Origin of the sequence: Sphingomonas abietis, assembly GCF_027625475.1 — a bacterium.
Taxonomy (GTDB): domain Bacteria; phylum Pseudomonadota; class Alphaproteobacteria; order Sphingomonadales; family Sphingomonadaceae; genus Solisphingomonas; species Solisphingomonas abietis.
Genome location: NZ_CP115174.1, coordinates 1,844,361 through 1,890,000 on the forward strand (window position 1 = coordinate 1,844,361; position 45,640 = coordinate 1,890,000).

Here is a 45,640-nt window from a genome sequence, read left to right on the forward strand (position 1 = left end):
GCGCGATAGATGCCGGCGAGCACATGGCGCGGGAAGCCCTGGTTGACGTAGCGGATCGGCACCCAGTCGATATCGGCATAGGCGCCGTTGATGCGGCCTGAGAGCGCGTCGAGCGTGGCACGGATGCGCTGATAGCTGCCGACTTCGCCGCGGGATGGCGGCGCGATCTGGAGGAGGAACACCTCCTTCCGCTGCTCGGGATGATCGACCAGGAAGCGCTCGTAGCCGAGGAAGCGTTCCTCCAGACCCTTGGAGTAATCGAGCCGGTCGACACCGACGATGAGATCGCGCCCATCGGCGGAATCGCGCATCCTGCGGTAGGTGAGCCGCGCGGACGTCGAGGTGGCGGCCTCCACGAATTCCTTGGTGTCGATGCCGATCGGGCAGGCGATCGCCTTCACCGATCGATCGCCGAGGTGGATGGTGCCGTCTTCGGACATGGTCGCGCCGAGATCGAGCGTCACATAATCGCGGAACGCCTCGAGCCATTCGTCGGTGTGGAAGCCGATCACGTCATAGGCGAGCAGGGTCGTCACCAGCTCCGCGGCATGGGGCAGCGACGACAGCAGGCGGCGCGGCGGCCACGGGATGTGGAGGAAAAAGCCCATGCGGTTGTTGCAGCCGCGCTTGCGCAGCTCGTGGCCGAGCGGGATCATGTGATAATCCTGCACCCACACCACATCGTCCTGCTCGATCAGCGGGCGGACGGTATCGGCGAAGCGCTCGTTGACGCGCTGATAGCCATCCTCGAACCCGCGCTCGAACTCGGCGAGATCGATGCGATAGTGGAACAGCGGCCACAGCGTCCGGTTGGCGTAGCCGTTATAATATTCATCGATGTCCTGCGCCTCGAGGTCGACGGTGGCGGTGGTGACGCCCTCGGAACGCTGGAAATTGATCTGGCCGGTGAACTCGTCGGTGGGTTCGCCAGACCAGCCGAACCAGATGCCGCGATACTCGCGCAGCGCCGCCTGGAAGGCGACGGCGAGGCCGCCCTGCGCGCCGGATTGACCCTTGGGTGCGGACACGCGGTTCGAGATGACGATCAGGCGGCTCATCGGATCGAATTCCATGGCTTGGACAGCATGACGGCACAGTTGATCATGCCGACCAGCGAATAGGTTTGCGGATAATTGCCCCACAGCTCGTTGGTGGCGGGATCGATATCCTCGGACAACAGCCCGGCGGCGGTGCGCCGCTTGAGCATCTCCTCGAACAGCTGGCGCGCATCCTCGTGGCGGCCGGTCTGGTAGAGCGCCTCGATCAGCCAGAAGGTGCAGACGTTGAAGGCGGAGTGGGGGACGCCGAAATCATCCTCGCTGTCATAGCGCAGCATGTCGGTGCCGCGCCGCAGCCCGGTCTCCAGCGCGTAGAGCGTGGCGCGATAGCGCTTGTCGGCGGGGCTGAGGAACCGCAGATCCAGCAGCTGGATCAGGCTGGCATCGAGATCGTCGCCCGAGAAGGTGGCGGACAGGCGCTGGGTATCGGTGCGCCACGCCTTCTCCACGATGGTGGCGTGCATGGCATCGGCGCGATCCTGCCAGAAATGGTAGCGATCCTCGAGCCCGAGCTTGTGCGCGGCATTGGCGAGCCGGTCGCACGCCGCCCAGCACATCGCCGCCGAATAGGTGTGGACCGACTGGCGGGTGCGCAATTCCCACAGCCCGGCATCGGGCTTGTCATGCACCTCCCAGGCGAGATCACCGACCACCTCCAGCGCGCGGAAATCCTCCTCGTCGGCCATGCGGAACAGGCGATGATCGAAGAAGGCCTGTACGTTGCACAGGATGATCTGCCCATAGGCATCATGCTGGACCTGCTCATAGGCCTGGTTGCCGACCCGCACCGGCCCCATGCCGCGATAGCCGTCGAGGCCGGTCTCGATCCGCTCCTCCAGCTTGGCCTCGCCGAGCACGCCGTAGAGCGGCTGGACATGGCCGTCCTTGGCGTTCTCCACGATGTTGCGCAGATAGGCGAGGTAGCTTTCCAGCACGTCCAGCGCGCCGACCCGGTTGAGCGCCTGCACGGTGTAATAGGCGTCACGGATCCAGCAGTAGCGATAATCCCAGTTGCGCCCGGAATCGGCATGTTCGGGGATGGAGGTGGTGAGCGCCGCGACGATCGCGCCGGTCTCCTCATGCTGGCAGAGCTTGAGCGTGATCGCCGAGCGGATGACGATGTCCTGCCATTCCAGCGGGGTGGCGAGGCCGCGGACCCACGCCTGCCACTCCGTCGTGGTGTCATGGAGCATCCGCATCAGCGCCGGCATCAGCGCGGTGGAGAAGCTCTCGTCCGGCCCGAGGAAGAAGTTCAGCGGATGCTCCAGCCGGAACACGCGCTCCTCCTCGATATAGCCGACCGGCGCATCGGTAGAGAGGCGCACCGCCTCGCCGTTGAGCATGAAGCGGATATGGTGCGATCCGGTCGTCGTGGTGACGTCGGCATGGCCCCAGCCGCGGGTCGGGCGCAGCCGGACGCGGATGCGGGGCGAACCCGACACCGGCCGCACCATCCGGACGAAGGCGACCGGGCGATAGATGCGCTCGTTGCTGGTGTAGCGCGGGCAGAAATCGGTGATCTCGATGGCGTTGCCATGCTCATCCTCCTGCCGGGTGATGAGGATCGGCGTGTTGCGGAGGTAATGCTGCTCGGTCTTGGCGCAGCCCTCCAGCTCGATCGCCCACATGCCCTTGGCGTCGTCGGCGCCGGCCTCGACGCCGGAGAGCAGGGACGAGAAGATCGGATCGCCGTCGACGCGCGGCAGGCATCCCCAGACGAAGCGGCCCTGCCGGTCGATCAGCGCGGAGACCTGGCAATTGCCGATCGGCCAGAGATCCAGATTGGTCTTGATCATGCTTCACCCCCTGCAACGCCACCCAGCCAGGCATGGACATCGGCCACGCTGGCCAATCGATAACGCGCCGCCGTCTCGCGGGGTCCGCCGACCAGGATCCCGTATCCGCCCAGCGCTTCGGCGGCGGCGAAGCCGGCCTCGTCGGTCAGGTCGTCGCCGATGAAGATCGGCTGCGTGCCCCGCATCGGCGGCTCGGCCATGAAGCGGCGGACGGCATCGCCCTTGTCGGCGCCGGCGGCGCGCAGTTCGACCACCATCTTGCCATGCTGGAGGGAGAAGCCCGTCCGCGCCGCCACTGCGGCCGCCAGCGCGTCGCAGGCAGGGCCGGCATCGGGCGCCTGCCGATAATGGAGCGCGGCGCCATAGGGCTTGTCCTCGACCACGATGCCGGGATGATCCGCCGCGAGCGCGTGAAATGCCGCCAGCGCATCAGCGATCGCCTCGGGGCGTTGCGGCGCTTCGTGGCAACCATCCATCCAGCGCAGTTCGAGGCCGTGGCTGCCGGCGACGGCCAGCGGCTGGTCGCTCATGCCGAGGTGGGACAGGATATCGCCGATGCTCCGGCCGCTGACCACCGCGATCCGGTGATCCATCCTTTGTGTCAGCCTGGTCAGCAGGCCGTTGAGCGACGGCGCCACCACCACGGCGTCATGCCGCGGGGCGATATCGACCAGGGTGCCGTCGAAATCGAGAAACAGGCTGATATCGGCCGCCCGATCGACGATCGGCGGGGCGGGAAGCAAGGTCAGATGTTCGGGCATGAGTTTCCGGTGTGGCCGCAGGATGATAAGCAAACGCAGCGCGACAGGATCGTTCCGCAACCGAACATGTTTTTTGTCGCGTTGCGGCATCGCGATATTGGCGACGCTCTTTGCGCCGACTTGTAAACCGCCTAGATGTCGGCGCGATCAGGCATGGGGCGGGACACGGTGGCGACGGAAGCGGAAGTGGCAACGGGGGGAGCGATCGGGGCGGCGCGCGCGCGGCTGGTGATCGCCGCCTCGTCGGTCGGCACGATCTTCGAATGGTATGATTTCTTCATCTACGGGACGCTGGCGCCGATCATCGGCAGGCTGTTCTTCCCGTCCGGCAACCCCACGCTGGAATTCCTGGCGGCGCTGGCCTCGTTCGGCATCGGCTTCGGGGTGCGGCCGTTCGGCGCGGTGGTGTTTGGCTATCTCGGTGACCGGCTCGGCCGCAAATACACCTTCCTCGCCACCGTCGCGTTGATGGGGCTGGCGACCGCCGGCGTCGGCTTCGTGCCGACCTTCTCGCAGATCGGGGTCACCGCGCCGATCATCCTGGTGGGGCTGCGGGTGTTGCAGGGCCTCGCGCTGGGCGGCGAATATGGCGGTGCGACCACCTATGTCGCCGAACATGCCCCCCGCAACAGGCGCGGCTTCTACACCAGCTTCATCCAGGCGAGCGTGATCGGCGGCTTCCTGCTGAGCCTGATCGTCGTCCTTTCCGCACAGCAGACGATGAAGCCCGCCGAATGGGATCAGTGGGGTTGGCGGGTGCCGTTCCTCTTTTCCCTGGTGCTGCTGGTGGTGTCGCTGTGGATGCGGCTCAAGCTCCACGAGAGCCCGATCTTCATGGCGTTGAAGGCGGCCGATCGCGTCGCCGTCAATCCGGTGAAGGAGGCCTTCTCGACACCCGGCAACCTCAAGCTGATCGTGGTCGCGATGCTCGGCATCGCCGCCGGGCTGACGGTGATCTGGTACACCGCGCAGTTCGGCGCGCTCTATTTCCTCCAGAGTTCGCAGCGGCTGGACGATAATTGGGCGCGGATCCTGATCGGGATCGGGGCGGTGATCTCGCTCGGCTGGTTCATCCTGTTCGGCGCGCTGTCCGATCGGATCGGGCGCAAGCCCTCGATCGTGATGGGCTATGCACTGACCCTGGTGCTGATCTTCCCGCTGTTCCACCTGATGGCGTCGGCTGCCAACCCCGAGTTGGCCACGGCCCAGCGCCGCGCGCCGGTGATCGTGTCCGGGCCGGACTGCCGCTACGATCCGTTCGTGTTCGGCAAGCAGCGCACCGATTGCGCGCGGATCATCGAGCATCTCACCAGCAAGGGCGTGCGCTACAACAAGCTCAACACGCCGGGCACCGCGCTGATCGTCGGCAATCGTGCGGTGGCCGATCGCTCTGCCGAAGGGATCGACAGGGCGCTGACCGATGGCGGCTGGTCGATCGGCAAGGTCAAGCCGACGATCGGCGGCGCGATCCTGATCGTCTTCTCGGTGGCGATGCTCGGCATGCTCTCGGGCATGACCTACGGGCCGGTGGCGGCGCTGCTGGCCGAACTGTTCCCGGCGCGCATCCGCTATTCCTCGATGTCGATCCCCTATCATATCGGCACCGGCTATTTCGGCGGTTTCCTGCCGCTGATCAGCCAATATATCGTGGCCCGCACCGGCAATCCCTTCTCCGGCCTGTGGTATACGTTCGCGGTGGTGGCGATGGCGCTGGTGGTGACGATCTTCTGGGTGCCCGAGACGAAGGGCAACGATCTCGACTAGCGCCGGCTCCCTCGCTATCGGCGGCCGGGTGTTCGAGTCATCCCCTGCCGCCCTGCGCCTGACCATCGATGGCGACGCGATCGCCGCCAACTGGCAGTGGCTGCGCCGACGCGGCGGCGCTGCTGCCTGTGGCGCGGCGGTGAAGGCCAATGGCTATGGCCTCGGCGCGGCGGAGGTGGTCGCGCGGCTGGCGCGCGAGGGCTGCCGCGATTTCTTCGTGTCGAACTGGGCCGAGGCGATGGCGCTGGGCGCGATGCCGGACGGCGCCGCGCTGTCCGTGCTGCATGGCGTGCGCGAGGCGGATATGCCGGCGGCGCTGTCCGGCATCGCGAGGCCGGTGCTGAGTTCCGCCGCGCAGGTGGCGCGCTGGAAGGCGGCGGGCGGCGGCGCCTGCGACGTGATGATCGACACCGGCATGAACCGGCTCGGCCTGCGGCCCGAGGAAGCGGGCGTGCTCGACGGGCTGGCGATCGAGACGCTGTTGAGCCATCTGGCCTGCGCCGACGAACCCGATCACCCGCTGAACGAACGCCAGCTCGTCGCCTTCACGGCAGCCGCCGGCAGGATCCCGGCGAAGCGCTACAGCCTCGCCAACTCGGCCGGCATCGGCCTGGGCGCGCGCTACGCCTTCGATCTGACCCGGCCCGGGCTTGCGCTCTATGGCGGCGTGCCGGTGCCGGACGATGAGGCGCAGCGGCATGGTCTGCGCCCGGTCGCACGGATCGAGGCGGCGGTGGTGCAGGTCCGCGACGTCGCGCCCGGCGAGAGCGTCGGCTATGGCGCCACCTGGGTTGCCGGGCTGGAAAGCCGGGTGGCGATCATCAATATCGGCTATGCCGACGGCTATCTGCGGGCCTTCTCCAACGCCGGTTCATGGCGATCGCGCGATGCCGTCTACCCCGTCATCGGCCGCGTTTCGATGGATCTGGTGGCGGTGCAGGTGGGCCATGACGTGGGCGAGGGCGACTGGCTCGCGCTCGATCCGGACCTGCCGGAAGCATCGCGTGTCTCCGGCCTGTCGCAATATGAGTTGCTGACAGGCCTCGGCCACCGCTATCAGCGCCGCTGGACATGACAGACGGCCTCCTCGCTCCCTTCCTGAACGCCTTCGCCGCGATCGGCCGCCTTGCGCTGGGCCTGTTCGCGACGATCGGGCGCGTCACGGCATTCATCGCCACCACGCTGGTGCGTGCGGCGACCCCGCCTTATTATCCGGCGCGCTTCGCGGCGCAGCTGATGGAGATTGGCTGGTTCTCGCTGCCGGTGGTGGGCCTCACCGCAATCTTCACCGGCTCCGCGCTCGCCCAGCAGATCTACACCGGCGGATCGCGCTTCGATGCCTCCTCCACCGTGCCCGCCATCGTGGTGTTCGGCATGGTGCGCGAGCTCGGGCCGGTGCTGTGCGGGCTGATGGTCGCCGGTCGCGTCGCCTCGGCGATGGCGGCGGAACTGGGCACGATGCGGGTGACGGAGCAACTCGATGCGCTGACGACGCTGCGCACCGATGCCTATCGCTATCTGATCGCACCGCGCCTGTTCGCCTGCGTGATCGCGCTGCCGATCATGGTGCTGATCGCCAACACCATCGGCATCATGGGCGGCTATCTGCTCGCGGTATACAAGCTCGGCTTCAACCCGGCCGCCTATCTGAACAGCACCCGGCAATATCTCCAGTTCGACGATATCCAGATGGCGGTGGTGAAGGCGGCGGTGTTCGGCTTCATCATCGCGATCATGGGCTGCTACAACGGCTTCCGCACGGCGGGCGGCGCGGCGGGCGTCGGCAAGGCGACCACCGACGCGGTGGTCTCGTCCTTCATGCTGATCCTGTTCAGCGATCTCATCATCACGATCGTGGCCTTCGGCTGATGGCGACGACACTCCACACCGGCCCGAAGATCAAGCTCACCGAAGTGGTGAAGCGGTTCGGCGACAAGAGCGTGCTCGACGGCGTGAACCTTTCGGTCGAGCCGGGCGAATCGGTGGCGATCATCGGCGGATCGGGAACCGGCAAATCGGTGACGCTCAAGTGCATCCTCGGCCTGCTCACCCCGGACAGCGGATCGGTGCAGGTCGACGGCCAGGAGATCGTCGGCGCCCGTACCCATGAGATGGAGAAGATCCGCAGCAAGTTCGGCATGCTCTTCCAGGGCGGCGCGCTGTTCGATTCGATGCCGATCTGGCGGAACGTCACCTTCGGGCTGACCCGCGGCAAGATGCGCCGCGCCGCCGACATGCGGAAGATCGCCGAGGAGAATCTCGAGCGCGTCGGCCTCGGTCGCGACATCCTCAACCTGCGCCCCAACGAACTGTCCGGCGGCATGCAGAAGCGCGTGGCGCTGGCCCGCGCGATCGCGCCCCGGCCAGAGATCATCTTCTTCGACGAGCCGACCACCGGCCTCGATCCGATTCGCGCCGACATGATCAACGACCTGATCACGTCGCTGGTGGTCGATCTCGGCGTCACCGCGCTCACCATCACCCACGACATGGCGTCGGCGCGCAAGATCGCGAACCGGGTGGCCATGCTCTACAATGGCCGGATCATCTGGCACGGCCCGCGTGATCGGCTCTACGATAGCGGCAACCCCTATGTGGATCAGTTCGTTCAGGGCAGGGCGGACGGTCCGATCCGCTGACATTGCGCTGAACAGCCCCAAGGAGGATTCATGCTCGGCAGAACCGTTCCCGACGTTACCCTCAAGACCCGCGTGCGGGACGATAGCATCGGCGGCGACAATCCCTTTCGCTGGCAGGATGTGTCGACCGGCGATCTGTTCCGGGGCAAGCGTTCGGTGGTGTTCAGCCTGCCCGGCGCCTTCACGCCGACCTGCTCCAACGAGCAATGCCCGGCTTTCGAGCGCATGTATGACGACATGAGGGCGGCAGGCGTGGACGAGGTCTATTGCCTGTCGGTCAACGATGCCTTCGTCATGTACCAGTGGGGCCTCAAGCTCGGCGTCGAGAAGGTGAAGCTGCTGCCGGATGGCTCGGCCGATTTTACCCGGCGCATGGGGATGCTGATCCGCAAGGACCATGTCGGCTTCGGCGCGCGCAGCTGGCGCTATTCGATGGTCGTGGACGACGACGATATCGTCGCGTGGAACGAGGAGCCGGGCATCAACGACGCCGGGCTCGATGACGATCCCTATGGCGAAACCAAGCCCGAGAAGATCATGGCCTGGCTGGCGGCGAACCCCAAAAAATAGGCGGGCCGGGGCCTATCCCGTGATGGCATATGCCCCGTTAACCTTATCCTCAATCTATCGGGCGATAAGGTCGGAGGATGGTCGCGTTTCGGCGTAACCGACCTTCGCGCGACGAGGTGGCGAATCCGATGCTCAAGCTCATGGCCGCGGTCTGCATCATCGGGGGTGGCGCCGCCGCCTTCTATGCCGCCAGCCTGCCGACCGGTTCGGTCAGCCGGCTGCACGCGCCGGCCTGGATGTACCGGCATTATTGACGAGCCGTTGCGGACGATGGCGTCCGTCATGTCCGCTTGCCGATAGCATTAGATATAATATACGATAGCCGTCCTCACAGTGGGGGGTCTGTCATGTATCGTTTCTGGGTCGCCTTATGGGCTTGCGTCGTCGGATCGATGGCACTGGCGGCGCCTGCCGCCGCCCGATCGGCGTTCCGTCTTCCGATCCAGATCATGTTCGATCATCCCGCCGCCAATCCCGGCGTCCGGATGCTGGAGGTCCGACCGTCAGCGGACGGCACGCTATCGGGTCTGCTGACGTCGGACTGGTACGGCCCGATGCCGATGACGAACATCGTGGCCAAGAGCCATGTGCTGCGTTTCGACGTCCGCAATCTCAACACGCGCGGTGTGCCGACCCGCCAGTGGACGGCGACGTTCGGCGTGCAGGGCGTCGTGCTCGATGGCGGCATCTGGGCGTCGGATGTCCATCAGGTCGGCCACCGTGCGACACCGGCGCAATATCGGTCGCTGACCTTCCATGAGGCGCCGTTGCCGCCCTTCGCGGCGCTGCCGGCCGACGGCCTGGCCCAGACCCCACCGATGGGCTGGAGCAGCTGGAACAAGTTCGCCGAGCATATCGACGACAAGACCGTGCGGGCGATGGCGGATTCCATGGTGTCGAGCGGCCTGCGCGATGCCGGCTATGTCTATGTGAACATCGACGATGGCTGGCAGGGCACGCGCGGCCCGGATGGTCAGATTCGGCCGAACGCCAAATTCCCCGACATGAAGGCGCTCGCCGATTATGTGCATTCGCGCGGGCTGAAGCTCGGCATCTATTCGTCGCCCGGGCTGCGCACCTGTGCGGGCTTCGAGGGCAGCTACGGCCATGTCGCCCAGGATGCGCGGACCTTTGCCGCTTGGGGCATCGACTATCTGAAATATGATCTCTGCTCGGGCGAATGGTTCTACGCCGACAAGGACAGCGTGCAGCGCACCTATGCGGAGATGGGCGCGGCGCTCCGCGCGACGGGGCGGCCGATCGTCTATTCGCTGTGCGAATATGGCCGCTTCGACGTCGGGAGTTGGGGGCGTTCGGTCGGCGGCCATCTCTGGAGGACGACCGGCGACATCACCGATCAGTATGGCGACATGGCCAAGATCGGTTTCGAGCATAATGGCAATCCCGGCGATGCCGGGCCGGGCGGCTGGAACGACCCCGACATGCTCGAGATCGGCAATGGCGGCATGAGCGACGACGAATATCGCTCGCACATGGCGTTGTGGGCGATGTCGGCAGCGCCTTTGCTGATGGGGCATGATCTGCGGCTGACCAGCGCAGGCGCCAAGGCGCTGCTCGAAAATCGCGCGGTGATCGCGATCGATCAGGATGCCAAGGGCGTGCAGGGCGTCGCGGTTCGCAAGCAGGGGGCATTGGAAATCTGGCGGAAGGCGCTGGCCGACGGCGACGTCGCCATCGCCATTTTCAACCGCGGCAATGCGCCCTCCAGCATCGGTCTCGATGCGCAGGATATCGGGGCCGGCAACGTCCGTTCGGTGCGGGATCTGTGGACCGGCAGCGTCGGAACGTCGTTGGCGCACGCCTATGCCATCCCGGCGCATGGCGTCGTCATGCTGCGGATCGCCACGCTATCCTGAGCCGATGATCCCGCCGGAGCGTCGCTCTGCTTCGCGCGATGGCGGGATCGCGCCGAAAGGCCTTCGCCCGCCCGGCAAAGCGGCATAGGCTCGCACGATCATTCGTCGACCTGAGGGATCGCGCCGGTGATTGCGAAGATGACAAGGGGCCTCGGCCGGATCGCCGGCAGGATATCCTCCGATCTGAGGAAATTATATTTCAGGACGGCCTATGGCGTGCGGTTCGGTCGTGGCGTCGTCCTCGGGCGGGGCGTATCGATACGCGCCTTCGACGGCGGTTCGATCGTGATCGGCGCCGACACGCACGTCCTCGCGCACGCCATCGTCGAGGCGAAGCAGGCCGCGATCGTCATCGGGCCGCGTTCGCTCGTCAATGTCGGGGCATTTATCGGCGCCTCGTTCGGCATCGCCATCGGCGCGGATGCCCTCATTGCCGAATATGTCACGATCAGGGATGCCGATCATGGAGCCGGCGATCCGACCAGGCCCTTCCATCAGCAGGCCATGCAGGGCGCGCACATCACCATCGGAGACAGCGTCTGGCTGGGCGCGAAGGTCACTGTGACCAAGGGCGTGGTGATCGGCTCCCGCGCGATCGTGGGCGCGAATGCGGTAGTGACCCGGTCGCTGGAGGGCGACGGCCGCTATGTCGGCGCGCCCGCGCGACCGATTCGCGGCGGAACGCGCTGATCCGCCGCATGGGCGTGTTCACGGTGATTTTTTGAATTGGTCGGGGAGACAGGATTCGAACCTGCGACCCTCTGGTCCCAAACCAGATGCGCTACCAGCCTGCGCCACTCCCCGACTTGTGGGTCGCCTTATCGGGCCGCCTCGACGATGGCAACATAACAAAGCGCGGTAACAAAACGGGCGCCTCCGATAAGGGAGACGCCCGTCGTTTCCGCAACCAGCCCGTCCGCGCGGAAGGCGCGGCGGCCGGCGTGCGGCTTACTTCTTGGCTGCGTTGTCGATCGCGGCGGCCTTGTTGTCGGCCAGCGACGACACGTTGTCGGCCGAGTTGTGCGCAGCGTCGGCAGCGTTGTCGAGCGTGCTGGCAGCGGCTGCGTTCGACGAGTTGTCGGCAGCGGCGGACAGCATGTCGCCCTGGTTGTCGAGAGCGGCAGCGGCGTTATCGCCTGCGTTCTCAACGGCTTCGGCTTGGTTGGTCTTGTTGCAGGCGGCCAGGCTCATCAGGCCGGCGGCGGCAATCACGAAGGCGATCTTTTTCATTCGGGCAGCTCCCTAGAACATTCTAGACACTTGTTTTTCGGGCGCGGCAGCTGCCGTCCCCGGCGCAACGGAATAGCGCTACAAGGTCGGCGGTCAACGGCAAAGTGGGCGCTTTCGTTCCGCTCGCCGCATATCTTCGCGCTCGCACAAGATGTCCCGCAACCTTGGTCGGCATAATGTGTTATACCGGGATAAAGTCAAATATGTGCAAGGCCGAACTCACCGAATTCACCGGGTTTTGCCTGCACCCCGGAGGGATTAGGCGATGGACGCACGCACTGGGTCGACACTTCGCAAGATAGCCTTGATCGGCAATAGTCCGCCCCGCCTGTGTGGCATCGCAACATTCACCAACGACGTCCGTAACGGACTGATCGATACTTTTCCCGATCTCGCCATCGACATGTACGCGATGAACGATCGCGGGGCGCATTATGTCTATCCCGGCGAAGTCGTATGTTCGATCGATCAGGACGATCTCGGCCACTACACGCGCGCCGCCCACCGCATCAATGCCAGCGGCGCCGACGTGGTCTGCGTCCAGCATGAATATGGCATTTTCGGCGGGCCGGCCGGCGCCTATCTGCTCAAGCTGCTCGATCGGGTGACGGCACCGGTGGTGGTGACGCTGCACACCGTGCTCGAGCAGCCGAATCCCGAACAGCGCGCGGTGATCGAGGCGCTGGTGCGCCGCGCCTCCAAATTGATCGTGATGGCCGAGAAGGGGCGGCATATCCTCCAGGAGGTGCATGGCGTCGCCGCCGATCGCATCGCCGTGGTGCCGCACGGCGCGCCCGATCGCGCGATGGGCGGGGGCGAGGATTTCAAGCGCCGCTTCGGTTTCGAAGGCCATCGCGTGTTGCTGACCTTCGGCCTGCTGTCCCCCAACAAGGGCATCGAGACGATCATCCGCGCGATGCCGGCGATCGTCGCCAGGCACCCGGACGCGCTTTATGTCGTGCTCGGGGCGACCCATCCGCATCTCGTGGCGCATGAGGGCGAAGCCTATCGCGAGGGTCTGATGGCGCTGGCGGAGACGCTCGGCGTGCGCCAGCATGTCCGCTTCATCGATGGCTTTGTGGAGCAGGCGACGCTGCTCGATCACATCGCCGCCGCAGATATCTATGTCACCCCCTATCTGAACGAGGCGCAGATCACCTCGGGAACGCTGAGCTATGCGGTGGCGATGGGCAAGGCGGTGGTGTCGACGCCCTATTGGCATGCGGCAGAGCTGCTCGCCGGAGGAGTGGGTATGCTGGTGCCGTTCGGCGACAGCGGCGCCTTTGCGGCGCGCATCACCGAATTGCTCGATCGACCGGACGTGCTGGACGAGATGAGCCGCCGGGCGTGGTCGGTGGGCCGGACGATGATCTGGCCGGCACTCGCCCGTTCCTATGTCGCGATTTTCGAGGAGGCGATCCGGACGCAGCCGGCCCGCTTGTTTCCCGGAATGGGGCGCAACACCGATCCCGTCCCGCCACGGCTCGCCGCCGTCGAGCGGCTGAGCGACGATGTCGGCATCATCCAGCATTCGATCTTCTCGGTGCCCGATCGCCATCATGGCTATTGCGTGGACGATAATTGCCGCGCGCTGATGCTGATGCACCGCATCGACGGGCCGGACAGCGTGCGCGCCGACGAACTCGCCGCGATCTACGCCGCGTTCGTTCAGCACGCATGGAATGGCGATCGCGGGCGGTTCCGCAACTTCATGGGCTTCGATCGGAGCTGGCTGGAGGAAGAGGGATCCGAAGACAGCTTCGGCCGGACCTTGTGGTCGCTGGGCGACACCGCGGCGCGGGCGCGCAGCCACGAGCTGCGGCGCTGGGCCTCGCATCTCTTCGACCAGGTCGCGCCGCACGTCCGTGCGCTGGGCAGCCCGCGGACATGGGCATTCGCGATGATTGCCGCCGATGCCATGCTGGATGCCCATCCGGGGCATGAATTGTCGCTGGCGCTGCTGCGCGATCTCGGTGGTCGGTTGCAGGATCGGCTGGCCAGCGCGCGCCGGCCGGGCTGGGAATGGTTCGAGGCGGTGCTCGCCTATGACAATGCCCGTCTGCCCGAGGCGTTGTTGCGCGCCGCGCGCCGGCTGGACGATCCGGCGATGCGCTCGGAAGGATTGGCGGCGCTCGACTGGCTCGATGGCATACAGAGCAACCCCGAAGGCGAGTTCCGTGCCGTCGGGACGGATAGCTTCGGCCATGAATATGCCCCGCCGCTGCCATTCGATCAGCAGCCGGTCGAGGCTTGGGCGATGATCGACGCGGCGATGGTCGCGCATCGCGTGACGGGTGAGCAGCGCTGGGCGGAGGCCGCGCGCAAGGCCTATGCCTGGTATCTCGGTGCCAACGATCTGGGGCTCCCGCTGGGCTCCTCGATCGACGGCGGCTGCTTCGACGGGCTGATGAGCGATCGGGTGAATCTCAACCAAGGCGCAGAATCCGTGCTCGCTTTCCAATTTGCCTGTTGCGCCTTGCGCGAAATGACGGAAAAGGCCGATCGGAACGGCTCTATTTCGAAGGCCGGCGCCGTCGCCTCCTGACGTGGGAGGCGGCCTCGTCGGGGTGGGAGGCAGCTTGCTCGATCTCGTGATGCACTGGCCGCTCAGGCTCCAGGCGGACGCCTCTCGCGTCGTCGTGCGCCCGTTTCATCTTCCGATCGATTCCAAGGACGGCCGGAAAAGCCGGCCGCGCCGGATCGCGGAGGGCGTGCTGGCGATGGACGAGGACGCGGCCAAGCGCGAGCTTGCCGCCGTCCTCAAGGATTTCGAGGCCCGCCACTGGCAGACCCGCGCCGTATTCATGACGCGCTACGCCCAGATGGCCGATGCGCTGAAGCTGGACGACGCCGATATATCCGAGGTGAAGAAGCAGCTGATCGGCGCCTTCTTCTGCAACGAATATAGCTATGCCGCCGCCGCGATCATGAACCCCTCGATCGTGCGCCACCCGGATCAGTCCGGCCTGTCCGAAGGTTCGGCGCGGATCGTGATGTCGCTGCGCACGGTGGGCGAGGGGCATATCAGCTCGATCGCCTTCCGCGAGGGCATATTGTCGCCGGGCACGCGATTCGAGCTGGCGCCCGAGCCCCCCTTCGCCACGGCCGCCGATTCGGCGCGCGAATTGGAGAACGGATCGATCGAGGTCCATCGCCACCGCGATTCGACGCTGAGCGGCACGGTGATCTTCCCGATCACCTCGGCCCAGTCGAAGGGGCTGGAGGATCTCCGCCTGGTCGAGTTCGTTCATGACGACGGCGCCATCGAATGGCTCGGCACCTACACCGCCTATAATGGCGAGAGCATCCGTTCCGAGATGATCCGCACCAAGGATTTCCGGACGTTCGAGCTGGCGCCGATGAGCGGGCCTGCCGCGCGCAACAAGGGCATGGCGCTGTTTCCGCGCAAGATCGGCGGCGCCTATACGATGGTCGGCCGGCAGGATGGCGAGAATCTGTACCTGATCCGCAGCAACAGCCTGACCCGCTGGGGCGAGGGCGAATTGCTGATGACCCCGCATTATCCGTGGGAAATGGTCCAGATCGGCAATTGCGGCTCGCCGATCGAGGTCGATGAGGGCTGGCTGCTGCTCACCCACGGCGTCGGCGCGATGCGCAAATATTCGGTCGGTGCGGTGCTGCTCGACAAGGACGATCCGTCGAAGGTGCTGAAGCGCACCCCGGTGCCGCTGATCTCGGCGGCCGATGAGGATCGCGAAGGCTATGTCCCGAACGTCGTCTATACCTGCGGCGCGATGCGGCACGGCGACCTGCTGTTCCTGCCTTATGGCGTGGCGGACAGCGCGGTCGGCTTCGCCTTCGTGCCGATCCGGGAACTGATCGACGCGATGGTGTGAGCCTGCGGCACGGCACCCGCCGTTGCTTTTCGGCCATTCGGCGCTAGATAAGCCGGTAAATCCGAACATCTCGACCCCCCTCAGACGAGCGAGCATCCGCATGGCCGGCCAGTACGCCTATGTCATGAAAAGCATGACAAAAACCTTCCCCGGCGCCCCCAAGCCGGTGCTGAGCAACATCAACCTGCAATTCTATCACGGCGCCAAGATCGGCATCGTCGGTCCCAACGGCGCCGGCAAATCGACGCTGATCAAGATCATGGCCGGCATCGACACCGAATATTCGGGCGAGGCGTGGCCGGGCGAGAATGTCACCGTCGGCTATCTCGCGCAGGAGCCGCAGCTCGATCCGTCGAAGACCGTGCTGGAGAACGTCAAGGACGGCGCGCGTGACGTCGCCGACATGCTCGACCGCTTCAATGCGATCTCGGCCGAGATGGGCGACCCCACCGACGACACCGATTTCGACAAGCTGATGGAGGAGATGGGCGTCCTTCAGGAAAAGATCGACGCGGTCGATGGCTGGACGCTCGACAACCAGCTCGAGATCGCGATGGAAGCGCTGCGCTGCCCGCCGGGCGACTGGCCGGTCGAGAGCCTGTCGGGCGGTGAGAAGCGCCGTATCGCGCTCACCCGCCTGCTGATCCAGAAGCCGTCGATCCTGCTGCTCGACGAGCCCACCAACCATCTCGATGCCGAGAGCGTCCAGTGGCTGGAAAACCACCTCAAGGAATATGCCGGCGCGGTGCTGATGATCACCCATGACCGCTATTTCCTCGACAATGTGGTCGAATGGGTGCTCGAGCTCGATCGCGGCAAATATTTCCCTTACGAGGGCAATTACTCGACCTATCTCGAGAAGAAGGCCAAGCGGCTCGAGCAGGAGGATCGCGAGGAGAGCGGTCGCCAGACTGCGATCCGCAACGAGCTCGAATGGATCCGGCAGGGGGCCAAGGCGCGCCAGACCAAGTCCAAGGCGCGTATCGCCAAGTTCGACCAGCTCGTCGAAGCCCAGAAGGATCGCGCACCCGGCAAGGCCCAGATCGTCATCCAGGTGCCCGAACGCCTCGGCGGCAAGGTGATCAATGTCGAAGGCATCTCGAAGAGCTTCGGCGACAAGAAGCTGTTCGAGAATCTGTCCTTCATGCTGCCCGCGGGCGGCATCGTCGGCGTGATCGGGCCGAATGGCGCCGGCAAGTCGACGCTGTTCAAGCTCATCACCGGCCAGGAGACGCCGGATAGCGGCACGATCGAAATAGGATCGACCGTCCATCTCGGCTATGTCGACCAGAGCCGCGATCATCTCGAGCCCAAGCACAATGTCTGGGAAGAGATTTCGGACGGGCTCGATTATGTGAAGGTCAACGGCCACGACATGTCGACCCGCGCCTATGTCGGCGCCTTCAACTTCAAGGGCCAGGATCAGCAGAAGAATGTCGGCAAGCTCTCGGGCGGTGAACGCAATCGCGTTCACATGGCCAAGATGCTGAAGCGCGGCGGCAACGTCCTGCTGCTCGACGAGCCGACCAACGACCTCGATGTCGAAACGCTGGGTGCGCTCGAAGAGGCGATCGAGAATTTCGCGGGCTGCGCGGTGGTGATCAGCCATGACCGCTTCTTCCTCGATCGTCTCGCCACCCACATCCTCGCCTTCGAGGGCGAGGGCCATGTCGAATGGTTCGAGGGCAATTTCGAGAGCTACGAGGAAGACAAGCGCCGCCGCCTCGGCGATGCGGCCGATCGCCCGGCGTCGGGCGCCTACAAGCGGCTCACCCGCTGATCGATCGCTGATCGATCGCGGGATGACCTGAGAGGGCGGCGGGTCGCCGCCCCTCGATCATGCCTCAATAATAATCGGCCGGATCGGGCGCCGGGCTCTTGCACGCCTGGCTGCTGCCATGGCGGCAGGCATAATCCTGCTGCCGCCAGGCCTCCATCGCGTTGGCATAGGCTTGCTGCTGGCGCGCATAGCGGGTGTCGCGCCGTGCGATCGCGTGGCCATGCGCCTTCATGGCGGCATCGTAGGATGCCAGATCCTGCTGATATTGCGCCTGATTGACCGCGTTTTGGTCGTTCGTCGCCTGCAAATTGCCCTGCACGCCGCCGTTCGCCGTGCTGGTGCCGGGATCGACGCCGGCCGCCACCTGGCCCGGCGGCACCGTCATCGAGGCGGCGGCGGAGCCGTCATTGGCGGGCTGATGAGGGTCGCTCTGTGCCAATGCGGCGGGATTGATCATCGCGGCTGCGGCGACGAACGCCGCGCCGGCGAGAATGGCGAATGGTGCACGGGTCATTCCTGCTCTCCTCAAGTCATCGCCCCCTATCCTGTCGATGGGGGCGCTAACGTCTGGAGGCAGACGGGCGTTCCTTGGCGCGGGCTCAGGCTGGGTGGAAAGCGCCGCCTTCGCCGAGCAACTGGAGCTGGCCTTCGCGAATGCCGAACCAGGCACCGCGCAATGTCAGGCGACCGGCGGATTCCGCTGCGGTGACGAAGGGGAAGGAGCGCAGATTGGCGAGGCTGACCTTGACCGCCTCTCGCTCCAGGGCGCGTTCGGCCTGTTCGCCATCGCCATGGGCCGCGATGATCGCATCGCGCGCCGGATCGAGCATATCGACCCAATGGCCGACGAACCCGCCTTCGCCCGGCGCGGCGCCGGCGAACACCTGGCTCATCGCCGCCTTGCAGCCGCCGCAATATTCGTGGCCGAGCACGACGATCTCGGACACCATGAGCTGCGTCACCGCGAATTCCACCGCCGCCGAAACGCCGTGCCGGCTGGTGTCCGGCTCGAACGGCGGCACCAGATTGGCGATATTGCGGACCACGAAGATATTGCCCGGCGCGACGTCGAAGATCTGCGCGGGATCGACCCTGCTGTCCGAACAGGCGATCACCAGCGTGTCCGGGGCCTGGCCATCGGCCAGTTCGGACCAGCGGGCGCGCTGGGTGGCCCATGCTTCACGGTGGAAGCGGCGGTATCCTGCGAGGAGATCGTCAAAGCCGGGCATGAATGCGTGCCTAAGGATGCGCGGCAGGGCTGGCAAGAGCGGTGATCAATCGCTATCTGCCACGCCATGACCGAGCCGCTTCAGGAAGCCCGCCCACCCCGCGTCCCCAAGCCCGACTGGATCCGCGTGAAAGCGCCCACATCCGTCGGTTTCGCGGAGACCAAGGCGCTGATGCGCCGTCTCAACCTCGCGACCGTGTGCGAGGAGGCGGCCTGCCCCAATATCGGCGAGTGCTGGACCAAGAAGCATGCGACCGTGATGATCCTGGGCGACACCTGCACCCGTGCCTGTGCCTTCTGCAACGTGAAGACCGGAATGCCGCGCGCGGTCGATCCGTTCGAGCCGCAGCATACCGCCGATGCCGCCGCCGAACTCGGCCTCGAACATATCGTCATCACCTCGGTCGATCGTGACGATCTGCCCGATGGCGGTGCTTCGCAGTTCGTCAAGGTGATCGAGGCGCTGCGCCGCACGACGCCCTCCACCACGATCGAGATCCTCACCCCCGATTTCCGCAACAAGACGGAAAGCGCGGTCGAGAAGATCGTCGCGGCGCGGCCCGACGTCTACAACCATAATCTCGAGACGGTGCCCCGGCTCTATCCGACGATCCGGCCGGGCGCGCGCTATTATGCGTCGCTGCGCCTGCTGGAGAGCGTGAAGAAGCATGATCCCTCGATCTTCACCAAGTCCGGGGTGATGACCGGGCTCGGCGAGCAGCGTCTCGAGGTCCATCAGGTGATGGACGACATGCGGTCGGCCGACGTCGATTTCTTGACGATGGGCCAATATCTCCAGCCGACGCCGCGCCATGCGAAGGTGGAGGAATTCATCACCCCGCAGGCCTTTGCGGCTTATGCCGCGATCGCGCGGGCCAAGGGCTTCCTGCTGGTCGCCGCTTCGCCGCTGACCCGGTCGAGCTACCATGCCGGCGACGATTTCGAGAAGCTGCGCGCCGCGCGTGAGGCAAAGCTCGCCGGCCATCGCGCGTAGCACCCGTTCGGGCTGAGCCTGTCGAAGCCCCGTCCTTCTCGCGAAGGGCGACATACACAAGCGGCACCTCGACAGGCTCGGTGCGGACGGTTGATAGAGCCCGACATGCCCAGACACGCCGAGACACGACAGCTACCCTATACGCCCGAGCAGATGTTCGATCTGGTCGCCGATGTCGCGCACTATGGCGAATTTCTGCCCTGGATCGTCGCGGTGCGGGTGCGCGAGGACAGCCCGGGCGAGATGATCGCGGACCTCGTGGTCGGCTTCAAGGGAATCTCGGAAAAGTTCACCTCGAAGGTCAGCAAGGAGCGGGCGAGCCGCATCCATGTCGATTATCTCGAAGGGCCGCTCGAGCGCCTGACCAATGATTGGGCGTTCCGGCCCGACGGGCAGGGCGGCTGCTTCGTGGATTTCGCGGTTGATTTCGCGTTCCGGTCGCGCATCTTCGAGATGCTCGCTGGCCAGGTGTTCGATCGCGCGCTCCGCAAGATGATCGGCGCGTTCGAGGACCGCGCCGCCAAGCTCTATGCCGACGGCGTCAAGGCCTCGCCGACGCCGGGCGGCGGCGAGGGCAGCAGCAGTTCGAGCGCACACAACGCCGCCTGAAGCCGGATCGCCGCGCGGCCGAGATCGCCGAAATTGCGGCGATCGGCGACGACGTCGTCGGGATCGCCCGAGCGTGACGCGCGAGCGAACACCACCGTTCCCACCGGCTTTTTCTCGGATCCGCCGCCGGGGCCGGCAATGCCGGTGATCGCCACGCCGATATCGGCGCTGGTCTTCTGGATGGCGCCCTGCGCCATCGCCCAGGCGGTCGCGACCGAGACCGCGCCGAATGTCTCCAGCACGTCGGAGGCGACGCCCAGCATCCCCATCTTGGCTTCGTTGGCGTAGGTGACGAAGCCGGCCTCGAACACCTCCGAGCAGCCGGCCACCTCGGTCAGGGCGGCGGAGACGAGGCCGCCGGTGCAGCTCTCGGCGACGGCGATACGCAGCCCGGCGGCGCGATTCTCCTCGATCACCCGGCGGGCGGCATCGAGAAGCTCTTGGGGGAGGTTGGAATCGGTCATCGTTGCGCCCCTTCGTCCTTCGGCGGGCAGATCGCAAGGCCCTTCACCTGATCCGGCCCGGCCAGCTCCAGGGCCAGCAGGATCGCCTCGGCCATCGCATCGGCCCGCAAATTGCCGGCCAGCTCCATCATGCTGTCGATCGAACGGCAATCCTTGAGCGGCACATGCTGCCCGATCTGGGTGTCGACCAGCTGGCGGGCGAGGCCGACCACCGTATCGTCCGAGGCGAAGCTGGACAGATCCTGCCCGGTCGCGTCCTGGATCGCGATGCGCGCCGCCGCCGGATCGACCGGAGCTTCATGGCGGAAGCGATTGGCGAGGCCGGCGCCCTCATTGGGCAGGAAGGCGTCGCCCGGGAGCGCCGCCTTGCAGCGATCCGCCACCGCTTCCACCGCATCGGGCAAGGCCACGCGGATCAGGATACGCATGTCGTGATGGGGGATGCAGGCCGGGCGCGCCGCGCCCGCCTGTCCCGCCATCAGGATGGCGATAGCGAGCGGGGCGACGGCGCGTTTCATGCGATCGGCATCCGGACGCTGGCCACCGCCTGCGCCGCCATGCCCTCGCGACGCCCGGTGAAGCCCAGTTGCTCGGTGGTGGTCGCCTTGACGCTGACCCGGCCGATCGGGAGCCCGAGCAACTCGCCGATCTTGGCCCGCATCGCATCGCGGTGCGGCCCCACCTTGGGCGCCTCGCAGATGATGGTCAGATCGACATGATCGATGATCCCGCCCTGCGCGGCGACCAGGCTGGCGGCGTGCTGGAGGAAGGTGCCCGAGTCGGCGCCCTTCCAGCGCGCATCGGACGGCGGGAAGTGGCTGCCGATGTCGCCGTCGGCGATGCAGCCGAGCAGAGCGTCGGTGATCGCATGGAGGCCGACATCGGCGTCGCTATGCCCGGCAAGCGCATGGCTGTGCGGGATTTTCAGGCCGCACAGCATGATATGATCGCCGTCCGAGAAGGCATGGACGTCATAGCCCATGCCGACCCGCGACGTCATGGCGACGCCCAGCCGGGCTTCGGCGGCCGCGAAATCGGCCTCATGGGTGAGCTTCTCGAGCATCGTATCTCCCGGAACGGCGAGGATAGCATGTCCTGCGGCGCGCGCGACCTGCGCGTCGTCGGTGGGTTCGGCATCGTCCTGCCAGCCGCGATGCGCGGCGAGGATGGTATCGAAATGAAAGGCCTGCGGGGTCTGCACCCGTGCCAGCCCGGCGCGATCGACGCTATCGCCGAGCGTGCCACCCTCCGCCCGCACCAGCGTATCGACCACGGGCAGGGTGGGGACGGCGCCCGGTGCCTCGCCCAGCGCGGCCAGCAGGCGATCGATCACCGGAGCGGGCAGGAAGGGGCGGGCGGCGTCATGGATCAGCACGCGGGCCGGCGGGGTCGCGGCGATCGCCTCCAGGCCCGCTTTGACCGATTCCCGCCGCGTCGCGCCGCCCGGCGTGATCGTCGCCGGACGGCGACCCTCGCCCAACGCCGCGCGGAGCAGCGATTCCTGCCCGGCGCCGGTCACGACATGCACCGCGTCGATGCCGGAATGCGCCGCCAGGGCGTCGAAGGCGCGGGCGATCACCGCCACGCCGCCGACCTGGCGATATTGTTTGGGGATGCCACCGCCCATGCGGGTGCCGTTGCCTGCCGCCACGATCAGCGCGACCGTCCTGTTCTCGTCCATGAGGCGGGCGATTAGCCCAGCACGGCCTTGCCCGCCAGTTGCTTTCGGGTTAGGGCGGCTGCCTGTTTTCTAGGCAATTTGGTCTTCCGATGCGCGAACCGCTCGTCCAGCCGATCCAGGTCGGCTCCCTCACCATCGATACGCCGGTGATCCTGGCGCCGATGACCGGCGTCACCGATCTGCCGTTCCGCAAGATGGTGCGGCGCTATGGCTCGGGCCTCAACGTCACCGAGATGATCGCGTCGCAGGCCGCGATCCGGGAGACGCGCCAGTCGGTCCAGAAGGCGGCGTGGGATCCGATCGAGGAACCGGTGTCGATGCAGCTGGTCGGCTGCTCGCCCCAGGAGATGGGCGAGGCGGCCAAGCTGAACGAGGATCGCGGTGCCGCGATCATCGACATCAACATGGGCTGCCCGGTTCGCAAGGTCGTCAATGGCGACGCCGGATCGGCGCTGATGCGCGATCTCGACCTGGCCGGCTCGCTGATCCGGGCGACGGTGGACGCGGTGTCGGTGCCGGTGACGCTCAAGATGCGGATGGGCTGGGATCTCGACAGCCTCAATGCGCCCGAACTGGCGAAGATCGCCGAAGATCTCGGCTGCAAGCTGGTGACGGTCCATGGCCGCACCCGCAACCAGATGTATCGCGGCTCGGCGGACTGGGCGTTCATCCGCCGCGTCAAGGATGCCGTCTCGATCCCGGTGATCGCCAATGGCGACATCTGCACGGTCGAGGATGCCGAGGAGGCGCTGCGCCAGTCCGGCGCGGACGGCGTGATGATCGGGCGTGGCGCTTATGGGCGGCCCTGGCTGCTCGATCAGGTGATGCGCTACCTGACTACCGGCGAGCGTCGTCCCGATCCCTCGATCGACGAGCAATATGCCCTGATCGTGGAGCATTATCAGATGATGCTCGCCCATTATGGCAAGGAGACCGGGGTCAATATGGCCCGCAAGCATCTCGGCTGGTACACCAAGGGCCTGCATGGCTCGGCCGAGTTCCGCAACGCGGTCAACCAGGTGCCGGATGCGCAGGACGTGCTGCGGATGCTCGATGGCTTCTACGCGCCATGGCGATCCCGGGCGGCCGCCTGATCCGCTTCAGCCGCCGGGGGGCGGGGGAGGCGGAACTGCCGGGCGCGGCCGAGCTGTTGGCGGCGTTACCGATCGCGATCCTGACGATCGACGGCGATGGCCTCGTGCGGGATTGCAATCCGCCCGCCGAAGCCCTGCTCAATCTGTCACGGATCAGCGTGGTGGGCCGCACCATCGAGGACATGATCGGCCATCCGATGACGTCGCTCGCGCCCGACCAGCCGATCGCGGCTTACGATATCGACATGGTGATCCCGCTCGGTCGCCCGCACCGCGCCGACTTGACCGTGGCGCCGTTGCCGGATCGGCCCGGCTGGCGCGTCATCCTCATCCACGGGCGAGCCAGCCATGATCTCGCGGCGCGGCGCGGCGAGCAGAGCAGTCGCGGGCTGCCCGCCGCCGCCGCCGCGTCCTTGCTCGCGCATGAGATCAAGAACCCGCTGTCCGGCATCCGGGGCGCCGCGCAATTGCTGGAAAGCGGCGCGCCACCCGAGCAGGTCGAGCTGACCGGGCTGATCCGGGGCGAGGTCGATCGCATCGCCCGCCTGATCGACCGGATGGAAGGGCTCTCCGATACCCGGCCGCGGCCGCTGGAGGCGCTCAACATCCATAGCGTGCTCAGCCACGCGCGCGATCTCGCCAGTGCGGGCTTCGCGGCGGAGCGGCGGATACGCGAACAATATGACCCGTCGCTGCCGGATGTGCTCGGCAACCGCGACGCGCTGGTGCAGATAGTCCTCAACCTGCTCAAGAACGCGGCCGAGGCGACCGGGGAGGGCGGGACGATCACCCTCACCACCGCCTATCGCCACGGCGTCTCGATCGCGAGCTTCGGCGGCGGCGAGCGCCTCGCCCTGCCGATCGAATTGTGCGTGATCGATGATGGTCCCGGTGCGCCCGAGGCGATCGCCGATCATCTGTTCGATCCGTTCGTCACCTCCAAGCCGTCGGGCAGCGGCATCGGCCTCGCGCTGGTCGACAAGCTGGTCGGCGAGATGGGCGGCATCGTCGAATATGCCCGCGAAGGCCAGCCGGGGCGCACCGTGTTCCGCCTGCTGCTGCCGCGTGCCCCTGTTGCATCCCGTCGGGAGTTGACGTCATGACTGCGATGCTGTCCGGCCGGATCCTGGTGGTGGACGACGATAGCGCGATCCGCACCGTGGTGCGCGAGGCGCTGCGCCGCGGGGGGCATGTCGTCGAAGCGGTCGGCTCGATCGCCGATATGCGCCGCTCGCTCGGCAGCTTCGGCCCGGATGTGCTGGTCACCGATGTCATGCTGCCCGATGGCGATGGGCTGGATATCGTGCCCGAAATCCTCGGCCTCTATCCCGATCTGCCGGTCATCGTCCTCTCCGCGCGCAACACGCTGGCGACGGCGGTGCGGGCCACCGAGCAGGGGGCGTTCGATTATCTGCCCAAGCCCTTCGATCTCGAGGAATTGGGCCGGGCGGTGACGGGGGCGCTGGCCGGGCGCGTGACGGCGAACGACGAGGAAGTCGGCGAGACCCATGATCTGCCGCTGATCGGCCGCTCGCCCGCGATGCAGGCGGTCTATCGCACCATCGCCCGCGTCGTCGCCAACGATCTGACCGTACTGATCCTCGGCGAGAGCGGCACCGGCAAGGAACTGGTCGCCCGCGCCATCCACGATCTCGGGCCGCGCGGACCACGGCCGTTCGTGCCGGTCAACATGGCGGCGATTCCGCGCGAGCTGATCGAGAGCGAGCTGTTCGGCCATGAACGCGGCGCCTTCACCGGCGCGGCCCAGCGCACCGCCGGCCGGTTCGAGCAGGCGGCGGGCGGCACCCTGTTCCTGGACGAGATCGGCGACATGCCGCTGGAGGCGCAGACCCGGTTGCTGCGCGTGTTGCAGGAGGGCGAGTTCACCACCGTGGGCGGCGCGCGCCATATCCGCGTCGACGTCCGCGTGATCGCCGCCACCAACAAGGAGATCGAGCGGCTCGTCGCCGAAGGCGGTTTCCGCGAGGATCTCTATTACCGCCTCAACGTCGTGCCCGTCCGGCTGCCGGCGCTGCGCCAGCGGATCGAGGATGTCGGCGAACTGGCGCGGCATTTCCTCGATCGGGCGGCAGCCGACGGGCTGCCCCGCAAGACGCTGGACGAGGCGGCGGTGGCCCGCCTCGTTCGCCATCCCTGGCCAGGCAATGTCCGCGAGCTTGAAAATCTCATGCGGCGGCTGGCGGCGCTGGTGCGCGAGGAGCGGATCGGCGCGGCGACGATCGATGCCCAGTTCGGCGGCCATGCAGCCGAATCGGCGAGCGCGATCGAGAGCGATGGCGGGCTTGCCGGATCGGTCGAATTGCATCTCGCCCGGTATTTCGCAGGCTTCGGTCGCGATCTGCCGCCGGACGGTCTGTATGAACGCCTGCTCGCCGAGATCGAGCCGCCCTTGCTGCGGATCGCGATGGCGGCCGCGAAGGGCAATCAGATTCGCGCCGCCCGCCTGCTCGGCATCAACCGCAACACGCTGCGGAAGAAGCTGACCGAGCGGCATATCGATCCGGCGGCCTCGCGCCGAAACGGGTAGCGCGGCAAGGCGGACGGGGGCGGGACGACGATTCACGCCGATTTGTCGCATATGTGTTGTATCGGCAACGCTCCGTGGTAGAACCGCCACGATGGCAGAGGCGGAAGCCCCCAATCCCGTAGCATCGAGCAACCGGCAGCCGCGCTGGCGCCGCCGGCTGTCGGTGATCATGCGCCGCGGCACCGTCGTGCATATGGTCGAAGTGGCGACTGTATTCGCGGCGCTGCTGATCTTCGCCGGCAGTTGGCTGATCGTGTCGCAGGGCGGCCCTTCGCAGAACCTGCTGACGCCGCCGATCGTCGCGCTCCTGTTGGTCGCCAATCTGGTCCCATGGATCGGGATGATGGTGCTGGTGGCGCGCCGCGTCGCTCGCAATCGGGTGGGGGGAAGCAGCGGGGGGCGGCTCCATGTCCGGCTTGTCGCCATCTTCTCCGCCGTGGCGGCGATACCGACACTGGCGGTGGTGGTGTTCGCCTCGCTGCTCTTTCAATACGGCGTGCAGTTCTGGTTCTCGGATTCCGCGCGCACCGTGCTTCAGAACAGCGATCACGTCGCTCAGGCCTATGTGATCGAGAATCGTCGACGCATCGAAGGCGACATGATCCCGATGGCGGACGATTTTCGCAACGCGCTCTCGCAGGTGACGTCGCTCGAAGATCCGCGCGTCCGGGTTTTTCTCGGAGAGCAGTTGCGGGGCCGCCAGCTGAACGAGATCGCGCTGATCGGGATCGACACGAGCGGTGCAGCCCAGTTGCTGGCTTTCACCAACCTCGGCGATGATCGCTCGCCATCGACCTTGATGCCGCCGCCGACCGTCGCCGAGCTCAACCGCGGGGGCGTCCAGACGATTGCGGTAGAGGACAGGATGGAGGCGCGAATTGCGGTCGATCCCAACGCGCATCTCTATCTCTATGCCTCGCGCCGGGTGGATCCTCTGGTGCTGCGCCAATCCTTCCGCGCCAAGCGGGCATTAGGCGACTATGTCAGCCTGCTCGATCGCTCGCGCGCGTTGCAGCTCCAGTTCAACGCGGCGCTGCTCGTGGTCTCGCTGCTGATCGTCGCGGCGTCGATCTGGATCGCTTTCTCCGTCGCCAACCGTATCACGAGGCCCATTACCGATCTGGTCGGCGCGGCGCGGCGGATCACCTTGGGCGATCTGACCGTGCGCGTGCCGCCGGCAGTCCGCCGCGACGAGGTCGGCGCGCTGGCGACGGCGTTCAATCGCATGACCCGCCGTGTCGAGGAGCAGACCGGCGCGCTGGTGTCTGCCAATGACCAGCTCGATCGTCGTCGCGCGCTGACCGAGGCGGTGTTGTCGGGCGTGAGCGCCGGCGTAATCTCGGTCGATGGCGAGCGACGGATTCGGCTCTCCAACAAATCCGCCGACAAGCTGCTGCGCACCGGCGAGAATGAGGCGATCGGCCGGAATCTCGCAGATATCGCGCCCGAACTCGATCGGCTGATCGGTGACGGGCAACGGGAATCGGTGATCCAGCTGGCCTCCGGTGGCGAGCCGCGGACGCTGGCGGTGACGTTGGTGGCCTCCGATGGCGGCCATGTCATCACCTTCGACGACATTACCGAGCAGCTGCTCGATCAGCGCCGGGCGGCATGGTCCGACGTGGCGCGGCGCATCGCGCACGAGATCAAGAATCCGCTCACGCCGATCCAGCTCGCCGCCGAGCGCCTCCAGCGGCGCTACGGCAAGGATGTCCCGGCCGACGACACGACGTTCGAACGGCTGACCCAGACCATCGTCCGTCAGGTCGGTGATTTGCGCCGCATGGTCGATGAATTCTCGTCGTTCGCGCGGGTGCCCAAGCCGGTGTTCCGGCCCGAGCCGGTGGTGGAGGTCGCCCGGCAGGCGCTGTTCCTCCACGAAGTCGCGCATCCTGCGATCCGCTTTACCTTGGATGCGCCCGATCCGTCGCCGGTGCTGGTCTGCGATCGTCGCCTGCTCGGCCAGGCGTTGACCAACATCGTCAAGAACGCCGCCGAGGCCATTCAGGAGAAATGTGGGGAGGGCGAACCGATATCCGGTGCGATCGACATGATCATCCGGCAGGGCGACGGTCGCCTTGCCATCCAGGTGACCGATACCGGCATCGGCCTGCCCGCCGAGCGCGAGCGGCTGACCGAACCCTATATGACGACGCGCGCCAAGGGCACGGGCCTCGGCCTGGCGATCGTCAAGAAGATCGTCGAGGAGCATTTCGGCACGATCGGCTTCACCGATCGGCCGGGCGGTGGCACCGTCGTCAGCATCCTTCTCGATACCGATACGCTGGCTTCGCTGGGAGGCGAGGCCGGTTCGCTTGACGACGACGGCAGCATGGGCGCCGAAGCCCGCCCTGAACTCACGCGCATGAAAGCCGGATAAAGCATGGCATTGGACGTATTGATTGTCGATGACGAGCAGGACATCCGCGAACTCGTCGCGGGTGTGCTGGAAGACGAGGGCTATGGAGCCCGCACCGCGGCGGACAGCGATTCGGCGCTGGCGGCCATCCGCGAGCGGCGCCCCAGTCTGGTGTTGCTTGATGTGTGGTTGCAGGGTTCCAAGCTCGACGGGCTGGACCTGCTCGACGAGATCAAGCGCCGCGATCCGTCCATCCCGGTGCTGGTGATCTCGGGGCACGGCAATCTCGATACCGCCGTCGCGGCGATCCGGCGCGGCGCCGCCGATTTCATCGAGAAGCCATTCGAGGCCGAGCGCCTGCTGCTGCTCGTCGCCCGCGCCACCGAGACCGAGCGGCTCAAGCGCGAGAATGCCACGCTCCGCGCACAGGTCGGACAGGACGAGGAACTGAACGGCCAGTCGGCGGCGATCAACCAGGTCCGCGCGACGCTCAAGCGCGTGGCGGCGACCGGCAGCCGCGTGCTGATCACCGGCCCCGCGGGCGTCGGCAAGGAGGTGGCGGCGCGGCTGCTCCATGTCTGGTCGACGCGCGCGCAGGCGCCGTTCGTCGTGGTCTCGGCCGCCCGGATGACGCCCGAGCGCGTCGAGGAAGAGCTGTTCGGATCGGAGGAGGGCGGCGACGTCCAGCGGCCCGGCCTGCTCGAACAGGCGCATGGCGGTACGCTATTTCTCGACGAGATCGCCGACATGCCGCTCACCACCCAGGCGCGCATCCTCCGCGTCCTCACCGACCAGAGCTTCACGCGGGTCGGCGGCACCCATATGGTGAAGGTCGACGTCCGGGTCGTCTCGGCCACCTCACGGGTGCTGCAGGACGAGATCGAGGCACGGCGTTTTCGGGAGGATTTATATTATCGACTCAACGTCGTACCGGTAAATCTTCCGGCGCTGTCCGAACGACGGGAGGACATTCCCGCACTGGTCCAGCATTTCGCCGCGCGCTATGCGGCGGAGCGTCGCGTCGCCACCCCCGAAATCTCGCCGGAGGCGGTCGCAGCGTTGCAGGCTTATGATTGGCCCGGCAACGTCCGCCAGCTCCGCAACATCGTCGAGCGGACCATGATCATGGCGCCGGGCGATCGCATCGGGCGCATCGATGCCGACATGCTGCCGGGGGAGATTCTCTCCGATCAGGAGCGGCTGGCGCCGGGCAATGCCGCCAAATCGATCATGGGCACGCCGCTGCGCGAGGCCCGCGAGACCTTCGAGCGCGAATATTTGCGCGTGCAGATACGGCGTTTTTCGGGCAATATATCCCGCACTGCAACATTCATCGGCATGGAGCGATCGGCGCTCCATCGGAAATTGAAGTCGCTCGGATTGGTTGACGTGAAGGACGGAGAAGAATGACCGAGGAAGATACCCCGGCCGAAGCCAAGGCGCCCGCACGCTTGTCGCGAAAGCGTCTGTCGCCTACATTTCAAGCACCCCCGCAAGAGGCGGAGGTGCCAGAGGCCAAGGAACGGCCACCCAGCGGGCCACGCCCCGCCAAGAAGACCGGAGACAAGAAGGTCATGGCAGAAAAGCCCAATAATCTTCAGGATATGTTCCTCAACGCTCTGAGGAAGTCGAAGACCCCGGTGACGATGTTCCTCGTCAAGGGCGTCAAGCTACAGGGGATCATCACCTGGTTCGACAATTTCTCGGTGCTGCTGCGCCGTGACGGCCAGTCGCAGTTGATCTACAAGCACGCCATCTCCACGGTGATGCCGGCCCATCCGATCGACCTCGCGCCGATCGAGAAGGCCTTCGCCGAGTCGAAGCGCGGCGCGCTGTTGCAGGAAATCTTCCTCAACGCGGTGAAGCAATCGTCCGAGCCGGTGACGATGTTCCTGGTCAACGGCGTGATGCTGCAGGGCGAAGTCGCCGCATACGACTTGTTCTGCCTGCTGCTGCGCCGCGATGGCCAATCGCAGCTGGTCTACAAGCATGCGATTTCGACCGTGCAGCCGCTCCACCCGGTGAATCTCGCCGAAGACGAGGATGTCGATTGAGCGGTTTCGGTCGGGAGGACAAGGACGGCATCGTTCGCGGGGCGCGCGCCATCGTCGCGCTCCCCGAGATCGGCCCGCATAATCGCACCGCCGAGGCGCGGCTGGAGGAGGCGGCAGGTCTCGCCGGCGCCATCGGCCTCGACGTCGTCGAGAAGATCGCCTTTCGCCTGCGCCAGCCCAAGGCGGCGACCCTGCTCGGCTCCGGTCAGGTCGAGGCGCTGGCCGAGGCTGCACGCATGGCCGAGGCGGAACTGATCGTCATCGATGCTGCCGTCACGCCGATCCAGCAGCGCAATCTGGAGAAAGCGGTTGCCGCCAAGGTGATCGACCGGACCGGGCTGATCCTCGAAATCTTCGGCGAGCGCGCCGCGACCGCCGAAGGGCGGCTGCAGGTCGAACTCGCCCATCTCGATTATCAGGCCGGCCGGCTGGTGCGCAGTTGGACCCATCTCGAGCGCCAGCGCGGCGGCTTCGGCTTCCTCGGTGGTCCCGGCGAAACCCAGATCGAGGCCGATCGTCGGCTGATCCGCGATCGCATGGCGAAGCTGCGCAAGGAATTGGAGCAGGTCAGCCGCACGCGTGGGCTGCACCGCGATCGGCGCCGCCGCGCGCCGTGGCCGGTGATCGCGCTGGTCGGCTATACCAATGCCGGCAAGTCGACTTTGTTCAACCGGATGACCGGCGCCGACGTCATGGCGAAGGATCTACTGTTCGCGACGCTCGATCCGACGATGCGGCAGATCCGTCTGCCGGGTCTCGACAAGGCGATCCTGTCCGACACGGTGGGCTTCGTCTCCGATCTGCCGACCCAGTTGGTGGCGGCGTTTCGCGCCACGCTGGAGGAGGTCGTCACCGCCGACATCATCATCCACGTCCGCGACATGTCGCACCCGGACAGCGAGGCGCAGGCGCAGGACGTCACCCATGTGCTGACCGAGATCGGCGCCGTCGGCGAAAGCGAGAGCACGCCGATGATCGAGGCCTGGAACAAGGTCGATGCGCTCGATGCCGAAACCGCCGCCACGCTGCGCGCCGAAGCGGCGCGGCGCGACGATGCGGTGGTGCTGTCGGCATTGACCGGGGAAGGGGTGGAGGATCTCCGCCGCGCCGTTTCCGATCGCCTCAGCCGCGGGGCACGGGTCCGCACGGTGCGCCTGCCGGCCAGTGACGGCGCGTCCGTCGCCTGGCTCCACCAGCATGGCGAAGTGCTGGCGAGCGACGCGACCGGCGAGGTGGTCAGCCTCGATGTGCGGATCAGCGATATCGACTGGGCACGCTTCGAGGCGCGCGAATGACGAACCTTCCTCAGCGCGATTTCGCCGCCTTCCTGTTCGACATGGACGGCACCGTGCTGGACAGCATCGCGGTCGCCAACCGCGTCTGGAGCCGCTGGGCCGAAAGCCATGGCCTCGATCCGGCGCCGATCCTGGCGGTGATGCATGGCGTACAGGCGGTCCAGACCATTCGCCGCTTCGCGCCGCCGGGCGTGGACGTGCTGGCCGAGACCGCGGCGCTCACCCAGGCGGAGATCGAAGAGGCGGAGGGTACGCTTCCCATTCCGGGAGCGCCGGCATTCCTCGCCGCACTGCCGGCCGATCGCTGGGCGATCGTGACATCGGCGCCGCGCGCGCTCGCCTTGCGGCGGCTGGCGGTGGCGGGGATTCCGATGCCGTCGCTGCTGATCTCGGCGGACGATGTCGCCCATGGCAAGCCCGCCCCGGATTGCTTCCTGCTCGCCGCCGAACGGCTGGGCTTTGCCGCGTCCGATTGCCTGGTGTGGGAAGATGCGCCGGCCGGGATCGCGGCCGGCGAGGCGGCGGGCGCGACGGTGATGGTGGTGACGACGACGCATCATGCGCCGATCGAGACCGGCCATGCCACGATTGCGAGCTACGAACCGCTTGCGGTGGAGATCGGCGCCGACGGACGCCTCTCGCTGAGCGCTTAACCCCGCATCAGCTTGCGGGTGAAGCCGATCAGGCCGAGCTGGCGGTGGCGACGCAGCCGCTCGGCCCGCAGGATCAGGCGCACCTGTGCGAAGCAGCGTTCGACATCGTCGTTGACCAGCACATAATCATAGCCGTCCCAATGGCCCATTTCGGACACCGAGCGCTCCATCCGGCGATCGATCACATCGGCGGCATCGGTGGCGCGCCCGCGCAGGCGCCGTTCGAGTTCTTCCATCGAGGGCGGCAGGATGAACACCCGCACGACATCGCCGGCAGCCTGCTGGTAGAGCTGCTGCGCGCCCTGCCAGTCGATATCGAACAGCACGTCGCGGCCTTCGTGGAGCATCGCCTCGACCGGCGCTCGCGGGGTGCCGTAGCGATGATCGAACACATGCGCCCATTCGAGGAATTCCTCGTCGGATACCATGCGCTTGAACTCGGGCGTATCGACGAAGTGGTAATCCTTGCCGTCGACCTCGCCCGGCCGGATCGGCCGGGTGGTGGCGGACACCGACATCTCGATCTGGCCGTCCGCGGCGATCAGCTTGCGGGCGATCGTGGACTTGCCGGCCCCGGACGGGGAGGAGATCACGAACAGCAGGCCCCGCCGCTGCATTTCCACCTCATGCGGGCGGCGACGGGAGGGAAGGGTTGCGGAATCGACGGGTTCGGCCATGGCCGCTTCTGCCGCGGCGGCCCCGCGCCCGTCAACACCGGACATCCCGTGCGGGCCGTCCGAGCCGACATCGAGGCTGAATGGCGGCGGTCGATAGCGGCGGCCGATAGCGGCCTACCGCATCCGAAGCCTACTGGCCGCGCGCCTTGGCCGACTGCCACAACGCCTGCTTCGCATCGAGCGACAGGCCGGGGAAAGCGTCCCCGGCTTCCGCCTCCATCGCCGCGAAACGGCGTTCGAACTTGGCATTGGCGGCGCGCAGGGCGGCCTCCGGATCGATCGTCATGTGGCGTGCCCAATTGACCATCGCGAACAGCAGGTCGCCGAATTCTTCGGCCCGCGCCGCGTCATCCGGCGCCGATTCGATCTCGGCGATCTCCTCGAACACCTTCGCGCGGGGGCCATCGGCGTCGGGCCAATCAAAGCCGACCCGCCCGGCGCGCTTTTGCAGCTTCTCGGCCCGCAGCAACGCGGGTAATCCCAGCGCGACGCCGGCCAGCGCGCCGGTCTCCCGGCGTTCGGCGCGCTCTTCGGCCTTGATCTGCTCCCAACCGACCCGCGCGGCGTCACCGTACCCCTGCGCTTCGTCGCCGAAGACGTGGGGATGGCGGCGGATCATCTTGTCGGCGATCGAGGCGATGACGTCGGCGAGCGTGAAATGCCCGGCCTCCTCGGCGATACGGGCATGGAAGACCACCTGCAGCTGGAGATCGCCGAGTTCGCCCCGCAGATCGGCCATGTCGTTTCGCGCAATGGCGTCGGCCACCTCATAGGCCTCCTCGATCGTGTAGGGCGCGATCGTCGCGAAATCCTGTTCGACATCCCAGGGGCAACCACCATCGGGATCGCGCAGCGTTGCCATGATATCGGCCAATCGCAGGATGGCCTCGCCCGCAGACGGATCGGGGGCGGTGGTCGGGGAGGCACTATGCTGGCTCATCCATGGTCCTGCAAAATGGAAGGGGATCGTCTGTGGCCATGCCGCTTATGACAGGCGCCGCCGCGGGGAGCCATCACCCTCTGCCACCGATCGCGCGCCCTGTGCCGAACTAGGGGATGATAACGGCAGAAAGGCGTCGCCCTATCGCGAGGGGCGGCGCCCGAACTTCGGGCTTTCGGTGGCGGCCTTTTCGGCCTCTTCATCGGCGCGCCGCTCGGCCGCGGCATTGATCGACAGCAGGATGAGCTGGAAGCCATTGGCCTTGCTGTGGACCTGCAAGGCGAGCTTGGGCGGGCGGCTGCCCCGCGGCACGGCGATCCAGTCGCGCGGATCGGCGGGCGCCCAGGCGATCCGGTCCTCCGGCTTGGCCGCCAGCAGCGCCGCCGGCAGGGCCGCGCCGGCCTGGATGGCAAGGTCGGGGAAGGAGCGGGACGGGCGGGCATAGCGGAACGTTCCGTCCTTGGCGAAGAGCCACGCGCCCATCGTCTGCGTCAGATCGGCGTAGCGTGTCGCTGCCACATCGAGGCTGACGCCATATTCCGCGGCGATGGCTGCCAGATGCAGGACACTCTGCTTGCCGAGGCCGACGACAAAGTCGCTGAACCAGGGTTTCGGCATCAACAACCCGGCGGCGAAACGGTTCGCCCGCATTTCCTGCTTGCGATGGGTCGTGTCGCGGCGGTTTTCGGCCAGATCGCGGTGGGTGCATTGCCGGTCGCCGTGATGGTCGCCGAGAAGGAAATGGCCGAGTTGGTGGGCGATCGCATAGCGTCGGCGCGGCGCAGGCAGGCCGGCGGCGAACTCGATGATACCGCTGTTGGTCACCGGATCGATGATCAGCCCGGACGGCGCGCCATCATCGTCCCGCTCCCCGAAATCGGCGATCCCGACCTTGCGGGCCCATGCTTCGACGTCCACCGGCGTCCGCGGCTCGGGATGATGCCGGAGCATCGCGGCCAGCAGGGTTTCGGGCGATTCGCAGCCCGCGAGGTCGTTCAGCAGCGCCTTGTCGATCATCGGGGCCTGCTACCCCAATGTGGCGCCGGAGGCGACCGCGGCGCCGGCCGCCCGATCATCCCTTTTCTTTCGCCACGCCGCACGGCATCGTTTTCGGCGGAAAACAGCGATGACAGGACAGGCATGACGGATCGGCAGGACGGAACAGCATCGCGGAACCGGGTTCGCCGATCGGCGCGGATGATCCTGCTCGATCGGGAAGGGCGGGTGCTGCTGATCCGTTTCGTATTGCCGCGCCGCGATGGCGACTATCTGTTCTGGGCGACACCGGGCGGCGAGAGGGAAGGCGACGAGGCGCCGCTCGATACGGCGCGGCGCGAAGTCCGGGAGGAATTGGGCCTGGTCCTGCCGCTCGAAGGGCCGGTGCATCACGCCAGCGGCACGTTCGAGTTCCTGCACGAGACGGTCGACAATGAAGATGATTTCTATGTCGCCCGCTGGCCGGGCGGCCCGATCGCGCTCGACGGCGTCGATGAGGCCGAGCGCACCGCCTTGAAGGAGCTGCGCTGGTGGAGCGCCGAGGCGATCGATGCGAGCGCGCAACCGGTCTACCCGCCCGACCTCGCCGACGTCGTGCGTCGGCTGGGTCGGGCGGGCAGCGCGAGCGCCGACTGATCAGCTCTCCTGGATTGCCGACAGCTTCCAAGTCCCGGACATGTCGCGCACGAAGGTCCAGAGTTCGGTCGTCTCGCTCGGAATATTGGCCGAGCCGCTGACGATCGCGCCCGTGGTGCGATTGCGCATCAGGTCGATGCCTTCGTAGCGCAGCGCGATCGTCGCATAGTCGGCGCCCGCTTCCTGCCAGGCCTCGGACACTTCGGCATCGAGCAGGCGGGTGCCGCTGACCTCGTTGCGGATGCCCTGGGTCGCGTTCTGGCTCAGTTCCTCCGAGAGATAAGACATGATCTCGGGGGTGGTGAGCTGGCGGAGCCGGCCATAATCCTCGCGGCCGAAGGCATCCTGCACGTCGATCAGCAGCCGCTCGAAGGCCTGCTGGTCGCTGCTGGTGATGGCGATATCGACGCCCTGGTCGGCCACCGGCTGCGGTGCCATCGCAGGGCCGCCCCACGGGCTGCCGACGGTGGCGTTGCCCTGCGGGACATAGCTGTCCTGCTGGCTGTAACCGCCGTTCATGGGCGATCCTTGCGACTGCGAACGGCGACGGAAGAAACCGATCACCAGCCACACGATGCCGCCGAGGATGGCGACCTGAAGCAGCGCCGTCAGGAAACCGCCGCCGCCGCCTGCACCGCCCCAGCCGCCGCCCATGCCGTGGCCGAAGAAATGGCCGATCAGGCCGCCGGCGACGAGGCCGCCCAGCAAGCCGCCGCCGAAGCCGCCGAACCGGCTTCCGGCCGGGCGATAGCCGGGCTGCTGGCCATAAGCGGGGGCATAGTTCGGGCTGGGCTGCGGCGTCCCGCGCGGCGTCATCGAACGCTGGACCGGTGGCACATAGCGCTGGGAACCATAGGTCGAAGGCGGCGCGGAGTAGGTGCGCGAACCGCGGCTGCCGAAGCTGCCGCCGCGCCGGGCGTCAGCCGGGCCGGTGGCGAGGCTGGCCACCGCGAGCAGGGTCATCATACTGGACATCAAACGGATCGAAAATGGGCGCAAGGTTACTCTCCTCAGGATCTGAGATGTAGGCGCATCCTGCGTCTTCACCAGTGATCGCGCGGGTTAATTCCATGACAGGTCGGCCGGCCGGGCCAAGTGGCTGGCCGGCCGATGATCAGCGTTTCGCCACCCACTGGTCGATCTGCGGCAGCACCGCGGTGCGCAGCCGCGCCCGCGTGCGGATCGCATCCTGGGCCTTGAGCACGTCGCGCCGCGCCGAGGCGGGGATATATTTCTCGGCGAAGGCCTGAAGCTGATCGGCGCGCGCCAGATCGGGCGAGGGCGAGGCGATGCGGGCATAAAGCTGGTAGCGCTGCAACGAATCGAGCCGGCTCTCGAAATAGGGCCGGTGCTCGGTCGCGAACGTCCAGGTCAGATCGGGGTTCGCCTGCGCCGCGACATAGAGCATCCGCGGGCCGCTCGTGGTCGGGACTTCGTCGGTCAGCGTCAGCGCCAGCGCCTGCTGGAGGATTGCGGGGTCCGCGACCGTGGCGAGCGCGAAATCGAGATGCTGCTTCTGGAGCGAGTCGGTCGCCGCCGCCGCCAGCTTCCGCAGCTGATCGAAGGTCGCCTGATCGGCATGTTCCGCCGCGACGGCGATCACCGCGCGCATCGTCGGCCCCCCGGCCGAGGCCGGATCGGCGGCATGGGCCTCGAACCGGCGACGGGCCTCGGCGATCACGCCGGCGTCGCCGAAGCGACCCAGCGTCTGGATCAGCGAATTGCGCAGCACGCCGGCATTGTCCGACTCGCCGGGCTTGGCGTCGAAGCCAAGCGTCGCGAACTCGGGCGCGAGCAATGCCCGCGCATAGGCGCGGAAGGCGTCACGCTGCGGGCCGGGCGCGTAGATGCCGTCGATCGTCCGCAGCTGATCGCTCAGCCGGTCCCATACGGTCGGATCGGCGGAGAGCGGCAGCTTGCCGGTCAGATCGAGGAAATCCGCCGGGTCGCCATCACCCGAGGCGGCGAGCGCCCAGGTGTCGGACAGCAGGCCGAGCTGGTCGGCCGCCGGCACCTGCCCGAACGCCGCCGCCAGCCGGGCCAGCTGGCTCTTGGCATATTGGGTGCGGAAATAGCCGGTTTGCCCGGCATTGACGATCAGCGGCGCCGCGCCGCCGGCGTTCAGCGCGACCGGATCGGTGCCGGTCACGGCAACGCGCTGTTCGGCGGCCTGGTCTGTGGCGGCCTGGCCGAGCGGCGCGGCGATCACCGGCACCGTCCAGCGGCGGGGCTGGCGGGAGGCCGCATCCAGCCCGAACCGTCCCTGGGTCAGCGACACGCTGCCGCCGGCATCGCTCTCCTTGATCAGCGGGACGCCCGATTGCTGCGTAAAATCGTCGCCGATCTTGACGATCGGCTTGCCCGACGCGGCCTGGATCGTCTGGAACAGTTCGGCCGTCGTGGCATTGCCATAAGCGTGGGCGGCCAGATAGCGGCGGATGCCGGTGCGGAAATCATCCTGCCCGGCATAGGCCTCGATCATCCGGATCACCGCCGCGCCCTTTTCATAGGTGATCGCGTCGCCGATCCGGTTGACCTGATCGATCGTATCGGCCGGCTCCACCACCGGGTGGGTCGAGGTCAGCGCGTCGGTCGAGAAGGCGCTGTCGCGGCCGGCGGCAAATTGCAGCCAGACATGCCATTCGGGATGGATGCTGTCGGTGGCCTTGTTCTCCATCCACGAGGCGAAGCCCTCGTTCAGCCAGAGATCGTCCCACCAGCCCATCGTCACCAGATCGCCGAACCACTGGTGCGCCATCTCGTGCGCGATCACGAGGTAGACATTCTGCTTGTCGGCATCGGTCGCGGTCTTGGGATCGACCAGCAGGTCGCTCTCGAAATAGAAGATCGCGCCCCAATTCTCCATCGCGCCGAAGCCGCCCGATCCCGGGCCGCCGATCAGATCGAGCTTGGGCAGCGGGAATTTGATCCCGAAATAGTCATTGTAGAAGCGCAGGATATGGGCGGCCGCGTCGAGCGCATAATGGGCCTGATCGGTGGCGCCGCGACGCACGATCACGCCGACATCGACGCCGTCGACATCCTCGTGGATGCGCTGCATGTCGCCGATACCGAGATACATCAGATAGGACGACATCTTGGGCGACGGCTGGAACGTCACCCGGCTCAGGCCGCCGCCGATGTCGGTCTGCTGCGCGATCGGCATGTTGGAGACGGCGAACTGGTCCTTGGGGGCGGTGACGGTCAGGCCGAACACCGCCTTCAGATCGGGTTCGTCGAAGCTCGGCACGAACCGGCGCGCATCGGCGGCCTCGAACTGGGTGGCGAGCATCCGCTTCTTGCCCTGGGGCGTGTCGTAATCGAGCGCGAACAGGCCCTGGCTGCTGCGGTTGATCTTGCCGTGATAGGCGAGGTCCAGCGTGTAACGGCCGGCCGCCAGCGGCTTGGCGAAGGTGAGGGTGACGGTCTGGAGTTCGGGGTCGTAGGCGATGGTCGGCGTCCCGGCGCCGGCCAGGCTGGCGCGGTCGATGGTCAGCTCGAGCGCGTTGAGCGTGATCGTCCGCGTCGCCGCGTGGATGTCGATCGCGATCTTGACGCTACCGGTGAAGACCATCTTCTCGGCGTCCGGCGTCACCGCGATGTCATAGCGGGTGGGGGTGACCGTGCGCGGCAGCTGGGCCTGATGCAGCGCGACCGGCGCGGGCGTCGTCTGGGCGATGGCAGGCGCGGCGAGCGCGAGAACGCCGGTAGCGGTGGCGAGGAGGAGCGAAGCGCGGCGCAAGCCGGAGGCGGATCGATTCATGGATCGGATTGCTACCATGCTCGGCGGCAGATGCCAGCGCGATACCGATGGGGCCGCTCCGCGGTCAGGGCCGCGAGCGGCGCGCAGGCCCCGGCCGTAGAACGCGCTCCGTCAGGCCATCGAGGAAAATCGGCTTCCGGCGTGAAAACATGATATTGGCCCGAATCTGACCTGAAATCCCCGGAGGGAAATGCTGCTTCAGTCCCTCATCGCCCGGTTCGGGCTGGCCACGATCTTTGCCGGGGCCGCCATCGAAGGCGAGACGGTGGTGATCGCCGGCGGCGTGCTGGCCCATCAGCATTTCCTCACCTTGCCGGGCGTGATGGTCGCCGGCGCGCTGGGATCGTTCGCCGCCGACCAGGCCTTTTTCGTGCTGGGGCGGCATTTCCGGCATCGGCGCTGGGTGGAGAAGTTTCTCGAACGGCCCGCTGCGGAGCGGGCCTTGGCGACGCTGGAGCGCCATCCGACCGCGTTCATCCTGGGGTTCCGCTTTCTCTACGGGCTGCGGACGGTCAGCCCGATCGTGGTCGGCACCTCGGATGTGCCGCAAGCGCGATTCCTGCCGATGAACGCGCTTGCGGCGGCGCTCTGGGCGATCCTGTTCGCGTCCCTCGGCTATGCGCTGGGCGGCCCGCTCGGTCGATATTTCCCGCACCCCAATTCGCTCGTCCTGACGCTCCTTGGTGGCCTGCTCGTGATCGGCCTCGGCCTATGGCTGGGTCGGATCGCGTGGAAGGCGTTTCGGCGGCGCACCGGCGACCGTGTCGCCGATCGCTGAGCGGGACGGCGATAGGGCGACGGCCTATCCGTAAATTCAGGCTTTTGCGGCAATCTGACCCTTCCGCGCCGGCGCCGATCTCCGTATCCGGAGCGTAATGGCCTCTCCACCGCTCAGCCTTCGCGGCATTTACGAATCGCTGCGCCCACCGACGCTGCGCGATCTGATTTTTTCGGCCAAGGCATTCACGGCCGCGGCCGTGGCGCTATTGGCCGGGTTCAGCCAGAATCTGGAAAATCCCTATTGGGCGGTGCTGACGATCTACATCGTCCTCAATCCGCCCGAGACAGGCGCGATCCGCTCGAAGGCGGTCTTCCGTTTCTTCGGCACGATCAGCGGCGGTGTCGTCATGCTGCTGCTGACCGGCCTGTTCGGGGACCAGCTCGGCATTCTCGTCGGGGTGACCATCGCGGTGATCGGCACCGCCGTCTTCTTCAAGCAGACCGACCGGACGCCGACCAACTATTTCTGGTTCTCGGGCGCGATCACCGCCGGCGTGGTGGGGCTCACCAACCTGCTCCAGCCGACCAACATGTTCGATTATGCGACTGCGCGGATGGGCGAAATCTCGCTCGGCATCCTGGCGATCACGGCCATCGACAGCCTGTTCTGGCCACGGCCGATGACCGACGATTTCCTGAAGACGATGGCCGATTGGCGCGGCCAGGCGCGCCAGTGGATGATCGATGCGCTCAGCCTGACCGCGAGCCGTTCGCTGGACGAGGATCGGCGGCAGGTCGTTCGCCAGGGGCTGCGCGATCTCACCAAGGCGGTCGGCGTGATCGATGCCAAGGCGGTCCAGTTGCCGTTCGACGTCGTGCCGATGGCGCCGCGCGGCCGTCATCTCGATCTCGTGCGCCGCGAGGTGGTCGAACTGATCGGCGATCTGGCGGCGATCGAGATATGGGCCCGCTCGTTGCGTCGCGACGAGATGCTGCAGACCGATCTCGGACGATCGATCGATGCGGTGACGGCATGGGTACGCGACGCGCCCGAACTGCCCGACGCGATGACCGACCAGCATGTCGCGCGCGGCGCCGCCCTGGCGGACGAACTGGCGGCGGCGCGGGCGGAGCTCGATCCACAGGCGAGCCGCATCATCATGGTCGAGCGTGGGCTGCTGAACCGCCTGAGCGCCTTCGTGCGGGATTGGTCCGACCTGTCGCTGGCGCTGCGCGCGATCGAGACCGGCCAGACGCTGCCGCCCCGGCTGGAGCAGATCGCGCGTCGTGCCAAACCGGTTCGCAGTATCGACTATCTGGGCGCCGCGCTCGATGTCGCGCCGATGCTGTTGTCGATGAGCTTCACCACCCTGCTATGGTATTTCACGGCGTGGAATTCGGGCGGCGGGGCGTTGCTGTTCTCGTTCGTCGGTTGCGTCTTCCTGATCGGGCAGGGCCAGGTGCTGCGATCGAGCGCCGGGTTGATCCTGCTGATCCTCACCGCCTTCGCCTTCGTCTTCCTCTACCAATATGCGATCCTGCCGCGCGTGACCGATTTCCCGGTGCTGATCGCGGTGCTCGGCTGCGCGATGTTGCCGCTCGGGTTGCTCATGTCGATGACGTTGGCCGGGATGCTCTTGTGCGTCTATATTTTTGCCTTTCTGGGCCTGCAGGACGCCTATGCAGCGGATTTCAACACGAGCCTCCAGACCTTGAGTGCGTCACTGGTCGGTCTGCTGATTGCCGTCACCTCGCTCCATGTCTGCAGCTATGATCGGGCCAGGTTCGCGACGCGCCGTCTGCTGGCCGCCGTGCGGCGTGACATCCTCGATCTGTCACGCAGCCGTCGCATACCGGATCGTGATCGCTTCCTGCTGCTGGCGGTCGATCGGCTGGCGCTCTATTTCCCGGCGGCCGAGCTCGCCGCCGCCGGCGGCCCGCTGCCACGGCTCAGGATGATCGACGATTTCGGCATCGGCCTCAATCTGATGACGCTCCGGCGGCACGAAGACGAGGTGTCGCCGGGCGTTCGTGCCACGATCGAACGGTTACGGGCGGGCGCCGCCGTCGCCTATCGTGCCAAGCTGGGCGGGCGAACCGATGACGAGCCCTTCGCCGCCTTGGTCGAGACGGCGCTTGACGATCCGGCAATCCGGGCCGAACCGGCGAGCGATCCCTTGCTCGAGGCCCTGACCGGCCTGCACCTCGCGCTGGACGATGCACGATTACCGCCGCCGGGAGAAATGCTGCCGTGATGACGCATGATTTCCTCATCGGCGGGGTCATCCTCTCGCCGATCGTGCCGGAATTGCTGATCGCCGTCCTGTTGACGGCCTTGCTGTCGATCGTGTTGATGCGGCTCGGCTTTTATCGCGCGACGTGGCATCGGCCGCTGGTCGAGATTTCCTTCTTCTGCATGATTCTGGGAGCGATAGTGGCGCTGACACCTGATGGCACCCCGCTCTGGGGCGCGGACACGAACGCCGGAGCGGAACAATGACCCGCCTCCTGCCCACTGCTGGCCGCGTTCTCCTCACTTTGCTGTTCGTCGCACTCGCGATCGTGGCGCTGGTGATCGTGTGGCGACATTATGAGGACGACCCCTGGACGCGCGACGGCGCCCTGCAGGCCGATATCGTGCAGGTCAGCGCCGACGTCGCCGGGCTGGTGACGCAGATCCGCGTCCATGACAATCAATTCGTCCATGCCGGCGACATCCTCTTCACGGTCGATCAGGAACGCTATGCCGCACAACTCGCCCAGTCCGATGCGGCGGTCGTGAGCGCCCGCGCCGCGATCGAGAATGCCCGGGCCGCGATCGCCAACGCCCAGGCCACGCTGGACAATGCGCTGCGCGAGGAGAAGCGCTACCTGGCACTCGGCGACCTCGTGAGCCAGGAGATGCGCGACGCACGCGTCACGGCGGTCGAGCAGGATCGGGCGGCGCTGGTGCAGGCCCATGCGGGCGTCGCATCGGCCAATGCCAGCCTCAAGCAGGCCGAGGCCAATCGCCGGCTCGCCGCCGTCAATATGACCCGATCCGCGGTGCGCGCCGGGGTCAACGGCTATATCACCGGCTTCTCGATGCGGCCCGGCGATTATGTCGCCGCCGGCAGCCCGCAATTCGCGCTGCTCGATACCGACAGCTATTATGTGCTCGGCTACATGGAGGAGACCAAGCTCCACCGCTTCCAGATCGGGGATCGGGCGCGGATCAATCTGCTCGGCGATCGCCGTCCGCTCTGGGGGCATGTCGACAGCCTTGCCGCGGGGATCACCGATCGCCAGCAGAACAGCTCGGGCGTGCTGCTGCCGAACATCACCCCTACGTTCAGCTGGATCCGCCTTGCCCAGCGCGTGCCGGTGCGGGTCGTGATCGATCGGGTGCCGGTCGGCATCCGGCTGGTCGCCGGGCGCACCGCGACGGTGACGATCCTGCCGACGCTGCACAAGGTGGCGCCGCGGCCGATCCCGGCCTCGACGATCGTGCCCAACACCGCGCCGCTCGATCGCCCCGCGTCCGTGCCGATCGGCCGTCCCAACGCTGCTGTCGCGCCATGAAGCGCGCCGTTGCCATCGCGCTCACCGCATCGCTTGCCGGCTGCACGGTCGGGCCGAACTATCGGCAGCCGCCTGTGCTCTCCGGTGCGGTTGCCCCGCCTGTGCTGGCTGGCGGCAGGGAAGCGGCCTATGACGGCGTGGCGCCGCTGCCGCCGCATTGGTGGCAGCTCTACGACGATCCCATGCTCAACGACCTTGAGGAAAAGGCGCTCGCCCGCAACACCGATCTGCGCGTCGCGCTCGCCAGTCTGGAACAGGCGCAGGCGGCATTGCGCGGGGTCCAACTCCAGCGCACGCCGCAAACCAGCCTCGCGATCGAACCGAGCTACGGCCAGGCTTCGGGCGACTCCAAGGGCTCATCGGTCGCCCTCAAGCCCGGCGCGGTCTATGAGGCGATGGGGACGATCTCCTACGATCTCGATCTGTTCGGCAAGCTCAGGCGCTCGATCGAGGCCAGCAAGGCCGATGTCGGGGCCGCGCAGGCGGCGCTCGATCTCGCGCGGGTCAACGTCGCGGCGCAAACCGCCGGGGCCTATGCCTCGGTCTGCTCGGCCGGGCTCAGGATCGCGGTGACGCATCGCTCGATCGCCATCGCCCAGCAGTCACTCGACGTCACCCAGCGCCGCTTCGACGCCGGCATCGCCGGGATCAACGATGTGGTGCGCGCCCGCACGCTGCTGCGCCAGACCGCCGCGACGCTCCCGGCGCTGATCACCCAGCAGCGCAGCGGGCTCTACATGCTGGCGACATTGACCGGCGATGCGCCGGAGGCCTTTCCCGCGGCGGTTGCCACCTGCTCGTCGCCGCCGCTGATCCGCAAGCCGGTCCCGATCGGTGACGGCGCCGCCCTGCTCGCGCGGCGGCCGGACGTGCGGCAGGCCGAGCGCAAACTGGCCGCCGCGGTCGCCGCGATCGGGGTGAGCACCGCATCGCTCTATCCCTCGATCAGCCTCGGCGGCTCGATCGGCACCATCGCGACAAGCCTGCCGGATATCGTCAGCAACCGCGCTTTCCAGTGGAATGTCGGCCCGCTGGTGACGTGGAACATTCCTAATCTCGGCCCGGCGCGGGCGCAGGTGGCGCAATCGAATGCCGCAGCGCGCGGTGCGCTCGCCAGCTTCGACGGCACCGTGCTGACCGCCCTGCGCGAGACGGAGACGTCGCTTACCACGCTCGCCCGCGAACTGGATACCGAACGGCAACTGGCCGATGCGCGGGACGATGCCGCCACCGCCAACGCCAACACCGCCAGGCTCTATGCCGGCGGCATCGGCGAGTTTCTGGATACGCTCGATGCCGAACGCACGCTGATCGAGGCCGAGAACGCGCTGGCGAGCACGACGGCACAGGTGTCGCAGGATCAGATCGCCCTGTTCATGGCGCTGGGCGGGGGCTGGCAGGATTCCCCGGCCGTCATCGGCACATCGCTGACTCAGGTGACCGACAAGCCGCATTGATCGTTCGGCACATCGGCCTGTCCCCTCGCGGCCGGCCATGGGATAGCGCCGGGCTCCTTCCCACAGCCCATCCACACTGGCCCATCCCCGGTCCATCCACGCGACCGTCATGCTCCGATTTCGCGGCGGACCTGGCCGTGGGCGACGACTGCGAACAACCCCGTGCCGCCGATGATATTGCCGGCAAGGGCGGGCAGGATGAAGCCGCCGACCGCCTGGCCGAGGCTCGATTGTCCGCTCAGCCACAGCAGCCAGGCTTCGCCCGATCCCGCGACGACATGGCTGAAGCCGCCGATCGCGATGACATAGGTGATCGCCACGATCACCCAGAACTCGCTGCCGCGTGCATTGGGCAGAATCCAGGCGATCGATGCGACGAGAAAGCCGGCGGGGACGCCCAGCGCTAGCGTCGTCAAGGCGTCATGCTCGAGAATCCGGGCCGATACCGCGATCGCGGCATGAAATTGCTCCGGCGAAACGATCACGCGATGCGCGATCAGAAGCGCCACGAGGAAGGTTCCGACCATGTTGGAGAGGAAGACGATCGCCCAAAGCCGGCCGAGCCGGACGAGATTGCGG

At 66.8% G+C, this 45,640-nt stretch carries 43 protein-coding genes and 1 tRNA gene (2 of these 44 only partly in view); 28 read left to right on the forward strand and 16 right to left on the reverse strand.

The window, feature by feature from the left end:
* The 3 genes in view from otsA to otsB are tightly spaced (each overlapping or abutting the next) and all read right to left on the reverse strand, a layout consistent with a single transcriptional unit that may run on beyond the window.
* A protein-coding gene (gene otsA, locus PBT88_RS08995) for an alpha,alpha-trehalose-phosphate synthase (UDP-forming) (RefSeq protein WP_270078848.1) crosses the window boundary here: on the reverse strand, positions 1 to 1,073 show its 5' portion. It extends 352 nt beyond the left edge of the window; 1,073 of the gene's 1,425 nt are visible here — the first part of the coding sequence; the start codon lies at positions 1,071 to 1,073; the stop codon falls past the left edge of the window.
* Positions 1,055 to 2,854: a glycoside hydrolase family 15 protein gene (locus PBT88_RS09000; protein ID WP_270078849.1), complete on the reverse strand. Its 1,800-nt coding sequence runs from the start codon at positions 2,852 to 2,854 to the stop codon at positions 1,055 to 1,057. Before PBT88_RS09000 ends, otsA begins: the two co-directional genes overlap by 19 nt.
* Positions 2,851 to 3,615: a trehalose-phosphatase gene (gene otsB / locus PBT88_RS09005; RefSeq protein WP_270078850.1), complete on the reverse strand. Its 765-nt coding sequence runs from the start codon at positions 3,613 to 3,615 to the stop codon at positions 2,851 to 2,853. Before otsB ends, PBT88_RS09000 begins: the two co-directional genes overlap by 4 nt.
* On the opposite strand from otsB, the gene PBT88_RS09010 reads away from it, so the two are divergent.
* The 9 genes from PBT88_RS09010 (at position 3,604) to PBT88_RS09050 (ending at position 11,155) form a co-directional block, all read left to right on the forward strand.
* Positions 3,604 to 3,741 carry a hypothetical protein gene (locus PBT88_RS09010; protein WP_270078851.1) on the forward strand — a complete coding sequence of 46 codons (138 nt, stop codon included), beginning with the start codon at positions 3,604 to 3,606 and terminating at the stop codon, positions 3,739 to 3,741. The two genes, otsB and PBT88_RS09010, sit on opposite strands and share 12 nt — an antisense overlap.
* A gap of 27 nt (positions 3,742 to 3,768) precedes the next feature.
* Positions 3,769 to 5,379 (forward strand): MFS transporter, encoded by a 1,611-nt coding sequence (locus PBT88_RS09015; RefSeq protein ID WP_270078852.1) that lies wholly within the window; start codon positions 3,769 to 3,771, stop codon positions 5,377 to 5,379.
* A gap of 28 nt (positions 5,380 to 5,407) precedes the next feature.
* Positions 5,408 to 6,454 (forward strand): alanine racemase, encoded by a 1,047-nt coding sequence (alr, locus tag PBT88_RS09020; protein ID WP_270078853.1) that lies wholly within the window; start codon positions 5,408 to 5,410, stop codon positions 6,452 to 6,454.
* On the forward strand, positions 6,451 to 7,248 hold the full coding sequence (locus PBT88_RS09025) for an MlaE family ABC transporter permease (RefSeq protein ID WP_270078854.1): 798 nt from the start codon (positions 6,451 to 6,453) through the stop codon (positions 7,246 to 7,248). The genes alr and PBT88_RS09025 overlap by 4 nt, the downstream gene beginning before the upstream one ends.
* Positions 7,248 to 8,018 (forward strand): ABC transporter ATP-binding protein, encoded by a 771-nt coding sequence (locus PBT88_RS09030; RefSeq protein ID WP_270078855.1) that lies wholly within the window; start codon positions 7,248 to 7,250, stop codon positions 8,016 to 8,018. The genes PBT88_RS09025 and PBT88_RS09030 overlap by 1 nt, the downstream gene beginning before the upstream one ends.
* A 30-nt stretch (positions 8,019 to 8,048) precedes the next feature.
* The gene (locus PBT88_RS09035; protein WP_270078856.1) at positions 8,049 to 8,588 is read left to right on the forward strand and encodes a peroxiredoxin; all 540 of its coding nucleotides are present in this window, start codon (positions 8,049 to 8,051) and stop codon (positions 8,586 to 8,588) included.
* Positions 8,589 to 8,716: 128 nt separating this feature from the next.
* Positions 8,717 to 8,842 carry a hypothetical protein gene (locus PBT88_RS09040; RefSeq protein ID WP_270078857.1) on the forward strand — a complete coding sequence of 42 codons (126 nt, stop codon included), beginning with the start codon at positions 8,717 to 8,719 and terminating at the stop codon, positions 8,840 to 8,842.
* A gap of 93 nt (positions 8,843 to 8,935) precedes the next feature.
* A complete protein-coding gene (locus PBT88_RS09045; protein ID WP_270078858.1) occupies positions 8,936 to 10,465 on the forward strand; it encodes a glycoside hydrolase family 27 protein in 1,530 nt (509 codons plus the stop codon).
* Between the two features lie 285 nt (positions 10,466 to 10,750).
* Positions 10,751 to 11,155: an acyltransferase gene (locus PBT88_RS09050; protein WP_270078859.1), complete on the forward strand. Its 405-nt coding sequence runs from the start codon at positions 10,751 to 10,753 to the stop codon at positions 11,153 to 11,155.
* Positions 11,156 to 11,192: 37 nt separating this feature from the next.
* Here PBT88_RS09050 and PBT88_RS09055 read toward each other — a convergent pair.
* Together PBT88_RS09055 and PBT88_RS09060 are read right to left on the reverse strand one after the other, a co-directional pair.
* Positions 11,193 to 11,269, reverse strand: a tRNA-Pro gene (locus PBT88_RS09055).
* 144 nt (positions 11,270 to 11,413) lie between these two features.
* Positions 11,414 to 11,695: a hypothetical protein gene (locus PBT88_RS09060; RefSeq protein ID WP_270078860.1), complete on the reverse strand. Its 282-nt coding sequence runs from the start codon at positions 11,693 to 11,695 to the stop codon at positions 11,414 to 11,416.
* Positions 11,696 to 11,960: 265 nt separating this feature from the next.
* Between PBT88_RS09060 and PBT88_RS09065 the strand changes: the two genes are divergently transcribed.
* From PBT88_RS09065 to ettA, 3 genes are all read left to right on the forward strand, one after another.
* On the forward strand, positions 11,961 to 14,240 hold the full coding sequence (locus PBT88_RS09065; RefSeq protein ID WP_270078861.1) for a glycosyltransferase family 4 protein: 2,280 nt from the start codon (positions 11,961 to 11,963) through the stop codon (positions 14,238 to 14,240).
* Positions 14,241 to 14,274: 34 nt separating this feature from the next.
* Positions 14,275 to 15,552, forward strand: coding sequence for a glycoside hydrolase family 130 protein (locus tag PBT88_RS09070; RefSeq protein ID WP_270078862.1), 1,278 nt, complete (start codon positions 14,275 to 14,277; stop codon positions 15,550 to 15,552).
* 100 nt (positions 15,553 to 15,652) lie between these two features.
* Positions 15,653 to 17,332: an energy-dependent translational throttle protein EttA gene (ettA, locus tag PBT88_RS09075; protein ID WP_270078863.1), complete on the forward strand. Its 1,680-nt coding sequence runs from the start codon at positions 15,653 to 15,655 to the stop codon at positions 17,330 to 17,332.
* Between the two features lie 64 nt (positions 17,333 to 17,396).
* On the opposite strand, the gene PBT88_RS09080 is transcribed toward ettA, so the two are convergent.
* Both PBT88_RS09080 and PBT88_RS09085 read right to left on the reverse strand, forming a co-directional pair.
* Complete coding sequence (locus PBT88_RS09080) at positions 17,397 to 17,846, reverse strand: hypothetical protein (protein WP_270078864.1); 450 nt, start codon at positions 17,844 to 17,846, stop codon at positions 17,397 to 17,399.
* 85 nt (positions 17,847 to 17,931) lie between these two features.
* A complete protein-coding gene (locus PBT88_RS09085) occupies positions 17,932 to 18,561 on the reverse strand; it encodes a carbonic anhydrase (RefSeq protein WP_270078865.1) in 630 nt (209 codons plus the stop codon).
* Positions 18,562 to 18,627: 66 nt separating this feature from the next.
* Here PBT88_RS09085 and lipA point away from each other — a divergent pair, with 66 nt between their 5' ends.
* Positions 18,628 to 19,554, forward strand: coding sequence for a lipoyl synthase (lipA, locus tag PBT88_RS09090; protein WP_270078866.1), 927 nt, complete (start codon positions 18,628 to 18,630; stop codon positions 19,552 to 19,554).
* Positions 19,555 to 19,659: 105 nt separating this feature from the next.
* Complete coding sequence (locus tag PBT88_RS09095) at positions 19,660 to 20,163, forward strand: type II toxin-antitoxin system RatA family toxin (RefSeq protein ID WP_270078867.1); 504 nt, start codon at positions 19,660 to 19,662, stop codon at positions 20,161 to 20,163.
* Here the strand turns inward: PBT88_RS09095 and PBT88_RS09100 are convergent.
* Genes PBT88_RS09100 through PBT88_RS09110 form a run of 3 tightly spaced genes read right to left on the reverse strand, consistent with a single transcriptional unit; the run spans position 20,082 to position 22,308 of the window.
* On the reverse strand, positions 20,082 to 20,627 hold the full coding sequence (locus tag PBT88_RS09100; RefSeq protein WP_270078868.1) for a CinA family protein: 546 nt from the start codon (positions 20,625 to 20,627) through the stop codon (positions 20,082 to 20,084). The genes PBT88_RS09095 and PBT88_RS09100 overlap by 82 nt on opposite strands.
* Positions 20,624 to 21,145: a hypothetical protein gene (locus tag PBT88_RS09105; protein ID WP_270078869.1), complete on the reverse strand. Its 522-nt coding sequence runs from the start codon at positions 21,143 to 21,145 to the stop codon at positions 20,624 to 20,626. The genes PBT88_RS09100 and PBT88_RS09105 overlap by 4 nt, the downstream gene beginning before the upstream one ends.
* Entirely contained in the window at positions 21,142 to 22,308 is a 1,167-nt protein-coding gene (locus PBT88_RS09110; RefSeq protein WP_270078870.1) for a bifunctional 2-C-methyl-D-erythritol 4-phosphate cytidylyltransferase/2-C-methyl-D-erythritol 2,4-cyclodiphosphate synthase, read from the reverse strand. The genes PBT88_RS09105 and PBT88_RS09110 overlap by 4 nt, the downstream gene beginning before the upstream one ends.
* An 89-nt stretch (positions 22,309 to 22,397) precedes the next feature.
* Between PBT88_RS09110 and dusB the strand changes: the two genes are divergently transcribed.
* From dusB to PBT88_RS09150, 8 genes are all read left to right on the forward strand, one after another.
* Complete coding sequence (gene dusB / locus PBT88_RS09115) at positions 22,398 to 23,402, forward strand: tRNA dihydrouridine synthase DusB (RefSeq protein WP_270078871.1); 1,005 nt, start codon at positions 22,398 to 22,400, stop codon at positions 23,400 to 23,402.
* On the forward strand, positions 23,378 to 24,505 hold the full coding sequence (locus PBT88_RS09120; RefSeq protein ID WP_270078872.1) for a two-component system sensor histidine kinase NtrB: 1,128 nt from the start codon (positions 23,378 to 23,380) through the stop codon (positions 24,503 to 24,505). Before dusB ends, PBT88_RS09120 begins: the two co-directional genes overlap by 25 nt.
* Positions 24,506 to 24,510: 5 nt before the next feature.
* On the forward strand, positions 24,511 to 25,950 hold the full coding sequence (gene ntrC / locus PBT88_RS09125; RefSeq protein ID WP_407696559.1) for a nitrogen regulation protein NR(I): 1,440 nt from the start codon (positions 24,511 to 24,513) through the stop codon (positions 25,948 to 25,950).
* A 91-nt stretch (positions 25,951 to 26,041) separates the two neighbouring features.
* Positions 26,042 to 28,330, forward strand: coding sequence for a sensor histidine kinase (locus PBT88_RS09130; protein ID WP_270078874.1), 2,289 nt, complete (start codon positions 26,042 to 26,044; stop codon positions 28,328 to 28,330).
* A 3-nt stretch (positions 28,331 to 28,333) separates the two neighbouring features.
* Positions 28,334 to 29,719: a nitrogen assimilation response regulator NtrX gene (gene ntrX / locus PBT88_RS09135; RefSeq protein WP_270078875.1), complete on the forward strand. Its 1,386-nt coding sequence runs from the start codon at positions 28,334 to 28,336 to the stop codon at positions 29,717 to 29,719.
* Between the two features lie 164 nt (positions 29,720 to 29,883).
* A complete protein-coding gene (hfq, locus tag PBT88_RS09140) occupies positions 29,884 to 30,363 on the forward strand; it encodes an RNA chaperone Hfq (RefSeq protein ID WP_270079217.1) in 480 nt (159 codons plus the stop codon).
* Complete coding sequence (gene hflX, locus PBT88_RS09145; protein WP_270078876.1) at positions 30,360 to 31,658, forward strand: GTPase HflX; 1,299 nt, start codon at positions 30,360 to 30,362, stop codon at positions 31,656 to 31,658. Before hfq ends, hflX begins: the two co-directional genes overlap by 4 nt.
* Positions 31,655 to 32,311: an HAD-IA family hydrolase gene (locus PBT88_RS09150; RefSeq protein WP_270078877.1), complete on the forward strand. Its 657-nt coding sequence runs from the start codon at positions 31,655 to 31,657 to the stop codon at positions 32,309 to 32,311. The genes hflX and PBT88_RS09150 overlap by 4 nt, the downstream gene beginning before the upstream one ends.
* Here PBT88_RS09150 and gmk read toward each other — a convergent pair.
* From gmk to PBT88_RS09165, 3 genes are all read right to left on the reverse strand, one after another.
* On the reverse strand, positions 32,308 to 32,928 hold the full coding sequence (gene gmk / locus PBT88_RS09155) for a guanylate kinase (protein WP_270079218.1): 621 nt from the start codon (positions 32,926 to 32,928) through the stop codon (positions 32,308 to 32,310). The genes PBT88_RS09150 and gmk overlap by 4 nt on opposite strands.
* Before the next feature lie 190 nt (positions 32,929 to 33,118).
* Entirely contained in the window at positions 33,119 to 33,928 is an 810-nt protein-coding gene (mazG, locus tag PBT88_RS09160) for a nucleoside triphosphate pyrophosphohydrolase (RefSeq protein ID WP_270078878.1), read from the reverse strand.
* 141 nt (positions 33,929 to 34,069) lie between these two features.
* Entirely contained in the window at positions 34,070 to 34,945 is an 876-nt protein-coding gene (locus tag PBT88_RS09165) for an ImmA/IrrE family metallo-endopeptidase (protein WP_270078879.1), read from the reverse strand.
* Between the two features lie 180 nt (positions 34,946 to 35,125).
* Between PBT88_RS09165 and PBT88_RS09170 the strand changes: the two genes are divergently transcribed.
* The gene (locus tag PBT88_RS09170; protein ID WP_270078880.1) at positions 35,126 to 35,560 is read left to right on the forward strand and encodes an NUDIX hydrolase; all 435 of its coding nucleotides are present in this window, start codon (positions 35,126 to 35,128) and stop codon (positions 35,558 to 35,560) included.
* Here the strand turns inward: PBT88_RS09170 and PBT88_RS09175 are convergent, their stop codons facing one another.
* Both PBT88_RS09175 and PBT88_RS09180 read right to left on the reverse strand, forming a co-directional pair.
* Positions 35,561 to 36,535, reverse strand: coding sequence for a Tim44 domain-containing protein (locus tag PBT88_RS09175; RefSeq protein WP_270078881.1), 975 nt, complete (start codon positions 36,533 to 36,535; stop codon positions 35,561 to 35,563). It abuts the gene before it with no gap.
* 139 nt (positions 36,536 to 36,674) lie between these two features.
* Positions 36,675 to 39,302 carry a M1 family metallopeptidase gene (locus PBT88_RS09180; protein WP_270078882.1) on the reverse strand — a complete coding sequence of 876 codons (2,628 nt, stop codon included), beginning with the start codon at positions 39,300 to 39,302 and terminating at the stop codon, positions 36,675 to 36,677.
* A 211-nt stretch (positions 39,303 to 39,513) separates the two neighbouring features.
* Between PBT88_RS09180 and PBT88_RS09185 the strand changes: the two genes are divergently transcribed.
* From PBT88_RS09185 to PBT88_RS09205, 5 genes are all read left to right on the forward strand, one after another.
* Positions 39,514 to 40,101: a DedA family protein gene (locus PBT88_RS09185; protein WP_270078883.1), complete on the forward strand. Its 588-nt coding sequence runs from the start codon at positions 39,514 to 39,516 to the stop codon at positions 40,099 to 40,101.
* Between the two features lie 97 nt (positions 40,102 to 40,198).
* Positions 40,199 to 42,298, forward strand: coding sequence for an FUSC family protein (locus PBT88_RS09190; protein ID WP_270078884.1), 2,100 nt, complete (start codon positions 40,199 to 40,201; stop codon positions 42,296 to 42,298).
* Positions 42,298 to 42,543, forward strand: coding sequence for a DUF1656 domain-containing protein (locus tag PBT88_RS09195; RefSeq protein WP_270078885.1), 246 nt, complete (start codon positions 42,298 to 42,300; stop codon positions 42,541 to 42,543). Before PBT88_RS09190 ends, PBT88_RS09195 begins: the two co-directional genes overlap by 1 nt.
* Positions 42,540 to 43,604, forward strand: coding sequence for a biotin/lipoyl-binding protein (locus PBT88_RS09200; RefSeq protein WP_270078886.1), 1,065 nt, complete (start codon positions 42,540 to 42,542; stop codon positions 43,602 to 43,604). Before PBT88_RS09195 ends, PBT88_RS09200 begins: the two co-directional genes overlap by 4 nt.
* Entirely contained in the window at positions 43,601 to 45,061 is a 1,461-nt protein-coding gene (locus PBT88_RS09205; RefSeq protein WP_270078887.1) for an efflux transporter outer membrane subunit, read from the forward strand. Before PBT88_RS09200 ends, PBT88_RS09205 begins: the two co-directional genes overlap by 4 nt.
* 107 nt (positions 45,062 to 45,168) lie before the next feature.
* On the opposite strand, the gene PBT88_RS09210 is transcribed toward PBT88_RS09205, so the two are convergent.
* Positions 45,169 to 45,640 carry the 3' portion of a formate/nitrite transporter family protein gene (locus PBT88_RS09210; RefSeq protein WP_270078888.1) on the reverse strand. It continues 386 nt past the right edge of the window, so 472 of the gene's 858 nt are visible here — the last part of the coding sequence; the start codon falls outside the window, past its right edge; it ends in the stop codon at positions 45,169 to 45,171.

What these genes read in the sequence shown, in the direction of transcription:
- PBT88_RS09205 (WP_270078887.1), top strand. Translation starts at nt 43,601, where the DNA reads ATGAAGCGCGCCGTTGCCATCGCGCTCACCGCATCGCTTGCCGGCTGC.
- PBT88_RS09165 (WP_270078879.1), bottom strand. Translation starts at nt 34,945, where the DNA reads ATGATCGACAAGGCGCTGCTGAACGACCTCGCGGGCTGCGAATCGCCC.
- PBT88_RS09080 (WP_270078864.1), bottom strand. Translation starts at nt 17,846, where the DNA reads ATGACCCGTGCACCATTCGCCATTCTCGCCGGCGCGGCGTTCGTCGCC.
- PBT88_RS09120 (WP_270078872.1), top strand. Translation starts at nt 23,378, where the DNA reads ATGGCGATCCCGGGCGGCCGCCTGATCCGCTTCAGCCGCCGGGGGGCG.
- otsB (WP_270078850.1), bottom strand. Translation starts at nt 3,615, where the DNA reads ATGCCCGAACATCTGACCTTGCTTCCCGCCCCGCCGATCGTCGATCGG.
- PBT88_RS09105 (WP_270078869.1), bottom strand. Translation starts at nt 21,145, where the DNA reads ATGAAACGCGCCGTCGCCCCGCTCGCTATCGCCATCCTGATGGCGGGA.
- PBT88_RS09045 (WP_270078858.1), top strand. Translation starts at nt 8,936, where the DNA reads ATGTATCGTTTCTGGGTCGCCTTATGGGCTTGCGTCGTCGGATCGATG.
- PBT88_RS09130 (WP_270078874.1), top strand. Translation starts at nt 26,042, where the DNA reads ATGGCAGAGGCGGAAGCCCCCAATCCCGTAGCATCGAGCAACCGGCAG.
- PBT88_RS09195 (WP_270078885.1), top strand. Translation starts at nt 42,298, where the DNA reads ATGACGCATGATTTCCTCATCGGCGGGGTCATCCTCTCGCCGATCGTG.
- PBT88_RS09175 (WP_270078881.1), bottom strand. Translation starts at nt 36,535, where the DNA reads ATGTCCAGTATGATGACCCTGCTCGCGGTGGCCAGCCTCGCCACCGGC.
- PBT88_RS09190 (WP_270078884.1), top strand. Translation starts at nt 40,199, where the DNA reads ATGGCCTCTCCACCGCTCAGCCTTCGCGGCATTTACGAATCGCTGCGC.
- PBT88_RS09025 (WP_270078854.1), top strand. Translation starts at nt 6,451, where the DNA reads ATGACAGACGGCCTCCTCGCTCCCTTCCTGAACGCCTTCGCCGCGATC.
- ntrX (WP_270078875.1), top strand. Translation starts at nt 28,334, where the DNA reads ATGGCATTGGACGTATTGATTGTCGATGACGAGCAGGACATCCGCGAA.
- lipA (WP_270078866.1), top strand. Translation starts at nt 18,628, where the DNA reads ATGACCGAGCCGCTTCAGGAAGCCCGCCCACCCCGCGTCCCCAAGCCC.
- ettA (WP_270078863.1), top strand. Translation starts at nt 15,653, where the DNA reads ATGGCCGGCCAGTACGCCTATGTCATGAAAAGCATGACAAAAACCTTC.
- PBT88_RS09065 (WP_270078861.1), top strand. Translation starts at nt 11,961, where the DNA reads ATGGACGCACGCACTGGGTCGACACTTCGCAAGATAGCCTTGATCGGC.
- PBT88_RS09095 (WP_270078867.1), top strand. Translation starts at nt 19,660, where the DNA reads ATGCCCAGACACGCCGAGACACGACAGCTACCCTATACGCCCGAGCAG.
- gmk (WP_270079218.1), bottom strand. Translation starts at nt 32,928, where the DNA reads ATGCAGCGGCGGGGCCTGCTGTTCGTGATCTCCTCCCCGTCCGGGGCC.
- hfq (WP_270079217.1), top strand. Translation starts at nt 29,884, where the DNA reads ATGGCAGAAAAGCCCAATAATCTTCAGGATATGTTCCTCAACGCTCTG.
- PBT88_RS09100 (WP_270078868.1), bottom strand. Translation starts at nt 20,627, where the DNA reads ATGACCGATTCCAACCTCCCCCAAGAGCTTCTCGATGCCGCCCGCCGG.
- PBT88_RS09110 (WP_270078870.1), bottom strand. Translation starts at nt 22,308, where the DNA reads ATGGACGAGAACAGGACGGTCGCGCTGATCGTGGCGGCAGGCAACGGC.
- PBT88_RS09015 (WP_270078852.1), top strand. Translation starts at nt 3,769, where the DNA reads ATGGGGCGGGACACGGTGGCGACGGAAGCGGAAGTGGCAACGGGGGGA.
- dusB (WP_270078871.1), top strand. Translation starts at nt 22,398, where the DNA reads ATGCGCGAACCGCTCGTCCAGCCGATCCAGGTCGGCTCCCTCACCATC.
- PBT88_RS09085 (WP_270078865.1), bottom strand. Translation starts at nt 18,561, where the DNA reads ATGCCCGGCTTTGACGATCTCCTCGCAGGATACCGCCGCTTCCACCGT.
- PBT88_RS09040 (WP_270078857.1), top strand. Translation starts at nt 8,717, where the DNA reads ATGCTCAAGCTCATGGCCGCGGTCTGCATCATCGGGGGTGGCGCCGCC.
- PBT88_RS09060 (WP_270078860.1), bottom strand. Translation starts at nt 11,695, where the DNA reads ATGAAAAAGATCGCCTTCGTGATTGCCGCCGCCGGCCTGATGAGCCTG.
- PBT88_RS09170 (WP_270078880.1), top strand. Translation starts at nt 35,126, where the DNA reads ATGATCCTGCTCGATCGGGAAGGGCGGGTGCTGCTGATCCGTTTCGTA.
- PBT88_RS09030 (WP_270078855.1), top strand. Translation starts at nt 7,248, where the DNA reads ATGGCGACGACACTCCACACCGGCCCGAAGATCAAGCTCACCGAAGTG.
- PBT88_RS09150 (WP_270078877.1), top strand. Translation starts at nt 31,655, where the DNA reads ATGACGAACCTTCCTCAGCGCGATTTCGCCGCCTTCCTGTTCGACATG.
- PBT88_RS09200 (WP_270078886.1), top strand. Translation starts at nt 42,540, where the DNA reads ATGACCCGCCTCCTGCCCACTGCTGGCCGCGTTCTCCTCACTTTGCTG.
- PBT88_RS09035 (WP_270078856.1), top strand. Translation starts at nt 8,049, where the DNA reads ATGCTCGGCAGAACCGTTCCCGACGTTACCCTCAAGACCCGCGTGCGG.
- PBT88_RS09185 (WP_270078883.1), top strand. Translation starts at nt 39,514, where the DNA reads ATGCTGCTTCAGTCCCTCATCGCCCGGTTCGGGCTGGCCACGATCTTT.
- PBT88_RS09000 (WP_270078849.1), bottom strand. Translation starts at nt 2,854, where the DNA reads ATGATCAAGACCAATCTGGATCTCTGGCCGATCGGCAATTGCCAGGTC.
- mazG (WP_270078878.1), bottom strand. Translation starts at nt 33,928, where the DNA reads ATGAGCCAGCATAGTGCCTCCCCGACCACCGCCCCCGATCCGTCTGCG.
- PBT88_RS09010 (WP_270078851.1), top strand. Translation starts at nt 3,604, where the DNA reads ATGTTCGGGCATGAGTTTCCGGTGTGGCCGCAGGATGATAAGCAAACG.
- ntrC (WP_407696559.1), top strand. Translation starts at nt 24,511, where the DNA reads ATGCTGTCCGGCCGGATCCTGGTGGTGGACGACGATAGCGCGATCCGC.